This is a genomic window from Rhodoflexus caldus, assembly GCF_021206925.1.
GTDB classification, from domain to species: domain Bacteria; phylum Bacteroidota; class Bacteroidia; order Cytophagales; family Thermoflexibacteraceae; genus Rhodoflexus; species Rhodoflexus caldus.
In genome coordinates this window covers 1-57,671 of the sequence record NZ_JAJPRF010000020.1, presented here as the reverse complement: position 1 = coordinate 57,671, position 57,671 = coordinate 1, and the positions used below count along the sequence as shown (strand labels likewise).

53 protein-coding genes are annotated in these 57,671 nt (G+C 47.0%); 31 read left to right on the top strand and 22 right to left on the bottom strand.

The window, feature by feature from the left end; all coding sequences use genetic code 11:
• Positions 1-215 precede the first annotated feature (215 nt).
• Positions 216-1,286: an anhydro-N-acetylmuramic acid kinase gene (locus NDK19_RS15655; RefSeq protein WP_250632846.1), complete on the bottom strand. Its 1,071-nt coding sequence runs from the start codon at positions 1,284-1,286 to the stop codon at positions 216-218.
• 30 nt (positions 1,287-1,316) lie between these two features.
• Here NDK19_RS15655 and NDK19_RS15650 point away from each other — a divergent pair, with 30 nt between their 5' ends.
• A complete protein-coding gene (locus tag NDK19_RS15650; protein ID WP_250632845.1) occupies positions 1,317-1,727 on the top strand; it encodes a hypothetical protein in 411 nt (136 codons plus the stop codon).
• Positions 1,728-1,800: 73 nt separating this feature from the next.
• Positions 1,801-2,538, top strand: a complete 738-nt coding sequence (locus NDK19_RS15645) for a 3'-5' exonuclease (RefSeq protein WP_250632844.1) — start codon at positions 1,801-1,803, stop codon at positions 2,536-2,538.
• 198 nt (positions 2,539-2,736) lie between these two features.
• Here NDK19_RS15645 and NDK19_RS15640 read toward each other — a convergent pair whose 3' ends face one another.
• Positions 2,737-3,432 (bottom strand): ComF family protein, encoded by a 696-nt coding sequence (locus tag NDK19_RS15640; RefSeq protein WP_250632843.1) that lies wholly within the window; start codon positions 3,430-3,432, stop codon positions 2,737-2,739.
• 39 nt (positions 3,433-3,471) lie between these two features.
• Here NDK19_RS15640 and NDK19_RS15635 point away from each other — a divergent pair, with 39 nt between their 5' ends.
• From NDK19_RS15635 to NDK19_RS15615, 5 genes are all read left to right on the top strand, one after another.
• Positions 3,472-3,819 carry a carboxymuconolactone decarboxylase family protein gene (locus NDK19_RS15635; RefSeq protein WP_250632842.1) on the top strand — a complete coding sequence of 116 codons (348 nt, stop codon included), beginning with the start codon at positions 3,472-3,474 and terminating at the stop codon, positions 3,817-3,819.
• Positions 3,816-4,172, top strand: coding sequence for a hypothetical protein (locus NDK19_RS15630; protein WP_250632841.1), 357 nt, complete (start codon positions 3,816-3,818; stop codon positions 4,170-4,172). The genes NDK19_RS15635 and NDK19_RS15630 overlap by 4 nt, the downstream gene beginning before the upstream one ends.
• A 3-nt stretch (positions 4,173-4,175) precedes the next feature.
• Complete coding sequence (locus NDK19_RS15625; RefSeq protein ID WP_250632840.1) at positions 4,176-4,940, top strand: exodeoxyribonuclease III; 765 nt, start codon at positions 4,176-4,178, stop codon at positions 4,938-4,940.
• A gap of 123 nt (positions 4,941-5,063) precedes the next feature.
• Positions 5,064-6,860 carry an ABC transporter substrate-binding protein gene (locus NDK19_RS15620; RefSeq protein ID WP_250632839.1) on the top strand — a complete coding sequence of 599 codons (1,797 nt, stop codon included), beginning with the start codon at positions 5,064-5,066 and terminating at the stop codon, positions 6,858-6,860.
• Between the two features lie 12 nt (positions 6,861-6,872).
• Complete coding sequence (locus NDK19_RS15615; protein ID WP_250632838.1) at positions 6,873-8,411, top strand: YifB family Mg chelatase-like AAA ATPase; 1,539 nt, start codon at positions 6,873-6,875, stop codon at positions 8,409-8,411.
• A gap of 21 nt (positions 8,412-8,432) precedes the next feature.
• On the opposite strand, the gene NDK19_RS15610 is transcribed toward NDK19_RS15615, so the two are convergent.
• From NDK19_RS15610 to NDK19_RS15600, 3 genes are all read right to left on the bottom strand, one after another.
• Positions 8,433-9,035 (bottom strand): Tll0287-like domain-containing protein, encoded by a 603-nt coding sequence (locus NDK19_RS15610; RefSeq protein WP_250632837.1) that lies wholly within the window; start codon positions 9,033-9,035, stop codon positions 8,433-8,435.
• A gap of 65 nt (positions 9,036-9,100) precedes the next feature.
• A complete protein-coding gene (recR, locus tag NDK19_RS15605; protein ID WP_250632836.1) occupies positions 9,101-9,706 on the bottom strand; it encodes a recombination mediator RecR in 606 nt (201 codons plus the stop codon).
• A 12-nt stretch (positions 9,707-9,718) separates the two neighbouring features.
• Positions 9,719-10,006 carry an ATP-dependent Clp protease adaptor ClpS gene (locus NDK19_RS15600; protein ID WP_250632835.1) on the bottom strand — a complete coding sequence of 96 codons (288 nt, stop codon included), beginning with the start codon at positions 10,004-10,006 and terminating at the stop codon, positions 9,719-9,721.
• A gap of 332 nt (positions 10,007-10,338) precedes the next feature.
• Here NDK19_RS15600 and NDK19_RS15595 point away from each other — a divergent pair, with 332 nt between their 5' ends.
• The gene (locus NDK19_RS15595) at positions 10,339-13,293 is read left to right on the top strand and encodes a SusC/RagA family TonB-linked outer membrane protein (RefSeq protein WP_250632834.1); all 2,955 of its coding nucleotides are present in this window, start codon (positions 10,339-10,341) and stop codon (positions 13,291-13,293) included.
• Positions 13,294-13,428: 135 nt separating this feature from the next.
• Entirely contained in the window at positions 13,429-14,943 is a 1,515-nt protein-coding gene (locus tag NDK19_RS15590; protein ID WP_250632833.1) for a RagB/SusD family nutrient uptake outer membrane protein, read from the top strand.
• Between the two features lie 95 nt (positions 14,944-15,038).
• Here the strand turns inward: NDK19_RS15590 and NDK19_RS15585 are convergent, their stop codons facing one another.
• The 3 genes from NDK19_RS15585 to crtD form a co-directional block, all read right to left on the bottom strand.
• Positions 15,039-15,530, bottom strand: a complete 492-nt coding sequence (locus NDK19_RS15585) for a RidA family protein (RefSeq protein WP_250632832.1) — start codon at positions 15,528-15,530, stop codon at positions 15,039-15,041.
• Between the two features lie 2 nt (positions 15,531-15,532).
• Positions 15,533-16,798: a type IX secretion system plug protein gene (locus NDK19_RS15580; RefSeq protein ID WP_250632831.1), complete on the bottom strand. Its 1,266-nt coding sequence runs from the start codon at positions 16,796-16,798 to the stop codon at positions 15,533-15,535.
• Positions 16,799-16,984: 186 nt separating this feature from the next.
• Positions 16,985-18,487, bottom strand: coding sequence for a 1-hydroxycarotenoid 3,4-desaturase CrtD (gene crtD / locus NDK19_RS15575; protein ID WP_250632830.1), 1,503 nt, complete (start codon positions 18,485-18,487; stop codon positions 16,985-16,987).
• A 123-nt stretch (positions 18,488-18,610) separates the two neighbouring features.
• Between crtD and NDK19_RS15570 the strand changes: the two genes are divergently transcribed.
• The 4 genes from NDK19_RS15570 to NDK19_RS15555 are packed head-to-tail and all read left to right on the top strand — an operon-like array spanning position 18,611 to position 20,992.
• Positions 18,611-19,033 (top strand): hypothetical protein, encoded by a 423-nt coding sequence (locus NDK19_RS15570; protein WP_250632829.1) that lies wholly within the window; start codon positions 18,611-18,613, stop codon positions 19,031-19,033.
• A complete protein-coding gene (locus NDK19_RS15565; protein ID WP_250632828.1) occupies positions 19,030-19,644 on the top strand; it encodes an IMPACT family protein in 615 nt (204 codons plus the stop codon). Before NDK19_RS15570 ends, NDK19_RS15565 begins: the two co-directional genes overlap by 4 nt.
• 47 nt (positions 19,645-19,691) lie before the next feature.
• Positions 19,692-20,252, top strand: a complete 561-nt coding sequence (locus NDK19_RS15560; RefSeq protein ID WP_250632827.1) for a hypothetical protein — start codon at positions 19,692-19,694, stop codon at positions 20,250-20,252.
• 2 nt (positions 20,253-20,254) lie between these two features.
• The gene (locus NDK19_RS15555; protein WP_250632826.1) at positions 20,255-20,992 is read left to right on the top strand and encodes a copper homeostasis protein CutC; all 738 of its coding nucleotides are present in this window, start codon (positions 20,255-20,257) and stop codon (positions 20,990-20,992) included.
• Here the strand turns inward: NDK19_RS15555 and NDK19_RS15550 are convergent.
• The gene (locus tag NDK19_RS15550) at positions 20,982-22,127 is read right to left on the bottom strand and encodes a methionine aminotransferase (RefSeq protein ID WP_250632825.1); all 1,146 of its coding nucleotides are present in this window, start codon (positions 22,125-22,127) and stop codon (positions 20,982-20,984) included. The genes NDK19_RS15555 and NDK19_RS15550 overlap by 11 nt on opposite strands.
• A gap of 155 nt (positions 22,128-22,282) precedes the next feature.
• Between NDK19_RS15550 and NDK19_RS15545 the strand changes: the two genes are divergently transcribed.
• The 5 genes from NDK19_RS15545 (at position 22,283) to tatC (ending at position 29,662) form a co-directional block, all read left to right on the top strand.
• On the top strand, positions 22,283-24,073 hold the full coding sequence (locus tag NDK19_RS15545; protein WP_250632824.1) for a sensor histidine kinase: 1,791 nt from the start codon (positions 22,283-22,285) through the stop codon (positions 24,071-24,073).
• Between the two features lie 8 nt (positions 24,074-24,081).
• Positions 24,082-24,627 (top strand): DNA-3-methyladenine glycosylase I, encoded by a 546-nt coding sequence (locus tag NDK19_RS15540; RefSeq protein WP_250632823.1) that lies wholly within the window; start codon positions 24,082-24,084, stop codon positions 24,625-24,627.
• A gap of 169 nt (positions 24,628-24,796) precedes the next feature.
• Entirely contained in the window at positions 24,797-25,378 is a 582-nt protein-coding gene (locus NDK19_RS15535; RefSeq protein WP_250632822.1) for a GNAT family N-acetyltransferase, read from the top strand.
• Between the two features lie 43 nt (positions 25,379-25,421).
• Positions 25,422-28,805, top strand: coding sequence for an isoleucine--tRNA ligase (gene ileS / locus NDK19_RS15530; protein ID WP_250632821.1), 3,384 nt, complete (start codon positions 25,422-25,424; stop codon positions 28,803-28,805).
• Complete coding sequence (gene tatC / locus NDK19_RS15525) at positions 28,802-29,662, top strand: twin-arginine translocase subunit TatC (RefSeq protein WP_250632820.1); 861 nt, start codon at positions 28,802-28,804, stop codon at positions 29,660-29,662. The genes ileS and tatC overlap by 4 nt, the downstream gene beginning before the upstream one ends.
• Before the next feature lie 115 nt (positions 29,663-29,777).
• Here the strand turns inward: tatC and NDK19_RS15520 are convergent, their stop codons facing one another.
• The 4 genes from NDK19_RS15520 to NDK19_RS15505 form a co-directional block, all read right to left on the bottom strand.
• Positions 29,778-30,737, bottom strand: coding sequence for a transketolase family protein (locus NDK19_RS15520; RefSeq protein WP_250632819.1), 960 nt, complete (start codon positions 30,735-30,737; stop codon positions 29,778-29,780).
• Between the two features lie 8 nt (positions 30,738-30,745).
• Positions 30,746-31,042, bottom strand: a complete 297-nt coding sequence (locus tag NDK19_RS15515; RefSeq protein WP_250632818.1) for an FtsB family cell division protein — start codon at positions 31,040-31,042, stop codon at positions 30,746-30,748.
• Positions 31,043-31,150: 108 nt separating this feature from the next.
• Positions 31,151-31,621, bottom strand: coding sequence for a gliding motility lipoprotein GldH (locus NDK19_RS15510; protein WP_250632817.1), 471 nt, complete (start codon positions 31,619-31,621; stop codon positions 31,151-31,153).
• Positions 31,622-31,628: 7 nt separating this feature from the next.
• On the bottom strand, positions 31,629-33,584 hold the full coding sequence (locus NDK19_RS15505; RefSeq protein ID WP_250632816.1) for a GAF domain-containing protein: 1,956 nt from the start codon (positions 33,582-33,584) through the stop codon (positions 31,629-31,631).
• Between the two features lie 117 nt (positions 33,585-33,701).
• On the opposite strand from NDK19_RS15505, the gene NDK19_RS15500 reads away from it, so the two are divergent.
• The 6 genes from NDK19_RS15500 (at position 33,702) to NDK19_RS15475 (ending at position 39,646) form a co-directional block, all read left to right on the top strand.
• Positions 33,702-34,505 (top strand): alpha/beta fold hydrolase, encoded by an 804-nt coding sequence (locus NDK19_RS15500; RefSeq protein ID WP_317207179.1) that lies wholly within the window; start codon positions 33,702-33,704, stop codon positions 34,503-34,505.
• 124 nt (positions 34,506-34,629) lie between these two features.
• The gene (locus NDK19_RS15495; protein WP_250632815.1) at positions 34,630-35,733 is read left to right on the top strand and encodes a vWA domain-containing protein; all 1,104 of its coding nucleotides are present in this window, start codon (positions 34,630-34,632) and stop codon (positions 35,731-35,733) included.
• Between the two features lie 86 nt (positions 35,734-35,819).
• The gene (rlmB, locus tag NDK19_RS15490) at positions 35,820-36,563 is read left to right on the top strand and encodes a 23S rRNA (guanosine(2251)-2'-O)-methyltransferase RlmB (protein ID WP_250632814.1); all 744 of its coding nucleotides are present in this window, start codon (positions 35,820-35,822) and stop codon (positions 36,561-36,563) included.
• Positions 36,564-36,616: 53 nt separating this feature from the next.
• Complete coding sequence (locus tag NDK19_RS15485) at positions 36,617-37,399, top strand: rhomboid family intramembrane serine protease (RefSeq protein ID WP_250632813.1); 783 nt, start codon at positions 36,617-36,619, stop codon at positions 37,397-37,399.
• A 44-nt stretch (positions 37,400-37,443) separates the two neighbouring features.
• On the top strand, positions 37,444-38,355 hold the full coding sequence (locus NDK19_RS15480; RefSeq protein ID WP_250632812.1) for a rhomboid family protein: 912 nt from the start codon (positions 37,444-37,446) through the stop codon (positions 38,353-38,355).
• Positions 38,342-39,646, top strand: coding sequence for a cryptochrome/photolyase family protein (locus tag NDK19_RS15475; protein WP_250632811.1), 1,305 nt, complete (start codon positions 38,342-38,344; stop codon positions 39,644-39,646). Before NDK19_RS15480 ends, NDK19_RS15475 begins: the two co-directional genes overlap by 14 nt.
• Positions 39,647-39,802: 156 nt before the next feature.
• Here NDK19_RS15475 and NDK19_RS15470 read toward each other — a convergent pair whose 3' ends face one another.
• From NDK19_RS15470 to NDK19_RS15455, 4 genes are read right to left on the bottom strand one after another with little or no spacing between them, the layout of a single operon-like run.
• Positions 39,803-41,053, bottom strand: coding sequence for a TRM11 family methyltransferase (locus tag NDK19_RS15470; RefSeq protein WP_250632810.1), 1,251 nt, complete (start codon positions 41,051-41,053; stop codon positions 39,803-39,805).
• Positions 41,050-41,796 carry a BsaWI family type II restriction enzyme gene (locus NDK19_RS15465; protein ID WP_250632809.1) on the bottom strand — a complete coding sequence of 249 codons (747 nt, stop codon included), beginning with the start codon at positions 41,794-41,796 and terminating at the stop codon, positions 41,050-41,052. Before NDK19_RS15465 ends, NDK19_RS15470 begins: the two co-directional genes overlap by 4 nt.
• Before the next feature lie 47 nt (positions 41,797-41,843).
• Positions 41,844-43,055, bottom strand: a complete 1,212-nt coding sequence (locus tag NDK19_RS15460) for an RsmB/NOP family class I SAM-dependent RNA methyltransferase (RefSeq protein ID WP_250632808.1) — start codon at positions 43,053-43,055, stop codon at positions 41,844-41,846.
• 30 nt (positions 43,056-43,085) lie between these two features.
• Positions 43,086-43,796 carry a hypothetical protein gene (locus NDK19_RS15455; RefSeq protein ID WP_250632807.1) on the bottom strand — a complete coding sequence of 237 codons (711 nt, stop codon included), beginning with the start codon at positions 43,794-43,796 and terminating at the stop codon, positions 43,086-43,088.
• Positions 43,797-43,850: 54 nt separating this feature from the next.
• Here NDK19_RS15455 and NDK19_RS15450 point away from each other — a divergent pair, with 54 nt between their 5' ends.
• The 4 genes from NDK19_RS15450 (at position 43,851) to NDK19_RS15435 (ending at position 47,689) form a co-directional block, all read left to right on the top strand.
• Complete coding sequence (locus tag NDK19_RS15450; protein ID WP_250632806.1) at positions 43,851-45,608, top strand: T9SS type B sorting domain-containing protein; 1,758 nt, start codon at positions 43,851-43,853, stop codon at positions 45,606-45,608.
• 109 nt (positions 45,609-45,717) lie between these two features.
• Positions 45,718-46,023, top strand: a complete 306-nt coding sequence (locus NDK19_RS15445; RefSeq protein ID WP_250632805.1) for a hypothetical protein — start codon at positions 45,718-45,720, stop codon at positions 46,021-46,023.
• 188 nt (positions 46,024-46,211) lie between these two features.
• The gene (locus tag NDK19_RS15440; protein WP_250632804.1) at positions 46,212-46,532 is read left to right on the top strand and encodes a hypothetical protein; all 321 of its coding nucleotides are present in this window, start codon (positions 46,212-46,214) and stop codon (positions 46,530-46,532) included.
• Between the two features lie 77 nt (positions 46,533-46,609).
• Positions 46,610-47,689 (top strand): mannose-1-phosphate guanylyltransferase, encoded by a 1,080-nt coding sequence (locus tag NDK19_RS15435; RefSeq protein WP_250632803.1) that lies wholly within the window; start codon positions 46,610-46,612, stop codon positions 47,687-47,689.
• Between the two features lie 20 nt (positions 47,690-47,709).
• Here the strand turns inward: NDK19_RS15435 and NDK19_RS15430 are convergent, their stop codons facing one another.
• Positions 47,710-49,965 (bottom strand): patatin-like phospholipase family protein, encoded by a 2,256-nt coding sequence (locus NDK19_RS15430; protein ID WP_250632802.1) that lies wholly within the window; start codon positions 49,963-49,965, stop codon positions 47,710-47,712.
• Between the two features lie 133 nt (positions 49,966-50,098).
• On the opposite strand from NDK19_RS15430, the gene NDK19_RS15425 reads away from it, so the two are divergent.
• Both NDK19_RS15425 and NDK19_RS15420 read left to right on the top strand, forming a co-directional pair.
• Positions 50,099-51,451 (top strand): PSP1 domain-containing protein, encoded by a 1,353-nt coding sequence (locus NDK19_RS15425; protein WP_317207178.1) that lies wholly within the window; start codon positions 50,099-50,101, stop codon positions 51,449-51,451.
• On the top strand, positions 51,451-52,746 hold the full coding sequence (locus NDK19_RS15420; RefSeq protein WP_250632800.1) for a spinster family MFS transporter: 1,296 nt from the start codon (positions 51,451-51,453) through the stop codon (positions 52,744-52,746). The genes NDK19_RS15425 and NDK19_RS15420 overlap by 1 nt, the downstream gene beginning before the upstream one ends.
• A gap of 40 nt (positions 52,747-52,786) precedes the next feature.
• Here NDK19_RS15420 and NDK19_RS15415 read toward each other — a convergent pair whose 3' ends face one another.
• From NDK19_RS15415 to ahcY, 4 genes are all read right to left on the bottom strand, one after another.
• Entirely contained in the window at positions 52,787-53,017 is a 231-nt protein-coding gene (locus tag NDK19_RS15415) for a hypothetical protein (RefSeq protein WP_250632799.1), read from the bottom strand.
• 19 nt (positions 53,018-53,036) lie between these two features.
• Positions 53,037-53,861 carry a 3-methyl-2-oxobutanoate hydroxymethyltransferase gene (gene panB / locus NDK19_RS15410; protein WP_250632798.1) on the bottom strand — a complete coding sequence of 275 codons (825 nt, stop codon included), beginning with the start codon at positions 53,859-53,861 and terminating at the stop codon, positions 53,037-53,039.
• A 59-nt stretch (positions 53,862-53,920) separates the two neighbouring features.
• Complete coding sequence (locus NDK19_RS15405) at positions 53,921-54,901, bottom strand: DMT family transporter (protein ID WP_250632797.1); 981 nt, start codon at positions 54,899-54,901, stop codon at positions 53,921-53,923.
• Positions 54,902-55,145: 244 nt separating this feature from the next.
• Positions 55,146-56,474: an adenosylhomocysteinase gene (gene ahcY / locus NDK19_RS15400; protein WP_394801690.1), complete on the bottom strand. Its 1,329-nt coding sequence runs from the start codon at positions 56,472-56,474 to the stop codon at positions 55,146-55,148.
• A 164-nt stretch (positions 56,475-56,638) separates the two neighbouring features.
• Between ahcY and NDK19_RS15395 the strand changes: the two genes are divergently transcribed.
• On the top strand, positions 56,639-57,274 hold the full coding sequence (locus tag NDK19_RS15395) for an NUDIX hydrolase (protein WP_250632796.1): 636 nt from the start codon (positions 56,639-56,641) through the stop codon (positions 57,272-57,274).
• Positions 57,275-57,671 lie beyond the last annotated feature (397 nt).

The window sequence follows — 57,671 nt, the reverse complement described above, 5'->3', positions numbered from 1 at the left end:
TAAATAGCTGTTTTCATGGATTTACACACAAAATATTTTTTTGCAAACCACTTGTGCTTTTTTGTAGTTCTTTTTCAATGCTACTCTGTGTTCTTTGCATTTGAGACTCCGCGTATATTACGGTTTATTGTTTACCGCAAAGGGCACAAATATTTACCACAGAGAACACAAAGAGTGTAACAAACCCGCGTTACCAGCCACATATCCGCCTTCACCTACAACTTTCCCCAGACAGCACCGCCGCAATTGTCTGCTGTTGCGCCCGTAACCGAAGCCAAGCAATTGGGTTGTCCCAAGTAGCGCAGCACACCCAAAAAGGCAAAGACAATGGCCTCTTTGAAAGCAATAATATCTGCATCGGGGATAACGATTTCCGCTTCGGGCAGTTGCTTTTGCAGCAGTTCCACAAAAAAAGTATTGAAAGCTCCACCGCCCGTGAGCAATACTTTCGGCTTGACGCGGTTGAACTGCCGAATATTTTCAGCCAATTGGAAGACTGAATAATGCACTGCCGTACAAAGCAAATCAGGGACGGAAGCGCCGCTTGCTTCTATCAGCGGCACGTAGTACGAAATAAAAGTTTCCTTGCCCAGCGATTTGGGGAAAGGTTGCTGCAAATACGGGTCTGCATTGAATTGCGCCAGTAAGTCGGGCAGACAGTTGCCGCGGCGGGCTGTTTCGCCGCCCTTGTCGTAGTCAAGTCCCAACTTTTTTGTCAGATAATTAAACAACATGTTTGTAAATGCCACATCGTAGGAAATGCGTTTGCCTTGATGTTCTACCGAAAAGTTGGAGATGCCGCCCAGATTGACGCAGAAATCATAATCGGCGAAGAGCAGGCGGTCGCCGATGGGGACGAGCGGCGCACCCTGCCCGCCCAAAGCAACATCCAGCGTGCGGAAGTCGCAAATGACGGGGTAGCCCGAGGCAGCCGACAGTGCCGCCCCATGCCCTATTTGCGTGGTCAGCCGAATGGGTGGCTGGTGGAAAATCGTGTGCCCGTGCGAAGCGATGAACAGCGGTTGAACAGCTTGCGCCGCAATGAATTGTCGCGCCTGTTCGCCGAAATAGTGCCCCAGTTCCATATCGGCACGGGCATAGTCAAAGGCAGAACGGTTTTCCAAATCGCTCAAAACGGCTTTCCATTCATCGCTGTAAGGAACGGTAGTTGCTGCGTGCAGGCGAAAATGCCATCGGGCATCCTGCCAAAATTCAACCAATGCCAAATCAAGACCGTCTAAGGACGTTCCGGACATCATGCCAAGTGCGTAGATGCTGTTTTGCATATCGGGCTAATCATTTATTTTTGTCAAACTATGAAAAAAGATATTGTATTCCCAACCGTAGAAGGAATTCGCGTAGCGGTTGCCTGCAAAGATGCAACAGCAGAAACGCCCGAGTGGGCGGTTTATCTGCTGAATACGAATGCGTTTGACATAGACAATGTAATGGTTGTGTCCAAAGGATACAGCGAAAAAGAGCAAAAACAGGAGCAGCAGCGCACCTCTGTATTGCGGCAGTATTTGGGAACAATTGCGGCAGGGCAGCACATGCAAATTGAACTCATAGACCCTTCGGTTTTTCACCTGTTCAACGAATACTGGGTGAGCTACTACGTAAACGGGCAGATTTACGATAAGAAATTCATTTTCGTACCGGAAAGTATCATCAGTGAAAATTTGGTGTACATTCCGCAGTTGGAACTGAAAGGTATTCTGCATCATTAATGCCTGTCGGCTTTTGCGGAACGCGGATTTTTTTCAGTAGATTAAGCCGCAAATTTCCAACATCGCCTATCATATGAATCCGCTTACTCCGGCGCAGATTTTCCGCGAACTGAAAAACCTGCTGTTCATAGACATTGAAACCGTTTCGGTACAACCCGACTTGGACTTGTTAGACGAAGCGATGCAGGCACTTTGGACAAAGCGGGCGAACCGTTTAGACCCACAGCAAAACCCCGACATTCTTTACAAACAACGGGCTGCACTTTCGGCAGAGTTCGGGAAAATTATTTGCATTGCGGCGGGCTATTTTTACCTCAACGATGAACAACAGTTGAGCCTCCGCGTCAAGTCCTTTTCGGGCACCGATGAGGCGCAACTGTTGCACGATTTCAAATACCTGCTGGAAAACCGCTTCAACAAGCGCACGCGGCTTGTGGCACACAACGGCAAACATTTTGACTATCCTTACCTGTGCCGCCGCATGTTGATTAACCGCATCATGCCGCCTGCCATCCTCAACATTGCCGACCAAAAGCCGTGGGAAATTGTGCATTTGGATACGATGGAAATGTGGCAATACGGCGACAAACGCTATTTGACTTCGCTCAAATTGCTGGCAACTCTTTTTGGCATCCCTACGGGCAAAGACAACATAGACGGCAGCATGGTACACGACGTATTCTACCGCGACGGCGATTATGAGCGCATCGCTGCCTATTGCCGCAGCGACGTAAAAGTTACCGCACAGGTCTATCTGGCGATGCGCTGCTACCCAAGTCTTGCGCCTGAAAATATCATTGAGCTATCGTAAGTGTTTAAAATGCCGTTATCTAAATTTTGGCGGGAATCTTCGCTTGCATAGTTGAAGCCCCTGAATGTGTTTTATACACAGACCCGACAAGTTTTAGAAACCTGTTGGGTTTTAAATAGCTGTTTTTCAATAATTTATATAAAACATTTTTGGCAAACAAGTTGCGATTTTGCATAATTGGCGCAACCGTTTGAGAAATTATACGTTTGCCAATGCCAGCACGCCGATTGTCTCGCAGCCACCTTTGATGAGCGGCGCAGCGCAAGCCTCTATGGTTGCACCTGTGGTAACTACATCGTCCACAATAAGGATTTTGAGGTTTTGGGTTGAAGCATCGGCAAACAACCGAAAGGCATCGGCGGTATTGGCCACGCGCTGCTCGCGTTCCATTCGCACCTGCGACAGGGTCGCTTTGCTGCGAAAAACCAAGTCCTCGCGCAGCGGAATCCCTGTAATTTCGCTAATGCCTCGGGCAAAACATGCCGACTGATTATATCCGCGTCGTTTTTGCCGCTCGCGGTGCAACGGAACAGGTACAAGGCAGTCAAACCGATGGCCTATATCGGTTGCCGACAGGTGGTATCCGTACCATCTGCCCAATTGAACGCCTAATTCGCAAGCTCCTTTGTATTTGACCTCATGCGCGAGTGATTGCACAATGCCGTCATCTGAAAAGTGCATAAAAGCAGACGCATGAACAATCGGCAGCCGCCCTTTGAATTTGTCAAACATCGGGTTATTGGCAGGCATTTGATGAAAATGTGTTAAAGGGAAATTAAGCCGACAACTTGTGCAAACCATGTCTTCATCGGCCAACAGGGCAGATTTACAGCCTCCGCAAGTATTGGGGAAAGCTAATTGTATAAAATCACTCCACAATTGCGCAAGTAACATGTTCCTTTGGCTTACTTTTAAGGTAAATTTATTGTTCACATGGGAAAAATTGAAGAATTCAACGAATATCGCAGCCGCATGAACGAGCGCATTTTGAGTTCGGACAATCTGGTTATCAAGCGGTTTTTCAATTTAGATACAAATGCCTATGCGCCCGGTCGTTTGGACGTGCGCACCAAAGAAATGATTGGACTGGCAAGTTCCATGGTGCTCCGTTGCGACGACTGCATCAAATATCACATCGGCAAGTGCGTAGAGGCCGGGCTCAGCCCCGAAGAGATAGAGGAAGTTTTTTCCATAGCCTTATTGGTGGGCGGCAGCATCGTTATTCCGCACCTGCGCCGCGCGGTAGAATATCTGGATGAGTTTAAGCAGCAAGCCTCATGATTCCCGACGAGATTTCCATTAAGCAAGAATGGGAAGAACTTTTGGAGCGACTGAAAGTTCACTTCGGCAAAAAGCCTGACCTCAACGGTGTGCTTTTTCTGATTGGTATTCAGGAATTGGGGCAGGGTGTGCGCAACTTCAGTAAAGAAGAAAAACAAGACCTGATGCACATTGCCGTTTGCAAAGTATTGAGCTATGCCGGATTTTATGAGCTGGAAGGGACTGACAAAGACGGCTGGCCGCACTGGAAACCCACCGCCAAATTGCCCTTCCTCAACTTAAAATTGCAGGAGGAACTGCTCAAACAACACATTATTGAATATTTCCGCAAGGAAGTATTTCCCGAAGCATAACCCATGAAGATAATTACCTACAACGTCAATGGTATTCGTTCGGCCATCAAAAAAGATTTTCTTGGATGGCTGGCAAAGGAACAGCCCGATATTCTGTGTTTGCAAGAGGTAAAAGCCTCCCCCAATCAGGTTGATTTAGCCCCTTTTGCCGATATGGGATACAGCCCGTATTGGCACGAAGCGGAGAAGAAAGGGTACAGTGGAGTAGCTGTTTTTTCCAAAATAGCGCCTGTTGCCGTTACCTACGGTATGGGGCATCCGAAGTATGATGCAGAAGGAAGAGTAATAAAGTTTGATTTGCCCGACTTTTCCATCCTGAATGTTTACATGCCCTCCGGCACAACGGGAGAGGTGCGGCAGCAGTTCAAATACGAGTGGTTAGACGACTTCAAAGGCTATTTGCAGGATTTGAAGCAGCGCCAAAGCGGCCTGTTGATTGGCGGGGATTTCAACATTGCACACCGCCCCATTGATATCCACAATCCTGTGTCTAACAAGAAAAGCTCGGGTTTTCTTCCCGAAGAGCGCGCATGGATGGACTGCCTGTTCAATGACGGTTTTGTTGATTTGTTTCGCCAATTCCACAACGAGCCGCATCGCTACACATGGTGGAGCACACGAGCCAACTCGCGCGCCAAAAACTTAGGTTGGCGAATTGACTACTGGGTAGCCGATACCGCACTTCGGCCTCGCATTGCCGATTGCGATATTTTGCAAGAAGCGATGCACTCCGACCATTGTCCTGTTTCAGTAAAAATTAATCTCTGAGTCATCTGCTATTGTTGGCACAGTGATTTTTTATGTTTAATATAGCAAGCGTAATAAATTGCCCGTGTTTCCGTTCTCAAATATTAGTGATTCGTGTGTATGCCAAACCAATTACTATTAACTATGCGAAATAAGCTCTCGGATAAAGCATCATACCTGTTGAGGTTTGTTCTTTATGTATCAGCATTCATAGCTTTATACGGCTGCTCCCCTTCACAGCGGCAGGAAGAACCTTCCGGCCCTCGTGAAGCCAAGGGCGGCCGATTCTATGGCGGCGTTTTGCGTATCAATGAAACCGAGTATATCAAAACATTGTATCCGCCGGCTATTGTTGATGTATATTCTTATCGCGTAGCTAATCATATCTATGAAGGGCTTTTCAAGTTTGACCAAACCAACATGGAGGTCGTAAAATCATTGGCAGACACCTTTGAAATAGACCCAACCCAAACCATATATACCTTCCAACTGAAAAAGGGCGTATTTTTTCACGATGACCCTGCTTTTGAAGGCGGCAAAGGGCGCGAGCTTACTGCCGAAGATGTGAAATACTGCTTCACGCAATTGTGCACACAAAGTCCCGACAACCAGTCGTTCCACTTATTTGACGGCATCATCAAAGGGGCAAAAGAGTACTACAATGCCTCTGCCGGAGGGAAAAAGCCCGACTTTGAAGTAGAAGGCATCAAAGTTCTTGGTAAATACACAATTCAGTTGTTTTTAGAGAGGCCATACTCTTTGTTATTGTCCAATCTGGCGCGCAGCGGCGGTTTCATTTTCCCGCGCGAGGCCTACGAAAAATATGGCAACGAGATGAAGTTCAAAGCAGTCGGTACGGGGCCTTTCATACTGAAAAATATTGATGACAATAACTCTATCACCCTCAAACGCAATCCGAACTATCACAGAAAAGACCGTTTCGGCAATCAATTGCCATTATTGGACGGGGTGTACATACAGTTTATACGGGAAAAACGCACGGAATTTTTTGAGTTTAAGAAAGGCAATCTGGACATGATGTATCGCCTTCCTACCGATTACATCATTGAAATTTTGGAAGAAGCCGAATCAGACCCCGATGGCGGCATCAGCAAGTACACGCTGCAAAGAGAACCGGAAACCCAGACCCAATTTTACTCATTACTCAATATCCATCCGGTATTTAAAAACGTGAACGTGCGCAAAGCCTTCTCGTTTGCCATTGACCGCAAAGAAATTTTGGACAGAGTATTGAACGGAGAAGGCTATGAAGCAGGTTTGTACGGCCTTACGCCTCCATCGTTCCGCTGGTATGACATCCACAAAATCAAAGGTTACGACTTCAACAAAGATTCTGCCCTTTACTATATCGCCAAGGCCGGTTATCCGATGGGTAGAAACTTCCCCAAAATTACGCTTGACCTGAACCCCGAGGGCGAGCGCCATACGCTGGTTGCAACCGAAGTGCAGCGCCAACTCAAAGAAGTGCTTAATATAGACATTGACCTGAACGTAGTTACGCACTCCGATATTACCGACAAGTGCTTATCGGGCAATTACGCCATGATTCGCCTTTCATGGGTGGCGGACTTCCCAAGCCCTGAAAACTTCCTGTGGATGTTTTACAGCAAGCAATCCACTTTCAAAGCAGGAGAAAATACTTATCCGAATATCCCGCGCTACTACAATCCGAAGTTTAACGAAAACTACGAAAAAGCACTTGCTGCCCCCAATATAGAAGAGCAAACAAAATATTTTCAGGCGGCAGAGTCCATCATGATGCAAGATGCTCCGATTATCGTACTGTGGTATGACGAATGCTATCGCCTGTTGCAGCAGCATGTGGAAAACCTGCCCAATAACCCGATGCAATATCGCGATTTCAGCGAGGTGTATCTGAAACCCAAAGCGACCAACACTCAAAACAAAGAAGCAAAATAACAGCGGGAGAATATGGTTGCTAAAACTTTCGGCAGCGCTGTTTTCGGCGTTGATGCATCCATCATTACTGTTGAGGTAACTATCATGCAAGGTACAGGCTTTGTCATGGTAGGTTTACCCGACAGTGCCGTTAAAGAAAGTGCGCAACGAGTAGAGTCTGCACTGAAATTTTTCGGCTATAAGATGCCGCGCCAGCGGGTCGTCATCAATATGGCACCTGCCGACCTCCGCAAAGAAGGTTCCGCATACGATTTGACACTTGCCATCGGGATTCTTCGCGCTTCCGAGCAACTAAGGGCAGATGATTTGGATAGTTACCTGATTATGGGCGAACTGTCGCTCGATGGTCTTTTGCGCCCCATTAAAGGGGTTTTGCCCATTGCCATTGAGGCGCGCAAAAAGGGCTATAAAACGCTTATCATCCCCAAAGAAAATGCGCATGAGGCAGCCATCGTCAATAATATTGATGTGATTGGCGTAGAAACCTTGCTGGATGCCATTGAGCACATCAACGGCGACAAAAGAATTGAGCCTTTGCGGAAAGATACAAGAGAGTTGTTCTTTCACGAGCAAAGCCACTATACGGCAGATTTTTCGCACGTGCAGGGGCAGGAAAATATTAAGCGGGCACTGGAAATAGCCGCGGCAGGTGGCCATAATGTTATCATGATTGGCCCTCCGGGTGCAGGCAAAACCATGCTTGCCAAACGGCTACCCTCTATTTTGCCCATGATGAGCCTGCAAGAAGCCTTAGAAACAACAAAAATTCATTCGGTAGCAGGCAAGTTAGGGGCGCAAGCCGGCTTGATAGCTCAGCGGCCGTTTCGCGCACCTCATCACACCATCAGCGATGTGGCGCTGGTAGGCGGTGGCGGTATTCCGCAACCGGGGGAAATTTCACTGGCTCATAATGGCGTACTTTTCTTGGACGAACTACCCGAGTTCAAGCGAACGGTACTGGAAGTAATGCGACAGCCTTTGGAAGAGCGTCGGGTAACTATTTCGCGCGCCAAAGTTACGGTTGATTTTCCCGCAAACTTTATGTTGGTTGCCAGCATGAACCCTTGTCCGTGTGGTTACTACAACCACCCTGAAAAAGATTGCGTATGCGGCCCCGGGGTCGTGCAGCGCTACCTGAACAAGGTCAGCGGCCCACTGTTAGACCGCATAGACTTGCATGTGGAAGTAACGCCTGTATCCTTTGACCAGATGACCAGCACGCGTCCCGCTGAAAGCAGCGAACAAATTCGCAGCAGGGTAGTGAAAGCAAGGGCCATACAAACCGAACGATTTAAAGAATATGCAGGCATTTATTCCAATGCAATGATGCCTTCGCAGATGGTCAAAGAAATATGCAGCATCAGTAATCCCGGTAAAACATTACTCAAAACAGCAATGGAACGACTCGGGCTTTCTGCGCGCGCCTATGACCGCATTTTAAAGGTATCGCGCACCATTGCTGACTTGGCCGGTAGTCAGGAAATTAAAATAGAGCACTTGGCCGAAGCTATTCAGTATCGCAGTTTAGACCGCGAAAACTGGGCAGGCTAACGCCAAGTGCTGTTGCATGGTTTATTTGCGGAAAGCAATTTTCCATACGCCGCGCAGGTCGCCCTGTTTATAGCCTGTGGCCAAATCGGCAGGGTACTTGCCGCGAATGGCGGCCAGTGTGGCAGCGTCAATATCATTTTTAGGGTCGCCGTGGCATTGCAAGCAGGTAGGCATACCAACCATGATAGGCTTGTAGTAAATCACCTGATTTTCCTGCTCCACTAAACGGGCGGCCAGTGCCGTTCCTGCGGTTTTTTGCGCCTGATAATCGGCAATTACGGTGCTGTCTGTCGCATCGGGCTTGTCTGCCGGATTGCGGTAGCGGTCAGAAATGCGCTGGATGGTGCAGTTGTAGTGCTGCGATAAGGAGTCGGCAATAGGCAGTGCGTGAACATTGCAAAATGAAACAGCACCTGCTGTTCCTTGTTCATTAATAGCCTTCATCAAAGCACCTACAAATGCTTTTTGTGCGGCGTTGGCTATAGAGTCGCCCGCAACCTGAAAATCGGTAGCCGTTTTGGCTGTGGTTTCGCTTTCGGAAGCAGTGTCGGTAGTTTGTTGGGTAGGACTGTTGCATGCCCATCCCAAAAGTAACAGTGCCGTGAGCAGATATGTTTTTTGCATAACTTGTTGAAATAAATTACGAGAGCTAAGTTAGAAAAACAGCCGATAATCAGCCAAATTTTCTCTTAGGTTTCGTAGGTAGTGCGAGCCAAAATACTGCGCCCGAGCGTTACCTCATCGGTATATTCCAATTCGCTGCCGACAGGCAACCCGCGGGCAAGTGTCGTAATTTTCACTTCATAATTTTTAAGCCTTTTAGAGAGGTAAAAGGCGGTGGTATCGCCTTCCATGGTGGCACTGATGGCGAGGATAATCTCTTTAACCTCGCCTGCGGCAATTCGGCTTACGAGAGATTCAATATGTAAATCGGCAGGCCCGATGCCTTCAATCGGAGAAATAATCCCCCCCAATACGTGATAAAGGCCGGTATATTGGCCGGTATTTTCAATGGCTAAAATGTCGGGCGATTCTTCCACTACGCAAATAATACTTCTGTCTCGGCGATTGTCCGAACATATATGACAAAAAGCCGACTCCGAAATATGATGGCAGGATTGGCAGTAGGTGGTTTGCGTGCGTAGTTTTACAATGGCTTCTGCCAGTTGCGTGCTGTATTTTTCTTCCTGTTTCAGCAGGTGGAGTGCCAGCCGAAGGGCAGTTTTTTTACCGATACCGGGCAGTTTGGATATTTCGGCAACTGCATCTTCAACCAACTTTGACGGATAGTTCATCAGGCAGATAGTTTACACAATGGCAGCACCTATACCTCTGTCCGTAATGGCATCGCGCATGGGTCGCAACTCGTCAAAACTGCCTTTTTTCACGCTGCATTTCCCCTTGTAATGAATGATGAGTGTGCATTGCTCGGCTTGTTCCGGCGTATGCTTGCAAACATCTATCAGGGTTTGAATCACAAACTCGAACGTGTTTACATCATCATTGAAAACAACAAGGTCATGAGCATCCACCAACTTCTCGTTCGGCACTTCAATTTCAAGGATTTCAACCGAATTATCTTCCCAAGGTTGCATTTGTAATGAATTTAGCTTTCCACTGACAAAGATAAAAAAAACCTGATACTTGTTTGACATATTCTTTTTCTGTTATATTTGCCATCACCTGTAATTTAAACTAACGCTATTATGAAAATGGAAACCAGCCACTGTTACTGCTCATTCTACTGCCACGCCTGCTAACTCCTTTAAAGTCATCGTTTTTTGATTTTAAGAGGAGTTTTTTGTCTCCCAAATTATTTTAATTGTACAAGTTATTGCATCCGTTATGCTTGCAATGTTGCAGTTCTGTAGCTGCCTTGCAGGCAAAAGGTTGATAAATTTCTATCTAATTACAAACAGCAATTCACATGAACATGAAAGTGAACTCTTTACTGAAAATGACATTGGCAATTTTGCTGATGTTTTGTGCGGGGATGCTTTATGCGCAGAACCGTACGGTCAAGGGTAAGGTTACGTCAGAGGAAGACGGTAGCCCGCTACCCGGCGTAAACGTTACCCTGAAAGGCACTAATACGGGTACAATTACCGACGTAGAAGGTAATTTCAGCCTGAATGTTTCCGGAGACAATCCGGTTTTGGTATTTTCTTATGTGGGCTTTATCTCACAGGAAGTAAATGTGGCCGGCAAAGACAATATAGACGTTAAGCTGGCAGTTGATGTGAAAGCCCTGAGCGAGGTTGTCGTAGTTGGTTACGGTGAGCAAAAGAAGCGCGATATCACCGGCTCTATGACCTCTGTAAAGGCTAAGGATTTTAACCCGGGTGCCATTGTATCTCCTGAACAATTACTACAAGGCCGTGCAGCGGGTGTAGTAATTACTTCTGCCAACGGCGACCCCGGTGCTAACCCTAACGTGCGTATCCGTGGGGGTACATCCATTAACGCAAGTAACCTGCCCTTGTACGTAATTGACGGTGTACCTATCGATAACGGAACGGTAACTCCCGGCGGTGCAAACTTGGGCGCAGCTCCTCCGCGTAACCCGCTGAACTCGTTGAACCCGAACGATATTGAATCCATAGATGTATTGAAAGATGCTTCTGCGGCTGCTATCTACGGTTCACGCGGTGCTAACGGTGTTATCATCATTACTACTAAAAAAGGCAAAGAAGGCAGAGGAACACTCAACTACGATACTTACGTAGGTTTCAATACGCCTTCTAAATATTTGCCTTTGCTCAATGCGGCTGAGTATCGTCAGTTTGTGCAATCTAACCGCCTGAACAACGACTTAGGCAATGCCGATACCGATTGGCAGCGCGAAGTATTGCGTACGGCAATGGTACATAACCATGACCTTTCTTTTGGCGGTGGTACAGCCAAAACACAGTATCGCGCTTCCGTGAACTATTTCAACCAAGAGGGTATGGTGATTAACTCCGGTATGACCCGCGTTTCCGGTCGTATCAACGTAAACCATAAGGCGATTAATGACAAACTCAATCTGGAACTGCAACTGATGGGTTCTCAGGTAAATGACCAATTGGTGCCTTATTCTGCCACAGGTGGTTTTGAGGGCGGTCTGTTTACCAACGTAATGAAAATGAACCCTACTTTCCCCGTTAGAAGACCGGACGGCAGTTTCTTCGAGTATCCTTCTCCGTCTATTCGTAACCCGGTTGCATTGGCTACTCAGTTGAGCGATAACGTAGTTACCAACCGTATTTTTGCCAACTTGGGTGCTACCTACGAAATTATTCAAGGACTGAAAGCCCGCATTGCCGTAAGTACAGACCGCAACCTTTCTACCCGTAAGGTCTATGTACCACGCAGCAACCCTGCCGGTTTGCCGTTTGGCGGTGAAGCAGCGATTCGCCAAAACGATTTTGGTTTTGAACGCTTCGAGTCTTACCTGAGCTATCAGAAAAATCTGCTGGACAACCACAACCTGAATGTTATTGCCGGTTATGACTATCAAATTTTCAACCGTGAAGGTTTTGGTGCTGCCGGCCGCGACTTCATCACTGACGCATTTGGAGCCAACAACTTAGGTGCAGGTAATTCAACTGTTTTGGCAGGTATTCCTCCATTCTCATTCAAAGAAAATAACAAACTGATTTCATTCTATGCACGTGCCAACTATGACATCGCCGGCAAGTATCTGTTTACTGCTACTTTCCGTCGCGATGGTTCTTCCCGCTTCGGTGCCAATAACAAGTGGGGTAACTTCCCGTCAGCTTCAGTAGCATGGCGTATTGTGGAAGAGAACTTCATGAAAGGCATTGACGCGATAACCGACCTGAAAGTGCGCGTGAGCTATGGTATCACCGGTAGTCAGGAAATCGGTAATCGTCGTTCGCTGACCATCTTCAACGCCGACCCGGGACTGCGCGCCATCATTGGTGGCATACCTCAAACAGGTGTGGCTTTGACACAGAACCCCAACCCGAACCTGAAATGGGAAGAAACTTCTCAGTTAAACATAGGTGTAGATTACGGCTTCTTGGATAACCGCCTGACCGGTAGCATCGACTACTTCGTTAAGCGCACTACCGACCTGTTGTTGGAGTTCGCCGTGCCTCAACCCGCAGTAGTACCTACTATTTTGGGTAATGCCGGTGAAGTACAAAACAAGGGTATCGAGTTTTCAGCTAACTACACTGCCGTAGATAAAGGTGATTTCCGTTGGGATGTTTCTGCCAACTTTGCATACATACAAAACAAAGTAGTGAGCCTTGCGGGTAGCGCAGACTCTATTTTCCGCGCCAATGCTTCAGGTGCCGGTCAGTCCGGTGTAAACACACAGGTAATTGCGCCGGGGCTGCCTGCCAACTCATGGTACGGCCCTACATTGGTGCGCATTGAAAACGGCGTACAAATCTTAGGCCCTCGTCAGGTTTTAGGCAATCCTAATCCACGCTTCACTTACGGCATCAACAACAGTTTCCGTTATAAGCGTCTGGATTTCAGCTTCTTCTTGCAAGGCGTACAAGGAATGGAAGTGTTTAACAACACTGCATTGGAGTACACTGTGAAAAACAACGTGTTCACTAATATCAACATGTTGCGTGATGCCTTAAATGACGGTACGAACCTGACAGAAACACCTAAGTATTCCAGCCGTTGGATTGAAGACGGTTCATTCCTTCGTTTGCAAAATGCTACTGTCGGCTACAATTTTGACATCAGCAGTGTGAAATGGTTGAGCAATCTGCGCGTATATGCTACCGGACAAAACCTGTTCCTGATTACCAAATACACAGGTTTAGATCCAGAAGTAGCTGCTGCGTTCCCCGGCTATGACTATGCGAACTATCCTCGTGCACGCACCGTGATGTTCGGCCTCAATGTAGGTTTCTAAACAAGATTGCAATAGCCGCCGCCCCCTGTAAGTGCTTGACAAAGTGGCTGCTATAACAAAAAAAATAAGCATGCGTTCAAACAACCTTTTTGAACAAAAAATTGTAAATTGAAACTAAACTCTGTTCATATGACAATGAAGAGCAAAATAACAAAGTATTTCGTGGCCGGAGCGATGGCATGTTCCACGCTGGTTTACTCCGGTTGTACGAATCTGGATGAAGACGTATTCAGCCAAATTGTGCCTGAAACGTTTTTCCAGAACGATGCACAGGCGTTATCAACGCTGATTCCGATATACGCACAATTGCGTTCATATCTGTGGAATTACTACAACATTTCACAGCATACCTCTGATGAAACAATGGTACCTCAGCGTGGTGGCGACTGGGGTGATGGTGGTGTTTGGGCACAATTGCACACGCACACATGGGATAAAACACACCCAATGCTCAACGGAGCATGGATTGATGCTTATACAGGTGTTGCACGTGCCAATGTGTTTATCGACAACCTGAGCCGCTCTTCGGTAAACGACAACCTGAAAAAGGCCTTCAATGCAGAAGCAAGATTCCTGCGTGCCTATTTCTACTTCCAATTGATGGATTTCTTCGGCGGAGTGCCTATTGTAACTACACCTACGGTGGATGCTGCCAATCCTCCTGCCCGCAATAGTCGTCAGGAAGTGTTTAACTTCATCGAGAAAGAACTGCGTGAGGCTGTAGCCGATTTGCCTGCTACTGCAACCGGCCCTAATTTGGGACGTGCCACCAAAGGTGCTGCCAATACCCTGCTTGCCAGAATGTACCTGAATGCACAGGTTTATACAGGAACAGCGCGTTGGCAAGATTGTATTGCTGCTTGCGATGCGGTAATTAACAGCAATGTTTACCGTTTGGCAAACAACTATTTTGACAACTTTGCTGTCAATAACGAAAACTCACCCGAAGCAATTTTCTTGATTGGCAACGTTAATCAAGGCGGTTTAGGTCTGACGTTCACTATGCGGAACTTCCACTACAACCAGTTGCCGCAATCACCATGGAACGGTTTCTGTACCATCGCCGAGTTTATTGACCAATTTAGCGAACCCGGCGATGTGCGTCGCAACATCTTGCAGGAAGGTCGTGCCATTAACTTTTTGACAGGACAGCCTGCTTTTGACCGCAGCGGCAACCCGCTGATATTCACTCGCGATGTACCGCTGGTAAATGCCTCAGAGGGTGCAGGTGTGCGCGTATTGAAATGGCAGATTGACCCTGCTCAAAATGGCGGTGATGCAGGTAACGACTACTTCATCTTCCGCTATGCCGATGTGCTGCTGATGAAGGCTGAAGCCCTGAACGAACTGAACGGCCCGACTGCTGAGGCTGTCAATTTGGTCAATCAGGTGCGCAACCGTTCTATCAGCCCTGCTCGTCCGCTTTCTGTAGCAGGTTTTAACCGCGATACATTCCGTGCACAAATCCTGCGTGAGCGCTCAACAGAATTAGGTTGGGAGGCTACTCGCCGTACAGACTTGATTCGCCACAACCGCTTTACCAATGCGTGGACAAACAAGCCTGCGAGCCAGCCTATCCGCAACCTGTTCCCTATTCCACAGGCTCAGATTGATGCTAATCCAAAACTTACTCAAAACCCCGGCTACTAATCGGTCAGGTTTGAAGTGAATCTATTAAAAAGAGCTGTCCCAAATGCGGGGCAGCTCTTTTTTTGACTCAATGGTGATAAGGGCAGTCCGTATGATTACTTTTCCACTGCAATCGCCTCAATTTCAATCAGATAATCGGGTGTTACTAATGACTGCACCCCTAATGTGCTACGAGCTACTTTTACAGGATTTTGCGGGTTATTGAAAAACAGTTTGTAAGCTTCAAACCAGCCGTTGTAGTCGGGTTGATTGCCTTTCTGGGGGTCAGGGGCAACATATACCCGCAGAAAAACGACATCATTCAGTGTCATGCCGCCTTGTTTGAGAATGCCTTCAATACGCTTCATAATGCTGATGCTCTGCGTGTACGTATCGCCGAAGCGTTGGCGGCTGCCCGGGGCGGCACTGCTGTCGGCGATGGCGGCAACAATCCCGCTGGTGTGAATCCAGCGTTTGCCTGCCGGAACTTCTACTCCCTGCAAGATAGGAGAGGACGGATTGTTGTCGTATCTTTTAACCATGCCGACAGGCGGCTTGCAGGCAAAAGCCAGTAGCAGTAAAACAGGAAAAAGCGAGAGTTTTTTCATCGTTACAACAGTTTATAACCTACCAGAAAATCTGTTCGTGCGCCGAACGGGCGGAAATAAACAAATATTTCGTAATTATTTTGAGTTTGTCCGTGGCTGCCTTCCAGAAAAACATCGTCTCGTTTGCCGTCTTTGCGCAACAGCGAATATTGGTAGTCATAAATACCTTGTTTGAGCAATACAACGCCCTGATAGACTTCCTGCGCGGGATAGTATTTCATCTCAAAGGCTTCATCGAGCCGCCAATCGGAAAAGCCGCCGCTGATAAACACCTTCCCTTCGGGCAATTCATGGCTTTTCAAGGTGAAAACGACTTCGGCGTAGTCGGCTTCCGTTCCCGGGTCGCGGCTGACTTGTACAGTGGCAATCATAAATCGGCCGTTTTGGTCGGGGAACATGCGGTTGTAAGCCCATCCGTTGCGGCTTTGGTCGGGCATGATGAAAACTTCGTTCAAATGCGGCCGCAGGTTAATTTGTCCTACGTTCAGCAATCGCGTGTTCATATTGGTTGTATTGAATACGCGAAACTCATTGCCTCCTTTAAACTGACGGTCTGCCGTAAAATTGTCATACTGCAATATGCGCTCATAGTCGCGAACGAACGTGGGTTGCAGTTGTCGCATCATATTGTCCCAACGGAAATTTTGCCGCACCATGACTTGTATTTGTTGTTGCGGGTTGCCTGCCTGCTGCAATGAACCGTAGCCGATACTGAAATCAACTTGTTGGTTGCGAAAGGCTTCTTCTACCCCTACGGGATTTTTTACCGATGCGCTGATACTGACCGACGACTCGTACACCATAAATCGCCGCGACAAAAACAGGTTGCGCTCGTTGCCTTCTTCGTAAACAACCAGCACGTAGTTGCCCGAAACCTGCACCTGCGGTACTTCAAAGCGATAGTGAACAAAGTTTACTTTGGTGTTGAACGACAATTGGCGGTCGGTGATGAAAAATTCGTTGTAGCCCTGCAAATATTCAACGGGGCTCAATTGCGAGATAGTCCAATCGGCATTGCAGTTGATGATTTTGACCGCTAAGCGTTCTATTTCGTTGGTCAATTTGTCAAAAGTCAGGATGAGTTGCCCGCCTTTGGGCACAACGGGCGGCAGCAGTTGGCTTTGCAGCGGGTTGCCCGTCAGCGGATACAGTTGCACCGTGCGAACGTCGGGCTGATAGTTCAGGTCTTCCATTTTCAGCACGGGCGAAGCGAAAGCAGCCGTGAAAGTTGCTATCAGAAAGCCCGCAAGCAAGAGGAGGTATTTCATGTGTTGGGTTGGTTTTAATTCGGTAAGAGGCTTTTTCTTTTGGGAACGCGGATTTTTTTATGAACGAAGCAGTTGAGCAGTAAACCTTCTACCGCAAAGTTTTATGCCAAGCATTTTTCTTGCGTACTCCGCAATTTAGCCTTTGTAACCTCTTCGGTAAAAATCCGCTCTAATGTGATTAATTCCCTACAATTTCGCGCCAAAGTCTTCGGCTACCAAATCGCCGACAATTTTTGCCGAACAAAGGCTCAACGGAATGCCGCCGCCCGGATGCACACTGCCGCCGCAGAAGTACAAACCGCTGATTTTATTAGAGAAATTGGCGTGGCGCAAAAATGCCGCATAGCGGTTGTTGCTGCTGTTGCCGTAGAGCGCCCCCATTGCCGAAGAGGTGCGCAACTCGATGCTGCGCGGGTCTAAAATGGCTTCGGTGGCAATCAGCGGTGCAATGTCCGTACCCAACATGCGGCTCAATTTGGCGATAATGTCCTTTCGGGCTTGTGCAATGAGTGTGTCCCAATCCTGCCCGCTGTTGTTCGGCACGTTAATCATCACAAACCAATTTTCACAGCCTTCGGGCGCATCATCGGGCTTGTATTTGCTTGTAATGTTGATGTAAACCGTCGGGTCGTTGCCGATGGTTTTTTTCTCGAAAATATGGGCGAACTCCGTGCGATAGTCGGCGCTGAAAAAAATGTTGTGCAAATCCAATTGCGGAAAACTTCGCGCTATGCCCCAGTAAAAAATCAGTGCCGAGCTTGATTTGGGCTGACTCAGAATTTTATCGGGTGCTTTTTCCTGCGGCAGCAGTCGGCGGTAGGCATTGGTAACGTCCATATTGCAAACCACAATATCGGCTTCTACGGTTTGCCCGTTTACGATGATGCCCGTTGCCGTTTTTTTGCCGTTGCTTTGCTTGGTAATAATTTGGCTGACAGGACTTTGCAGATGAAACTTTACCCCTTTGCGCTGTGCCAGCCGCACCAAACTTTGGCTGATTTCGTGCATGCCGCCTTTTGGGAAAAACGCGCCTATGCCGTGTTCCAAATGCGGAATGATATTGAGCGTGGCAGGCGTTTGGTAAGGATTAGAGCCGTTGTAGGTGGCATAGCGGTTGAACAACTGCACCAATTGGGGATGCTGTAACATGGCTTCGTTGGCAGCATTCATGGTGCGGAACAGGTCTAACTTGCCTATTTGCGCAACGGCTTTTGCCACTTTGCCGATAGCTTGCGGGCGCGTGAATGCATTGAGGCGATGCAGAGTACTTTTCAGGAAAATATCGGCGGTGAGCTCGTATTTTTCGCGGCTGCTTTCCAAAAAACGCAATACTTTTTGTCCGTCTGTGTTTAATTTTTCGGTAATTTCTGCAGCATAGCGTTGCGGGTCGGCAAAGGCACGCAAAAACGTACCGTCTTCAAAAAAGTAGTGTGTGATAACGTCTAAGCGAACGTAGGGAAAATGTTCGTCGGGGTGTTCGCCTGCCAATCGGAACAAGTCCGTTACCATTTCGGGCAGCGTAAAGAGCGAAGGCCCCGCATCAAAGCGGTAGCCATCCTGCACAATTTCCGACAGTTTGCCGCCCGTGTAGGTGTTGGCTTCAAATACTTCCGTTTCAAAGCCCATGCATTGCAGGCGAATGGCCGCTCCGATACCTGCAATCCCCGAACCGATAACTACTGCTTTCATGCCCAAAGCCTGATAAAATTGACGGTAAAGCTATGCCAAAAACAACTGATTTTTGGCGGCAAAGTTTGATTTATCTGTTGCATGAGCCCATCGGTTTACGGCTGTTTTGGCGTAAATTTGCTTATGAAATTACCTGTTTTGCAGCGCATTGCCTGCCTGTGGCTGCTGATTGTGATGACTGCGTGCGCAAGTAAACCGCGTGAGGGGCTTTATTACAGCTCGGGAAATATCATGGAAGTGGCACTATTGAAACGCGGGAACATTGCTTTTCAGATTATTTCCAAACGCAACCGCCAGACTCGTTATATCAGCGGCAAAGCAGAGCGCTACAAAGAAAATTTCTACGTCTCTACCGAACTTTCGGGCAGCAGCGATACGAACAAATTGTTTTTTGAGTTAAAACCCGGGCAAATTCACATCACGGAAAACAGCTTGAACCCTTCGCAAAAGACTTTTGAGGGTATCTACGACTTTTTTTCTGCCGACAAGTTGCGTCCCGAAGGGACTTACTTTTGGAATGCATCCTACCTGCAACCGAAACCATGAACGATACGTACTACGTTTTGCAAAGCGCTGCCGAATTTCAGTTTAAAGAAAAAGGCAGCAGATTTCTTGCCTATGCTTTTCCCGTTGAGTCGGAAGATGAAGCCAAACAAAAATTGACCGAACTGCGCAAAAAATATTACGATGCTACGCATCATTGCTACGCTTATACGGTAGGCTATCCGAAGGCAACTACCCGCCAAAGCGATGACGGTGAGCCTTCGGGCACAGCAGGTTTGCCCATTCAGAACCAAATCAGGGCAAAGGGTGTTCAAAATACGTTGGTTGTAGTGGTGCGCTACTACGGTGGCACGAAATTGGGAGCAGCAGGACTTGTGCAGGCATACAAAACCGCAGCCGCGGGCGTATTGAATGAGGCAGTATTGAAAGAGCGTTATTTGACCGCAAAAGTTACCGTTAAAGTGCCTTTTGCACACCTAAACGAAGTAATGACCATTGCTAAAAAGCAAAAACAACAGCCGCTATTTGAGGAAAACACCGCTAATCCTGAAATCCAGCACCTTAGCTTTCGGGTGAAGCTCGGTGAACTACCTGTTTTTGAGGCGGCGCTCCAACCGTTGCACTACATTGATTTTGTCGTAGAAACCGTTTAAGTTGAACCTCTTGGCATAAATTTGTAACATTAAATATTTGAATTAGAATGACTGCGAAAAAAGTTTTCACTGTTTTAGGGTTAGTATGGGTCGGGCTGCTCAATAATGCCTGTAAAGAAAATGTTGTGCAAATGCCTCCGCCTGACTTTGTACAGATTATGGTGGACAACGGCCCTTTTGTAGGCTTCAAAAGCACTACCGACCAAGATTTTTCACGCTACACACAGGTAGTAGTGCGCAAGGCACCCGTAAACAATCAGGTGATTTTTGAAGAAACCTTTTTGGAAGGCGGTCAGCCCCGCACTATCAGTTATACCGTTAAGTTCGGGCGGATTGGCAGCAATGCAGTAGAACTTTCTATTGACCAGCAATCGGTTGCCGGCAATGAGAGCATTATTGGTGTAACCATGCCCGGAGAAACCAATCCGGCATCTACTGTTCATGGACAATTTATCGGTTTTGATGCCAACAAGCAGAAAGTCAACAAGTTGCAATTTGCATTGGCAACTAACCCCGGCACACCCCGCGCGCGCCGCTGGCTGTATGACTTTCCTCAGCCGTGCCCCTCTAACCGTCCACGCTGGAACGGCAGCGACTGTGTGCAGTAATCATGCGGTTGTTAGAAGTCTGTGTGGATAATTTGCAGGGAGTCGTGGCTGCTGCCCGTGGCGGTGCCGACCGATTAGAACTCTGCGCCTCATTGGCCGATGGAGGATTGACCCCTTCATCGGCTTTTATTATGGCTGCAAAAAAGGCAGTCAATATCCCGATATATGTGATGGTTCGCCCCCGCGGTGGTGATTTTACTTATTCCGATGAAGAGTTTGCCATGATGTTGCAGGAAGTGGCAGACGCCAAGGCAGCAGGTGCAGACGGTATCGTAACGGGTGTAATCAACTCGCAAGGCGAACTTTGCCCTGTTAAAAACGCCGCACTGATTGCCGCTGCCCGACCGTTGGGAGTAACCCTTCATCGTGCGTTTGACGTAGCGCCCAATCTGTTTGCTGCGCTTGAAACAGCCGTAGCGCTTGGCTTTGAGCGCATACTAACCTCGGGAGGCAAAGCAAAAGCCATAGAAAGTACGGATACCATTGCCCGATTGGTACAACAGGCAGTTAATCGCATCCGTATCATGCCCGGCAGCGGTGTTAATACAAGCAACATTCAGGCATTGGTTGCTGCGACCAATGCCACCGAATATCACTTTTCCGCCAAAATAACGCAGCAAAGCCCGCTTGCGCATCTGTATCAGGCGCACCCTGCCGCCAATGCGCAAAATATAGTGCATTGGGCAACGGCCGATGAGGCTACGGTTAGCCGGATGAAGCAGTTATTGGCTACAATTTAGCCAGTCTTTCCACCGCCCTTTCCAAGGTTTGGTCTGTTTTGGCAAAACAAAAGCGCAGCAGGTGTTCTTGTTTGGGCTGCCCGTAGAATACGGAAACCGGAACAGTCGCTACGCCGATTTCCTTAGTCAGGCGAACGGCAAAGTCCGTATCCGCTTCGTCTGATATGGCAGAGTAGTCGGCCAATTGAAAATAGGTGCCTTCCGAAGGAGTGAATCGGAAACGGGTTTCCTGCATCAATGCGCAGAACTTATCGCGCTTTTCCTGATAAAACGCAGGCACGTGCAAATATTTTTCCGGCTGTTTCAGGTAGTCGGCAATGGCATATTGCAGCGGAGTTGCCGTGCTGAAAGTGAGGAACTGATGCACTTTTCTGAACTCGCGCATCAGTGGTGCAGGCGCTACGGCATAACCTACTTTCCAACCTGTTACGTGAAAAGTTTTTCCGAAAGAGGAAATAACAAAACTCCGCTCGGCCAAGCGCGGATATTTAAGAGCGCTTTCGTGTGTACCCGAAAAAATGATGTGTTCATAAACCTCATCGCTGATGAGGAAAATGTCAGTATCTGCTAGCAGATTTTCCAACCACTGCATATCTTCTGCACTCATCACTGCGCCTGTGGGGTTGTGCGGCGTATTGATGATGAGGGCGCGTGTACGCGGTGAGATGGCTGCTGCCAGCGCTTCTCTGTTGATGTGAAAATCGGGAGCGGGGAGTGCTACGGGTACAATCGTACCGCCGTTGAGTTCAATGGCAGGTATGTAACTGTCGTAGCAAGGCTCCGGCACGATTACCTCATCTCCCTGCCTGACAATGGCAGCAATAGCGGCATAAAGAGCCTCTGTTGCCCCCGATGTAACCGTTATTTCAGTGTCAGGATTCAGGCGATAGCCATAGAGCGCCTCTGTCTTTTCAGCAATTCGCTCGCGCAGGGGCATGATACCGGGCATGGGTGCGTACTGATTCATGCCCTTTTTCATGTATGTATATACAAGTTCCGAAAGGGCTTCATCGCTGCCAAAATCAGGGAAACCTTGTGAAAGATTGATTGCGCCGTACTCTGTGGCAAGCCCTGACATGACGGTAAAAATGGTTGTGCCTACGTTCGGGAGTTTGCTTTGCAGTATGCTGTTCATGGTTGGATAAAATTTCTGTTAAAAGTACAATAATACATGTTGCAACAATTATGCATATGTGTAATAAATTGACGCGATTTGGTCTTTTGTGCAGGCTTACAATTTATTACCTTCATTTGTCGTTATGATGTAACCCGGACAAGTGCAAAAATAGCATGATGCCCCTGATAAATCGTTTGCAACGCCGCCTTAACTTCTTTTTGGGAACCATTCCCAAACAAGGGCGCAGCCGCTATGAGATTCATCAGGTGCGAATTTTCAACAAACTGCTTTTTTACATATCGCTGCTTGCCTTGGCTTCTGTGCCGGTCGTAGGTTTTCAAAGTAATGTTATAGAACGAATTACAGCAATAGGTCTTTTAGTAGTTGTTTTTTGGGGACTTATTTTACTCAATAAAAAAGGATACGACCATATTGCTCGTCCTGTTTACATTGTTTTTGGTTCTGTCTTTAATGGCTACATATCGTATCGGGAAGGACATCACCTGAATACCTATCTGGTGCTTTTTCTGATTCCCATGATTGGCTTTGCCATTACGCCGCGCAATCGTCCTTTGGGTATTTTATTTAGCATCGTATTCCCACTGGCTGTGCTGTTTTGTTTACTTTTTGTTGATATCCCTTGGATAGAGCCGATTGAGCGTTCAGAGGCAGAATTGAAACGATATGCCAACATCGCTACCATCGTCTATTTCGCACTTTTTATCTATTCGGCTTGGTTACTGATTAATTTGAACAATCGGGTACATCATAACCTGATGGATAAAATAGAAGCCAATCGCAAAATCACTCGCGAACTCATCAGGCAGGGGCAAGAACTGCGCATTGCCCAGCAGTTGGCCAAAGTGGGTTTTTGGGAAGTTACTTCCGACGGGCATACGCGGTGGAGCAAAGAAACCTATGAAATTTTGCACATCCCGTTAGATACCGTTATCAATCGCGAAACGATTGCTGCCAATGTACACCCCGACGATGTGGACTTTGTTATTGAGAATCTTATCAAGGGGGCGCAGGAAGGCGGTAAATATTCTTTTGATTTTCGCCTGCATCCCAAACACGGCGAGCGCTGGATTGCTGTTTCCTGTATTCAGGCAACATATGTACCCGACAAAAATTTCTTCCACAGCAAAGGTATCGTACAAGACATTACCACATCTAAACAAACCGAGCAGCAACTTCTGCAAACCATTGCCTACAAAGACCGCGTAATTGCCACGGTCAGCCATGACCTTCGCAATCCGGTAGCCAACACTTTACAACTGCTTGACATGGTGGCAGCCGAACTGCAGAAATCTAATTACGGGCAGGGTAAGAAGTTGTTGTTGGAATATCAGGAAATGATGCGACTCAGCCAGAAGCGCACAATGGAAATCATAGAGGATTTGTTAGAGCTTTGTACCCGAAAGAATATTGTGCATTTGTCCGGTCAAAAAACCGACCTATTCAGTCTGGCAGAGCAAACAGTTTATCCGCAGATATACCGCGCTACCAAAAAAGGTGTATTGCTGCAACTCAAACCTGCCAAAAACGACATCATCATCAACGCCGTTCCCGATAAAATTGCACGGGCGTTAGAGAATTTGATAGTGAATGCCATCAAGTTTACGCCCATGGGCGGCAAAATCACCGTTTCGGTAGAAAAATCGGAAGGTTTTGCATTAGTTACCGTTGCAGATACAGGCATCGGCATCCCCGACCATCTGAAAGAGCATTTGTTTGAACAATTCGGCGCAGCCCGCCGCTATGGCACGGAAGGTGAAAGTTCAACGGGGCTGGGGCTGTCCATAGTGAAGCAGTGTGTAGAAATGCACAACGGCACGGTTTGGCACGAAGACAACAAGCCCAACGGAGCCATTTTCTACATGTCGTTTCCATTGGCAGCAGAAGACAATCCTTCCCAATCGCGCGACATTGACGGCGATAGTCAAGCAGCAACTACTTTCTAAATTTACCGATGGCTCATTCATATTGCGATTTTGCGGCACAGCCTGATACTGCAATTGTGCACCGCATCTATCACGACACCGCTTACGGTTTCCCGATTCACGACGATAATGAACTATTTGGCAGGTTCATTTTGGAAATCAATCAGGCGGGACTGAGTTGGACGACCATTCTCAACAAGCAGGAAAATTTTCGGGCGGCTTATGCAGGTTTTGCTATTGATGCTATTGCGCATTTTACCGATGCTGACCGCGAACGCCTATTGCAGGATGCGGGTATTATCCGCAATCGCTTGAAGGTGGATGCCGCCATTGCCAACGCCCAAACCGTATTGACACTGCAACAACGTTTCGGTTCTTTTAAAAACTGGTTAGACCATCACCACCCGCTGCCCAAAGCCGAATGGGTGAAGTTGTTTAAAAAGACGTTCCGCTTTACAGGTGGCGAAATCACGGGTGAGTTTCTGATGAGTACGGGCTACCTGCCCGGCGCGCACAGTCCTTCCTGCCCGATTTATGCCGAAGTACTCAAATGCAATCCGCCCTTTGCAGGGTAGAACGAATTTTTAGAACACGGATTTTAGGCGGATAACACAGCTTTGCGCTTATTTTTCTTTAAATCAATTCCGCTATACACAAACCCGACAGGTTTCTAAAAACTGTCGGGTTTTAAATAACTGCTTTTCAGTAGTTTACATAAACATTTTTCGCAAACAACTTACGCTTTTGTATAATATCAAAAAAACGCTCATGACTTTCAGCATCCAACCCACCTTAGCTAACGACCGGGTCATCCTTTGTCCTTTGCAGGAAAAGGACTTTGAAGCTTTGTATGCCGTTGCATCAGACCCCAAAATATGGGAACAGCACCCCAATAAAAACCGCTGGCAAAGGGATGTTTTCCGAACTTTCTTTGACGGCGCGATGCAAAGCAAGGGGGCTTTCAAAATTGTGGACAAAACCACGGGAGAGTCAATTGGCAGTACCCGCTTTTATGACTACGACGCGCAAGAAAACAGCATCCTGATTGGCTATACTTTCTATGCTGTCCAATGCTGGGGCAAGGGCATCAATCATGCCGTAAAGGCAATGATGCTGGACTATATCTTCCAATTTGTGGAAAGCGTTTTTTTCCACATCGGGGCAGAAAATATCCGCTCTCAAATAGCCATCAGCCGCTTGGGCGCAGTCAAAGTCGGTGAGCAGGAAGTAACCTACTTTGGCGAACAGCCCAAATGGAACTTTGTTTATTGCATCACCCGACAGGATTGGCACATTAAAAATTCAAGTTCAAACGAAAAAACCTAACTTTGCCCTTGCGCTTTTTGCAGGCGTGCGGAACAAGGTTTCTATGAAATACAACGAATATAAACAGTCTGTAACCGAGCTTGGCAAGCAAGCCGGTGAGAGCATCCTTGCCTATTGGAAGGCAAATGCCGTTTTTCAAAAATCTGTTGAATCGCGTCCGGCTGACCGCCCGTTTGTTTTCTACGAAGGGCCGCCTTCTGCCAACGGAACGCCCGGTATTCACCATGTGATGGCGCGTACCATCAAAGACATTTTCTGCCGCTACAAAACCCTGAAAGGCTTCCGCGTAGAACGCAAAGGCGGATGGGATACGCACGGGCTACCCGTGGAATTGCAGGTGGAAAAGGAATTGGGCATCACCAAGGAAGACATCGGCAAGAAAATCAGCATTGCGGACTACAACCAAAAGTGCCGCGAGGCAGTGATGAAATACAAAGCCCAATGGGACAATTTGACCGAGCGCATCGGCTTTTGGGTAGACTTGGAAAATCCCTACATCACGTTTGACAACAACTACATTGAGTCTTGCTGGTGGTTGCTCAAACAACTGCACGCCAAAGACCTGCTGTATAAAGGCTATACTATCCAGCCCTTCTCACCTGCGGCGGGAACAGGTTTGAGTTCCCACGAACTCAATCAGCCTGGTACCTACAAGAACGTGAAAGATACGTCGGTTATCGCGCAGTTCAAGGTAAAAGGCACCGACAATGACTACCTGCTGGCATGGACGACTACGCCATGGACGTTGCCTTCCAATACCGCGCTGGCTGTGGGCAAGGACATCACTTACGTAAAAGTGAAGACCCACAACCAGTACACCAAACAGCCCGTTAACGTCATCTTCGCCAAAGAGCGCATGGGCTACGTACTGGGCGGCAACTACATCAACCGCAACGATTTTGTGGAAGGTAAACACAGTGGCAAAATTCCTTATGTGATTACCGAAGAATTTAAGGGTGAAACGCTGGTGGGCATGGAATACGAACAACTGCTGCCCTTTGTACAGCCGCACGAAAACCTGCAAAATGCTTTCAAAGTATATGCGGGCGATTTTGTAACGACCGAAGACGGTTCCGGCATTGTGCATATTTCGCCCACTTTCGGTGCGGACGATGCGCGTTTGGGCAAGCAAAATAACGTACCTGCGCTGCTGGTATCCGACGAACACGGGCACTATCAACCAACGGTGGATAAAAAAGGCAAGTTCGTTCGCGAAATCGGCGCGCATCTGGCCGAGCTGACGCAGCAATACGCTATCAAAACCCACAAGCCGCTTGGTGCGGATGATTTCTATGTGAAAAACTACACCGGTGAGGACGAGTCGCACCCCGACTACAAATCAACCGACGTTATTATTTCCATCATCCTCAAAGAGCAAAATAAGGCTTTCCGAGTAGAAAAATACGAACATACCTACCCGCATTGCTGGCGTACGGATAAGCCCGTATTGTACTACCCGATGGAAAGTTGGTTTATCCGCACAACGGCGTTGAAAGACCGCTTGGTTGCCCTCAACAAAACCATCAACTGGAAGCCCGAAAGCACCGGCACGGGACGATTCGGTAACTGGTTGGAAAATTTAGTGGACTGGAATTTGAGCCGCAGCCGCTATTGGGGAACACCGCTGCCTATCTGGCGCACCGAAGACGGTACAGAGGAAATCTGCATCGGCTCTACCGAAGAGTTAGCCGCCGAAATTGCCAAAGCAAACGAAAAATTGGGCTTGCAACAGCCGACTTCATTGGCCGATTTGCACCGCCCGTATGTAGATGAGGTAACGCTGGTTTCGCCTTCGGGCAAGCCCATGAAGCGCGAACCCGACCTGATTGACGTTTGGTTTGACAGCGGCGCGATGCCTTATGCACAGTGGCATTATCCTTTTGAAAATGCCGATTTGATTGACCAAAATAAGACCTATCCTGCGGACTTTATTTCCGAAGGTGTTGACCAAACACGCGGTTGGTTCTTCACCCTGCACACCATTGCAGGCTTGGTTTTTGACAGCGTAGCCTTTAAAAACGTCGTTTCTACGGGGCTTGTGCTGGATGCCAACGGCAACAAAATGAGCAAGCGTTTGGGCAACGTTATCAATCCGTTTGAGACGGTAGAAAAATACGGTCCCGATGCCGTACGCTGGTACATGATTGCCAACGCCGCGCCTTGGGAAAACCTCAAATTCAGTTTGGACGGGCTGGCAGAGATGCAGCGCAAATTCTTCGGGACGCTGCAAAATACCTACAACTTCTTTGCGCTGTATGCCAACTTGGACGGATTCCGCTATCAGGAAGCCGATGTACCGCCGGCAGAACGCACCGAAAGCGACCGCTGGATTCTCTCGCGCCTGAACGCCATCATCAAAGAAACCGATGAGGCATATGCCGACTACGACCCGACCCGTGCCGCACGCGCCATTCTCAACTTCGTGAATGATGATTTGAGCAATTGGTACGTGCGCCTGAACCGCAAGCGTTTCTGGAAAGGCGAGTACAATACCGATAAATTGGCAGCCTATCAGACGCTGTACACTTGTTTAGTAACAGTTGCCAAGCTGGCTTCGCCGATTGCGCCGTTCTATACCGACCTGCTGTTCCGCGACTTGAATAACATTACGGGCAAAGAAAACGCCGAGTCGGTGCATTTGGCATATTACCCGACTTTCAACGAAGCAGAAAGCAACATCGCACTGGAAGAAAAAATGCACTTGGCACAAACCATTTGCTCATTGGTGCATTCTATTCGCAAGGACAAGAAACTGCGCGTGCGCCTGCCGCTGCAAAAAATGATGATTCCCGCGCTGAGTGAAACCTTCCAAAACTACGTGCGCGAAGTCAGCGACCTGATTATGAGCGAAACCAATGTGAAAAATATTGAGTTCATTGGCGATACAGAAGGTCTGGTAACTAAGAAAATCAAACCGAATTTCCCCGTGCTGGCACAAAAGGGGCTTGGCAAACAGATGAAAGCCATTCAGGCGCATCTGGGGCAAATGCAAACTGCCGATATTATCGCTTTCCAAAAAGCAGGGCAAATGAGCGTAGCAGCCGACGGCGGCAACCTGACGCTGACAGTGGAAGATGTGCTGATTGAAGCCTTTGACATCCCGGGCTGGGCATCGGCTACCGACGAGGGCATCACTGTTGCGCTGGACATTACCGTAACGCCCGAACTGCGCAAAGAAGGCATCGCTCGCGACTTGGTAAACCGCATCCAGAACTTGCGCAAAGACCTGAACTTTGAGGTACAGGACAAAATCAGCATTGCCATTGCGGCAAACGAAGCATTGGTAGCCGATGCTGCCAAAGACTTTGCCGACTACATTCAGACGGAAACACAGGCGGTTGCATTAGAAATCGGCAACGACCTGAACGGTATGGAAGCCTACGAAATTGACGAGTTCATGGTGCCTATCCGCATAGCCAAAGCATGACACAGGAAAAAGAAATGTCGTTTATAGACCACTTGGAGGAGCTGCGCTGGCACTTAATCCGCGCAGTTGCTTCGGTGGCGGTTTTTTCGGTAATTGCCTTTTTGTCCAAAGATTTTGTTTATGGAACGCTCATTTTGGGGCCTTCCAAAGTAGATTTTTGGACGTATCGGATGCTTTGTGCCTTATCAGAGGTTACTTGTATTGATAAAATCAACTTCAAGTTGCAAAGCCGCCTGATGACGGGGCAGTTCACGATGCACATGCTGTCTTCGTTGGTCATTGGTGTTATCTGTGCATTTCCGTATGCTTTTTGGGAAATTTGGCGGTTCATTAAACCCGGGCTGTACCCCAATGAACAAAAAGCAGCCCGCGGAGCTACATTCTTTGTGTCGCTGTTGTTCATTTTGGGTATTCTATTTGGCTATTACGTTATTTCGCCGCTGTCCATTCAGTTTTTGGCAAACTATCAGTTAGACCCGTCTATTTCCAACGAGTTTGATATTGTTTCCTATATTTCCACGCTGACAACGCTGGTGCTGGCAACAGGGCTAATGTTTCAGTTGCCGATGGTGGCATTTTTCCTTGCCAAAGTGGGGTTGCTTTCGCCTGCCTTCATGCGCGAATACCGCCGCCACGCCATTGTGATTGTGCTTATTATTTCTGCCATTATTACCCCGCCCGATGTTATCAGCCAGATTTTAATTGCCTTGCCGCTGATGTTACTTTATGAAATCAGTATTTGGGTGGTGGCTATTACCGAAAAGCGAAACCAAGAGGCGGAGTTGTTGGAAGAAAAAACCTCTTCGCTGCCTGCCAATAACTTGCCGCAAACTCCCTTAGACCAACTGCCCGATTAATACCGAATGTAAGTGAAAGCAGGCTAAAGAGGTGTTGTTGCTATGGCGTAAAATAAAAATCCCTGTCTTGGTTCATTGCCACAGACAGGGATTTTTACATGGGAGAACCGCGAGATTATTTTGCCTTGCGACTCATGGCAGCTTTGGCTGCTTCCACAATATTTTGAGCTTTCAAACCATATTTGGCCATCAGTTGGTCAGGTGTACCGCTTTCGCCAAATCGGTCGCGAACGGCTACCATTTCCACAGGGGCGGGCAAGTTGCGCACCAGTACCTGAGCAACGGCATCACCCAGCCCGCCGTGAATCTGGTGTTCTTCGGCTGTTACGGCACAGCGAGTTTTCAGTACGGAACTGAGGATAGCCGCTTCGTCTAATGGCTTGATGGTGTGAATATTGATAATTTCGGCATCAATTCCTTGTTCAGCCAATATTTCCCCTGCTACGATGCTCTCCCAAACCAAGTGTCCGGTGCAGAAAATGGAAACATCCGCACCTTCATTGAGCACAATGGCTTTACCAATTACAAAAGGCTGGTCGGCAGGCATAAAAACAGGCACTGCGGGTCTGCCAAAGCGCAGATACACGGGGCCTTCGTGCGCTGCAATGGCAATGGTAGCGGCTTTGGTCTGGTTATAATCACATGGATTGATAACCGTCATATGCGGCAACATGCGCATCATGCCGATATCTTCCAGAATTTGATGTGTGGCACCATCTTCGCCAAGTGTTATGCCGGCATGTGAGGCGCATATTTTCACATTTTTGCCCGAGTAAGCAATGGATTGGCGAATTTGGTCGTACACTCTTCCGGTAGAGAAGTTGGCAAAAGTGCCTGTGTAAGGGATTTTACCGCCGATGGTCATGCCTGCGGCAAGTCCCATCATATTGGCTTCGGCAATTCCGACTTGGAAAAAACGTTCGGGGAAGGCTTTTTCAAAATCGTTCATTTTCAGTGAACCTGTCAGGTCGGCGCATAGCGCCACAACGTTTGGATTTTGTTTGCCTACTTCCAGCAAACCGGCACCGAAACCCGAACGGGTATCTTTTTTTTCGGTAAATGTGTACTTTTTCATGAATGTGGTTATTCCTGAACGATGTAGATGTCCTCGTTAGGCTTTTTCATTAAATACTTTTCTCTGGCCAGTTTTTCCAACATCTTAGGATTGCGATTTAGTTCGGCAATTTCCTTTTCCAGTTGTTCAACACTGTTTTTGTAAAAATCGCGCTCTTTGCGAAGTTCGCGAATGCGCCGGTGTTGTTCGTACTGGCTGTACAGATTGTTGCCGTCAAAAAATGCCATCCAAAGGATAAACAGCCCGGCAAAAATAACGTAGAAATTGTTCAGCTTGCCTGCCAGTTGCTTGATTTTGTTTTTCATGGCATAACGATTTTGGGGTGAGCCATTCAGTAAAACTTCAATTGGCAGATTTTAACCAATTGGTTTTCAAAGGTATAATTTTTATTGGAATCGGCAAAAGCAGGGCGATTATTTCAACGGGCGAACTTTTACGCTCACCGATTGAATATCGGTCAGTGTATCGGGGCGCATGTATTGAAAAATAGACAACTTGTATTTCCCGCTTGCCGCAAAGCGATAAGAAGGAATAAGCACAACCTCTCGCTCGTACAGGTTGCCTATACCGCTGCCCAAGGGTTGTCCTGTTTCGGGTTCAAACAGGTTGGTTTGGTTCATTTTGCCTTGGAGGCTGTTGCCTGCCTCATCTTTCAGTTCGTACTGCACATATAAATTGTAGTAGGGGTATGTGTTGGCATAGCGTACGGCATAGCTGATTTCGTAGGCAGGCAAGGGGTCGCTGATTTCAAAGTCAAAACTGACGGGGTTCTTGCGAATCCACTTGTTTTGAGGCAAATCTTGCTTTCCTTCAAAAGCTGCATCGCTGCACGATGCCAATGCAAGCAGAAAAATGATTGCAAAGGCGAGTAAAGAGTACTTCATGATTTGATTACAGTTCCCAGCGGATAGGGTTGAGGTGGGTAATGTTGCGCATAAATACTGACAGCCCTTCCACCTGATTGGCCTGATTGAAAATTGGTTGGAAAGATATTTCGTAATAGTTGTCAGAGTGGTCTTTTCCTTTGTAGTTTTCAATCACCGTGAATGTTTCACCGGACAGGGCGCGTTCGTATTGTCGGCGGCGCATTTCCCGATTAGTTTCCGGTACAATATCATAGAGCATATTCATACCTATTTGGGGTTCAATACCCGAAGTGGCTTTGAGGTATTTCTTGAATGCATCGTTGGCAAGCAACAGGTTGAAACCTTTGTCTAAGGAGAATATGTAGGTGTCGGTATTGTTAATCAGGCTGCTGAGTCCTGCTTCCTTCTTGCGGATTTCGGCCTGTACGCGCTGCATTTCTTCCTGTGTAGCAACCAACTCTTCCATATTTTGGCGCATTTCTTCTTCCTGAGCGCGCATTTGCTCGGCAAAGGTCTGCGTTTCCGCCAAAAGGCGTTGGGTTTGCTCATTGGTTTGAGCAAAGGCAAGCGTTCCGGCAATGTTGGCAGCTATTTTTTCAATAAAATCTATTTGATGCGGCTCGAATGGTTCAAAAGAAGCGATTTCAATAGCACCGTACACAATTTCGTTAATCATCAGCGGTACTATCATCAGGCACGCGGGCGTGGCTTCACCCAAACCTGAGGTAATGCTGACATAATTTTGTGGAATGTCTGTAAAATACAGGGATTGCTTTTCTAAGACGGCCTGCCCCAATAGTCCGCTGCCAAGTTGTACTTGTTTACTGAGGTATTTGCGCTTTTCATAGGCATAGGCTGCCGTCAGGTCTAAATAGGCTTTTTCTTTGTCTTGGTTTTTGAGCACAAAGAAAAAGCCTTGGTTAGCCCCTACATATTTTACCAACTCTGAAATGGTGTGGTAAGAAAAAAGCTCCAAGTTATTGGCATATTGTCGGAAAATATCGCCAAACTTAACCTGACCTTCGTTAGCCCATGTGCGGATGGCATCTTCCTTGTCGGCACGCATCAGGTTGTCGCGCATGGCAATCAGGGCAATGCCTAAGGTGTCATTGTTGCTGCGGGCACTGAAAGGGTGGTTGTAGTTGCCTTTGCCGACCTCAGAGGCAAAATCTGCCATGGCTTGTTGGATTTCACCGAGTTGATTGATGCCGTCATTGAGTTCAAGCATTTCAGGGGCGCTGTTTTTGGGCAACGTAATGGTTTCGCTTTGTCGGCCATCGGCAACTGCGCTGATTTTGGCACTAATTTTTTCAATGGGTGTAATAATGTAGTCGCGAAAATAAATATAGCCTACAATGGCATTCACTAACAACACGGCAAGGCAGACATACAACCAGCCAAATGCTGTCCGTTCTTCTTCATTGACGTGCAGGGTGGCAATAGCAATATCTACTTCCAGATTTCGGCTGAGCTTCATCAGATTTTGCGATAAAAAATCAGCCACCGCATTTACCTGATTTCGGTACTCTATGGGGTTTAAATTATTACTGTTGGCCGCAAGGATATTACTTTCCAAGCGGTCGAGTACTTTCTTCATTTCCTGCCATCCGACGGCCAATTGTTGCATATTGACCAAGTTTTCGCCTTTGGCGGGCTGGAGAGGCATATTATCGGCAACGTTGCTGGAACTATATACGCCGCCTTGTACGAGTATTCGTATGATGTTCTCCATTTTGGATTTGGCAACGCTGAGTTGATTGCGCAGGTTGTCATCTTCCGGATAACGCATGACGGCTTGTGCCAAATAGCCGCACTCAAAAAGTATAGACGATGCTTGCTGCAACATGCGTCTGCGATAGAGGTTTTCACTCTCTACGCGGTTTATCCACGATTGCCGTAAAAAAAAGCCGCCTACTGTAACCAGCAAAATGCTAATTATTACATACAGAGTGAGAGAACGGCGGAGGCTTAACGCTTGCATCAGCTTTGCAGTTAAATAATTTTGGAGACTTGCTCAAAAATAACAATTATTAAACGAAGCCAAACCAAAAAAGTATGTGCAATGTTCTTTTTACGTTAAATTTAAGGTAATAAATACATGGCGCACATGCTTTATCACAAAGTTTATAAACATCCGACCGCAACCGATTGGGTAGTATTGGTTCATGGTGCGGGCGGTAGTTCTTCCATATGGTTTCGCCAACTGCGCGATTACATGGCTAATTTCAACGTGCTTTTGCTCGATTTGCGGGGGCATGGCAAGTCAAAAGATGTTTTTGCGCAACGCAACTATTCTTTTAACGATGTCAGTCGCGATGTATTGGAAGTGATGCAGCACGTGGGCATAGAAAAGGCACATTTTGTAGGCATATCGCTTGGCACATTGATTATACGCACCATTGCCGAGATAGACCGTTCAAAAATTCAAACCATGATTTTGGGTGGAGCCATCACGCGCCTGAACATTCGTTCGCGCTTTCTGGTGTGGTTAGCCGATACGGTAAAGCCCTTTGTGCCTTTCATCTGGATTTATACCATTTGTGCGTATATTCTGATGCCGCGCGCCCGCAATCGTGAGTCTAGAAGTCTTTTTATAGAAGATGCCAAAAAATTACGCCAATCGGAGTTTTTGCGGTGGTTTACCCTTACGGCAAGTATCAATCCGCTATTGCGCTATTTCCGCGAAAAAGAATTACCCATTCCTACGCTTTATCTGATGGGTGATGAGGATTATATGTTTCTTCCGCAGGTAAAAAACATTGTGCGACAACACAAAAATGCAGAACTGAAAGTGCTGAAAAATTGCGGGCATGTGTGCAATGTGGAACAACCTGAGTTGTTTAATCGTTATTCCATAGAGTTTATGCGGCAATACTCTGTTGCAAGCAGTTCGGCAATTTAAAATTGCATGACACATGCCCTGCGGATTGCCGCAGATGAAACGGTTTTTGAAAATCCGAAATGCCGGTTTATCACGTTTATTGACTATCCTTTGAATTGTACCATTCTTTTCTTTACCTGATTTTATGCTTGGCTACCGCTTTACCCGATTCAATCCGGAGGAAAACAAAAAAAAGGCAACTTTTGAAAACTTGCTGAATATTTTCATGCAGCTGCTCAACATGACTTCGGGAGATGTGGGCGAAGCCATGCGCTGGATGACCAATTTAGACCGCCGCTACGGACTTACCAACAGCGAATACGGCATCGGAGACTTTTTTGAAGACCTGAAGCAGAAAGGCTACATTGAAGAAAACCCGATAGACGGCAGCATACAAATCACTGCCAAAAGCGAACAAACCATCCGTCGCCAATCATTGGAGGAAATTTTCGGCAAACTGAAAAAATCGGCGGGGGGCAATCATAAAACCGTTTTCAGCGGAGCAGGCGATGAACTCAGTGCCGATATCCGTCAGTATCGTTTCGGAGATGAGTTAGACCAAATTTCCATGACTGAAACCATCCGAAATGCGCAAATCAATCACGGGCTGGGCGATTTTATGCTGACCGAGCAAGACTTGGAAGTGGTAGAAAAAGAGTATAAAACCCAAACCTCCACCGTGCTTATGATTGATATCAGCCACTCCATGATTCTTTACGGAGAAGACCGCATTACGCCCGCCAAAAAAGTGGCCATGGCACTTGCCGAACTGATTACAACCAAATACAAAAAAGATACGCTGGATATTATCGTTTTCGGGAACGATGCTTGGCAAATAGAGATTAAAGATTTGCCTTATTTACAGGTAGGCCCTTATCATACCAATACTGTTGCCGGTCTGGAACTGGCCATGGATTTGCTCCGCCGCCGCAAGAATAAGAACAAGCAGATTTTTATGATTACCGACGGCAAGCCGACCTGTTTGAAAGAAGGCGTTCGCTACTACAAAAACAGTTTCGGTTTGGACAGCAAGATTATGGGCAAAACGCTCAATCTGGCTGCTCAGTGCCGCCGCCTCAATATCCCGATAACAACCTTTATGATTGCTTCGGATACCTACTTGCAGGAGTTTGTGCGCGAGTTTACCAGAGTGAATGGCGGCAATGCCTATTTCAGCAGTTTAGAAGGCTTGGGGCATCTGATTTTTGAGGATTACAGGCGCAACAAGCATCGCAGCAAGAAGATGTAGGAGCTACCTGCCCTGTGGCAGTTTCAAACCCGACCGGTTGCTGAAACCCGTCGGGTTTATGTATATTTGTAGTTGAATTTTTTAACATGACAACAGATTTTGTTTTTGGGATTCGTCCCGTACAGGAGGTGCTGCAATCGGGCAAGGAAATAGATAAGCTGCTGATTCAGAAAGGCATCCAAAATGACGCAATCGCCGAACTTGTGGAACAGTGTCGTCAAGTCAATATTCCCGTAGTACAGGTGCCGGAGGAAAAATTGCGCCGCATTACGCGCAAAAATCACCAAGGGGTTATCTGCTTTTTATCTGCCGTAACTTTTGCTTCGTTAGACAACATCATCAGTGAAACCTATGCGGCCGGCCAACTGCCGTTGGTTATTGCCTTAGACCGTGTTACTGATGTGCGCAACGTGGGGGCTATTGCCCGTTCGGCAGATTGTGCCGGTGCGCAGGCACTCATCTTGCCGGAACGCGGCGGTGCAAGGTTAGGCGGCGACGCCTTCAAGGCCTCGGCGGGAGCATTAAGCTATTTGCCCGTTTGCCGCGAGCGGAGTCTGCGCGGCGCGCTGCACTTTCTGCAAAGCAATGGCTTGCAAGTGGTGGCCTGTACCGAAAAAGGCGATACCGATATTTATGGAGTGGATTTTACCGCACCTACCGTTATTCTGATGGGTTCGGAAGAAGACGGCATCAGCCCCGAGCTTTTATCGCTTGCCAATGTGAAAGCCTCCATACCGATGGTAGGGCATATTTCATCGCTCAATGTGTCCGTAGCAGCAGGCATTTGTTTGTTTGAAGCCTTGCGTCAGCGGCAAGGAAAACATTCTTAGGCTGCCTGCGTTCTTATGGTAAAAGTTTTCAATTCCTTTTTTTACATCACGCAATGTTCCAACTCACTCCTATCGTCCGCAACCTGTTGCTGCTGAATGTGGCAGTTTTTGCCCTTGGCGCACTTCTGGATGTCAACATGACGGAAATGTTCGGGTTGCGGTTCCCCGGTTCCGGTGAATTTGCTTTTTATCAGATATTTACCCACATGTTTGTCCATGCGAATTTTGGGCATATTTTCAGCAACATGCTGGCGCTGATTGTATTTGGCCCTGCGCTGGAAATGTTCTGGGGCGGCAGACGATTCCTCATGTTTTACCTTATCTGCGGGCTGGGAGCAAGTGCCTGCTATCTGGGCGTGGAAGCTGCCGAGCTTTATCAACTGCGCACGGCAGTAGAGGCATACATCCAAAATCCCGGCTTTACGGCTTTTGACGGTTTGATAGCCGAGTATGGCAATGTGTACAATACGGCACTGATGAACTTTGTAGAAACATTCGGCAATCATCCGCAAAGTGCGGAACTGATAGCCGCTAGCAGGCAGGTTGCGCTCGATTTGTATGAAGCAAAAGCAAATGTGCCCATGGTTGGTGCTTCGGGTGCGGTTTTCGGCATTTTGATGGCTTTTGGTATGATGTTCCCTAACATAGAACTGATGCTGTTGTTCCCGCCCATTCCTATTAAGGCCAAATATCTGGTGCTTTTCTATGGCGTATATGAAATTTATTCTGTCATACAGTCAGCCCCGACCGATAACGTTGCCCACTTTGCTCATTTGGGCGGGATGCTGTTTGCATTTATCCTGATTCGTCGTTGGAGGCAGCGAGGTGAAATTTAGCCGATTCATTATCTTTAAAGCATTAACACATTGATTATTTGGGTATGAACAGTTTTGTGCAGGACTTCAAAGTTGCTTGGAACAAACAAAATAGCGGGCTCAGCAGGCTGATTATTATCAATGTAGTGGTTTTTGTAGTACTGAATGTAGCCATGTGGACAGCGCAAATTTTTGATGTCGCGCCTCTGGCTCACTTTGTTCATGCGCTGTTTTACATCCCTGCGCCTATTGAGTACTTTATTATGCGCCCATGGACGATTGTTACTTATTTCTTTACTCATCAGAGTTTCTTCCACATCTTGTTCAACATGCTTATGCTGTATTGGTTCGGGATGCTTTCCGATGAGTTTTTGGGCAGCAAGCGCACCATTGCCATGTATGTATATGGCGGACTTGTGGGCGGTGTCTTGTATTTGTTAGTGTACAATACTGTTCCCTTTTTCTACAACAACATGCCTGCTGTTGGTATGATTGGCGCATCGGCAAGTGTTTACGCCATTATTACGGGTATTGCTACGCTGCTGCCCGAGTATAGCATACACTTGCTCCTGTTTGGTGCTGTCAGGCTGAAATACGTAGCTGCCATTACTATCTTTTTGTCGTTCATAGGTTCATCGGGTTCTAATGCGGGCGGTAATATTGCGCACTTGGGCGGCGCACTGATGGGTTATATTTTCATCAAACTTTTGCAGCGCGGAACGGATATTTCCGTGCCTCTGAATCGCTTACTTTGGATAGTTCCTAATTTTTGGCATCGCATAACCAAACCAAAATCAAAAATTAGAGTTTCTCATAAAGATGCTTCCCGTAACCAGCGAGGCAGCGGAACAGGTTCGCGAGCCGTGCCTTCGCAAGAAGAAATTGACCGCATACTCGATAAAATTTCCGAAACCGGTTACGAAAGCCTGACAACCGAAGAGAAACAAACGCTTTTTAAATACAGTGACAAAAAATAGTATTGCAATATTTTGGCATCGCCGCGACCTGCGTTTGGAAGACAATGCAGGTCTTTTTTATGCTTTGCAGTCGGGGTTGCCTGTGCTGCCGCTCTTCATATTTGACCGCCACATTCTGGATGCCTTAGACGACAGGCACGACAAGCGCGTGGTATTTATCCATCGGCATGTTTTGCGCCTTTCGGAACAGTTGCGGCAGATGGGCAGCAGCCTGTTGGTAAAATACGGCAAGCCCGAGGAGGTTTGGCCGGAAATTTTGCGGGAGTACGACGTAAAGGCCGTATTCACTAACCGCGACTACGAACCCTATGCCAAAGAACGCGACGGTAAAATAGCACAGATACTTTCTCGCGCAGGCATACCGTTTCACGACTACAAAGACCAGTGCATTTTTGACCGCGACGAAGTGGTAAAAGACGACGGTAGCCCCTATACTGTCTTTACGCCGTACAGCCGCAAGTGGAAAAAACTGCTCACCGATGCGCACACGGCGGCTTACGATACGGTTTCACTGTTCCACAATTTTCTCAAAACTAAGCCGTTGCTTGTCCCGACATTGGAAGATATGGGCTTTGTTTCGGTGGAGGCGGTTTTTCCTCCCATGGGTGTGCCTGATACCTTATTGCAGCAATACGGGGCTAAACGCGATTTCCCTGCCTTGCCGGGTACTTCTCGCCTCAGTGTGCATTTGCGGTTTGGTACGGTAAGTATTCGCGCACTGGCACGCCGCGGCCTTGCTTTGAGCGAGCCTTGGCTGAATGAACTCATCTGGCGCGACTTTTATATGATGATTCTGTATCATTTCCCTCATGTTGCTACCCGCGCTTTCAAGCCTGCTTATGACCATATCCAATGGCGCAATAACGAAAAAGAATTTGAAGCATGGTGCAACGGTAAAACCGGCTACCCAATTGTAGATGCCGGTATGCGCGAATTGAACGAAACAGGTTTTATGCACAACCGCGTGCGCATGATTACGGCAAGTTTCCTAACTAAGCACCTGCTCATAGATTGGCGCTGGGGGGAGGCTTATTTTGCCAAAAAATTGCTCGATTTTGACCTTTCGGCCAACAACGGCGGCTGGCAGTGGGCGGCAGGCAGCGGTTGCGATGCGGCGCCTTACTTCCGTGTATTTAATCCTGCGCTGCAAACCCAAAAATTTGACCCCGAATTGCGCTATGTACGCAAGTGGGTGCCTGAGTTTGGCAGCCTGAGCTACCAACCCATTGTGCAGCACGAGTTTGCCCGCAACCGCGCCTTAGAAACCTACAAAGCAGGACTGCGCGAGTAAATGGATGGGGTTAGGGCTGGGTATATCGTAAAGTTATTTGTACAGAGTCAGCTTAGACACCTATTGCCTATACGTGCGCAGAAGCCAATAGAAAGTAGAAGGGTTTAATTAGCATCTCTGTCCGCCTTGCCACAAATGCAATGTTAGCACTTGTTTTTATTCTTTTCGCATTATCACAATATACTCCTTGTTCATTGTTTCGTCTTTCTTTCCTGTTATGTTTGTCGGGCTATTTTTGCTCGGCATACGTTTGTTGGGAATGTTACGAATAATGGTTTCTATGTGGGAGAAACCTTGATTTTCAAAAAAGTCTTTGGTTATTTCGTCTGTGGGTAAAACTTTGCCTTTTACCTTTCTGTTTCCCACTACATAACAAGCATAACCACCTTTTTTGATTGTTTTGGCTACATTTTCAATAGACTTTTGGTAATCGTAATAAAACGAAGAAACCTCTTTGGCTCTTTTTTCGTCTAATGTTGCAATTTTTTCAAGGCTTTCTTTGAGTGTCAAACTGTCAAAATTACAAACTTCTTTTTGTCGTTTTCCGCCCATTAAGTTGTTATCTATTTGGTTGGCATTTTCTACGTCTAACCATTCGTTTGCAAGTCTTGAAAATTGTCCGTAGGCAACCGTTGTGCGACTATCTCCATAAGGCGGTGAAGTTATAACAATATCAACGCTTTCATTTTCAATATACTGTACTTCATTACTTGTGTTAAAATCATATACTTTTGAATTACCTTTGGGTTTTTGTTCTAAAAATGCTTTCAGTCCCTTATGGTTTCGGGCTAATTTACTTTGCATTAAACCAAACACATCAGGGTTAAACTTTTGCATTTGTTCGGCTGTCATTCGGAACAATTTAAACTCGCTATTGCGTGTAAAACTACTTTCTCTTACGGTTTCGCTAAATGCGACTTTGAAAAAATTACTTACGCTTTCATCTTCTATTTTATCAATAAAAGTTTTGATGATAGCCAATTTTTCTTGTACGCTCTTATCAAACCAAAAGTCAATATTATTGATTTGGGGAATAACTACACTTACCTTATTGTTGTAATTAAACATCAAGGAAAACATATAATCGTTAAAATCTTTGAGGTACAAGTCTAAAACTTGTAGATTTATTTTAGTTGTTTTTGTTTTGGCAATAAGCCTTGCCAAAGGGTTTAAATCTGTGCCAATGGCGTTGATTCCTTTCAAATTGGCTTCTACCAAACTCGTCCCTGTGCCACAATAAGGGTCAAAAAGCAAATGACTATCAGCTCCGTATTTTGTTAAAATACGTTCTGCAATTTGCGGTATCATCATAGCGGGGTAGTTGTGGTAACAATGCGTAAATTGCTTGGTATTTGCCCCAACGAAGTCCCACGAAAAATCTGTATATTTTTTCTCGGTTAGTATCATTTGTAAAGTGTTTTGAGGTCTGATACGATTTTTGAAAATTCGTTGATAGGTGATTTGAATTTTCCTGATTTGGTTAGATACACAAAATCAAAGAAATTCAACATTCCTATTTGTTGCGGTTGCGTAATTTCATCATAAAAATTAGTCGTGATGAAACCTACTCTAAAATCCGCCTTTACTTCAAAACTCAAACCGTATTTTTGTTTGATTTGCATACAGTCTTTTGATGTTGCAATGTCCATTAAAAGTTTCCATTTATAGGTTTGCCCTGCTCTTTCTCTCAAAGATGTTTTCATTGAGAAAATCAAAACGGGTGCTTTTTCTAATTTCTTGTTGTGATAAATCATTAAATCCACGTCTGGCTTTTGCACGTCATCACCTACTTGTATCGTGGCATAGTCTTCTATAAGTTTGTGTTTCTTTGGTTTTAGCGTGATAACTAAGTCCTTGTTTATCAAGTCTTCGTTTTGCAAATAAATCAAGGCATAAGCGACTAAACCTTGAAAACCATTTCCTGCAACTGCTTTTCTCGTTTGTGAGGCGTCATTTATTTCGCCACTTTTGATACGTTTTTGGATAGTTTTTTCAACTTCTACTGTTGAACTTTGCATAATTTCTGTAAGGAATGAAATAGCCTTTTCTGCTCCCACTTCCTTTACCTTTTTCTCAAAGTTCTTTTTGATAGGGGCGAAGTAGTAACGTCCTTCAACATCTTCAAATACTTTTTGGTTGGTTTCAAGCATATTGTTTGTTTGTCTTAAAATAGAAGTGCATACATCCCCGCCCGATGCTAACGCCGTTTCAGGCGCGACATGTAGAAGCCGTCAAAGCCAAATTCGGAAGGCATAACCGCCCGTTCTTCTTCCAGAGTAAAGTCTTTGCCCTCGGGTTCATCTAAGAACCATTCCACCTGTCGCAGGTTTTCCGATGGCAGAATGCTGCAAGTGGCATAAACCAGCGTGCCGCCGGGTTTGGTCATTTGGCTGTAGCGGCGCAAAATATCGCGCTGTATTTCCTGCACGCGTTCAATAAACTCTTCCGACAGTTTCCATTTGCTGTCGGGGTTGCGGCGGATAACGCCCGTTCCCGAACAAGGAGCATCTAAAAGCACCAAGTCGGCACTTTCGCGCAGGCGTTTGATGGTCTTGTTATTTTCAATCAGTCGTGTTTCTGCAATACTGATGCCGGCGCGGTTGGCACGTCGGCGTAGTTCGTCCAGTTTAAAACCCTCTACATCCATGCTGATAATGCTGCCCTTGTTTTGCATCAGGGCTGCCAAGTGCAGTGTTTTGCCTCCTGCACCCGCACAGGCATCTATCACCCGCATACCGGGCGCTACATGGGCGAAAGGTGCAACCAATTGCGACGAACCATCCTGAATTTCAAACAAACCCTGCTTGTAGAGCGGATTGCCGAATATGTTGAGTCGTTTTTTGAGAACCACTGCATCGGGCAGGTGCTCAACCGGAAAGGCTTCTACGTTGTGCTCTGCCAGCAAGCGAATCAGCGTGTCGCGGTCGGTTTTGAGCGTGTTGGTGCGCAGCACTACCTGTGTTTGTGTATTAAGCGCAGCGGCTTCTTTTGCCCAGCGTTCCGAGCCAAGTTCCTCACTTGCCAGTGTATCTAACCAGTCGGGGAAAGAGTACAGCAGTTTGGGTTCTTGTTGTGCCTGTTCAAAGCGTGCCGCAATTTGGGCAGAGCTGATGCGTTCAAATTTCGGCCAGTCGGGCAGCTCGAAACCGCGCCATGTCCAATAAACGCCAAAAAGTTGCCATAAGGCCTGATGTTTGAGTGAAGGCTCTGCATCGGCCAGATACCACAGCAGCCGCCAGTGGCGTACCATATCGTAGGTGGTTTCTGCAATAAAACCTCGGTCGCCGGAACCCCACTTGGGGTTAGAGCGGAGAACGCTTTCAATCACTTTATCGGCATAGCGGCCTTCGCCGAAGATAGCCAGCAGCCCTTCCACGACTGCTCCCACTAAGTTTTGGTGTAATTTCAATGGAGTAGAATTTTCAAAAAGTACTGCAAATCAAGCCCTTATTTCCAAATCTGCCAAATAGTCCAAGGCCTCTATGTATTGCAGGCGATTGAAAACCAGTGCTTTAATTCCGCGCAGCGGACGTTCTACGCCCATGTGTTCCAGTACGAAATCGTGCCAAATAATGTGTTCTACTTGGGGTTCAATTTTTACGCGGATTTGGGCGGTAGCCACGCCTGCGCCGTTGCGATGTACAAAAATGGCTGAACGTTTGTAATAGTTCTGATAAGGGGCAACAGGCTCGCCAAGTAAATGGTTGGATGGCGGCATAATCAGGTCTATCGGCAGCGGTTCAAACCGATAGTTTTTTAGCAGCTTTTCACTTGTCATAAACTGTTCCAGCAGCGAGCGTTCATCAATCCATATTTGGGCTGCTGCGGCTTCTCCCTCGCGAACGATACAGCCTGAAAATCTGATGGTATGTTTTTTGCCGTTGATGAGTTTGCGAAAACGCTTTTCGGCACCGGATTGTGGCCGTGTACCCAGAAGACTGTTTTCTATTCGTATATTTTCCAGTTCTTTTTCTATCGGATTGGATTTGTCGGGCAGGCAAACCAATATCAGGTGTGCAATGCCCGGCAGAAAGAGTCCTAAGCAGAACCATAGCCAAAATGAACGCCCGTGCGTATAAGCAAAGTAGCCGCAAATGAGCGGAATACTCAGCAGAAAAAGCACCCCCATTAAGGCGAAATCCAGCAACATGCAACAATGAAAACCCGAATCTGTCTTAATAAAAGCAAAATACTCTTTTTTTGTTTGATTTTCGGCGCAATAATTCTGCTTAGTCTGTGTTTGTATGCCCAGCGCGCCGGAAACTATGCTTTCAATACAACAACAAGCTCCTCGCTGCTGCCGATGGATATTGCCACAACTACGCTGGTGCACGGCCCCAATACACACCTGCGTTCAAGTGCGGTTTTTCCCATTGGTTTTGAGTTTTGGTTTATGGGGGTGCGCTATACCGATTTTTCCGTGAACAGTAACGGCGTTATCCGTTTAGGCAATCAGCCCATCATCAATACGGGCAATTCTTATGCAATTCCGGGCAATGCGCGAATTGTGCCTTTTGTAGGTACTGATTTCAACCCGCAAAATCAGGAGCAAGTAGGTTCTTTGCGCACATCGGCTACGGGCAGGGTGCATTTCAGGCGTGGTGGTACGGCTCCTAACCGATTCCTTGTTGTGGAAAGCCGCGATATGGCAGTCAATTACACCAGCCGCACGGCAGATGCTACTTTCCAGATTGTGATTTACGAAACAGCACCCGGTAATGCCACAGGTGGTCGCATAGAATTACGCTACGGGCAAGTTCAGTCTGCCGTAGAACTGAACAGCATTAATATCGGCATTGGCAGTGGCAATGAGCCTTCGCAGTTTATGGCAGTGAGCCTCAACCCCATTGCCGCCGCCGAAGGAGCCAATACAAGCAATCCGATTCGCCCCGGTATAGTTGCGCCTTTGCACAGTACTGCCGATGGACAGCGCCGACAGTTTACGTTTGATGCTCCCGTTCCCAACGGACAGGTAACGGCACTCACAGTAAATTGCCTTGGCAGCGATGCGGTTGAGTTGCAGTGGAAAAATCAAGCAACCAATGCGGTAGGCACAGCCCTGTACCGTTCTACCGATGGGACGAATTATGAATTTCTGACACAGGTAAACAATGCCGTTGCTTTTACAGACCGTTCAATTCAGGCGGGACAAACCTACTACTATCGCGCCTATGCCGTTACCGAAGGAAAACTGGCAGCGCTTCACCCAACGGGGCAGGCGGTATTTTCGCCGCAAAGCCCTCCCCCGCTGCGTTTGCCTGCTACCGTTACCGTCTGTCGCGGGCAATCTGTAACCTTAGATGCAGGCGCGGGCTATCCCGTTTATGAGTGGTCGGACGGTCAAACCGGACAGACACGCACGCTGCGCCCGACCGAATCACTCACGCTGCGGCTTACTGCCAAAGGCTGCGGAGAGGCACAAGCACAAGTGCAGGTGAATGTAGTTCCTGTGCCTGTTTTCCAAATCGGTGGCGACTCTACCATTTGCACGGGCGAAGCATCGGCACTGCTGGAAGCTCCCCGCGGTTTGGGGACTTATCGCTGGCAAAATGAGCGCGGGCAAGTGCTTGGTTCTGCCAATACCTTGCTTGTGCGCGAATTGGGTAAATATTTCCTGACAGTTACTACAACAGGGGGGTGTTCCTATCGCGACAGCATTGTGGTTACAAACTGCTGTCAGGCACAAATTGAAATTCCTACTGCGTTTACTCCTCACAGCACGCCTGCCAATAACCTGTTCCGCATTCGCCATGAGAACCTGCAAAGCATAGACATTCAGATTTATAACCGTTGGGGCAATTTGGTGTATCGCAGCAACGACCCCGAACAAGGCTGGGACGGCACTTTTGAGGGGAAACCTGCACAAGCAGGGGTTTATCAGGTGATTATTTTATACACAAGTTGCCGCGAGGGCTTCCCTTTTTCAGGGAAAATGGCAGAAGTGCTGCATTTGTTGGAATGAGTCTTAAAACAATCTGCCGCTTTTATCGTTATGGATTTATCTAAACTAATGCTGCAACTTCGCTATTGATTTCCACAAAGTTTCCACCTTTCAATCGCAGCATTTGAATATGAAAAAGACAGAGGAAAAACAAGAGTTATCGGAGTTCCTCAGCGTAGATGAGTTCGGAAGGCTAACAGGCGCTGACCACATCCTTCGGCAGCCGCCGCGTCGGAGAAAGTCTGTGACGGGCAACTGGTTAGTATTGTCTTTCTTTTTATTGGTTACGGCGGCAGTTTGTGGCGTTAGCTTATTGCTGAGCTTCCACGAATCGGAGTATATCACGTCCGAATGGGTGAGTTTCGGTCTGCTCTGCCTGACATTGATTTTGCCTCTTTTATTCTTTTTTGCCGTGTTGCGTAGTTTATTGCGGTAATTTTGCCTGTAAGCATTTGGGCAGAATAGCATATTCGCTTTTACCGCAAAGTGTGCAGCCAAGTACACAAAAGAAAGAATCGCCGGAAAAACACACGGCGTGCGTGGCGTACAACTCAGCGGTAAAAAATTTAAAGTACGATTGAAACTGCTCACTCGCTTACTGCTCAGTTATAAAATTTTGTTGCCGTGCCGAAGTCTCTCCCCCCCGAATTTATCCGAAAAGCAGAAGCCACGCCCTTGCAGGAAGCCATCAGCCGTATGTTAGAGGTTTACGGGCTTTCTGCGAAATACGAAGAAGTGCAAGTCATCCAAGCCCTTCGCCATATTTTGGAGGCTGCTTTCGGCAATCAACTCGGCGATATTTTCATTCGCAACAACCAAGTGTTTGTGAAATTACATTCTGCGCCTTTACGAAAAGAGCTGTCCATGTGGCGCGATGAACTGTTGCTGCGATTGAAAGAAAAAGAACCGAAAGCCGCCAACATTCGGGCAATTGTGTTAATTTAACATTCAAATCTTATGGGAATGTATGCGCGGTGAAAGCGCATTCATGCAGTTGTGTGTTTCAAAACCACTAATAGACAATGAACAAACATCACTATGTAATCATTATGGCGGGCGGTATCGGTACGCGCTTTTGGCCATTCAGTCGTGTGGAGCGACCCAAACAATTTCAAGACATATTGGGTATTGGCGAAACACTGCTTCAAACAACAGTGAAGCGTTTTAAGAAAATCTGCCCGACAGAAAATATCTACATTGTTACTAACCAAACCTATGGCGATTTGGTGCGGGAACAGTTGCCGCATTTCTCCGAAGAACAGATTTTATTGGAGCCCTTTATGCGCAATACAGCACCTTGTATTGCCTACGGCAGCTATAAAATCTCCATGAAAGACTCCAAAGCTGTCATTCTGGTAGCTCCCTCCGACCATGTGATGTTGTATCAGGATGCTTTTGAAAAGGCAGCACTTACAGCGCTTCATGCAGCACAGAAGAACAATGCCATCATAACGCTGGGTATTACTCCCACGCGCCCCGATACAGGCTACGGCTACATCAACATTGAAGAGAAATTGCTCGTGGAAGATGTGTATAAAGTACGCACCTTTACCGAAAAGCCTAATGAAGAACTTGCTCAGGCATTCTTGGACAGCGGAGATTATGTGTGGAACGCGGGTATTTTTATTTGGAATACCCAAACCATTATTAATGCCTTCCGCCAGCATTTACCTGAAATTCACGAGGTGTTCGAGGCTGTAATGCCAAAATTTTATACCGACGAAGAATCACAGGCTATTTATTGGGCATATGAGCGTTGTCGCAGCGTTTCCATTGATTACGGCATTATGGAGCATGCCGAAAATGTGTATGTGGTGCCTTGCAACTTAGGTTGGTCTGATTTGGGCACATGGAAATCGCTCTACGAATATTTGCCGCACGATGAAAACAAAAACGTGCTCAGTGGCAATATTCTCACCTACGAAACTTTTAACAGCCTGATAAAATCCTCTTCCAATCGGTTGATTGTAGTACAGGGGATGAACAACTACATCATCGTGGAGCATGACAACGTGTTGCTCATTTGCCACAAAGACCGAGAACAGCAGATTAAGTACATTTTGGATGATGTGCGCGACAGCAAAGGTGCAGAGTTTTTGTAAAAACCGATTGCTAAGGGCTGCTACTTCAGATAGCCTTTCAATTTCCGCATGGCGCTCTGGTTCTCGGCAGAGTGAATCATGGCACGGATGCCGTCCAATTCGCGGGCAGTAAGCCGCCAACTGAGGGGGGCTTTGCGAATATGGGCGAGTGTATCTGCAAGGTTGTTGTTTAAATAGTAGGGATTATACTCAAAATCAACGGTTTTTAAATCGTTTTTGAACCAGCCTTCGGCCAACTCAATGGCTACGTCGTTGCGGCCGTCTTGCAGGAAATACATGTTGCTGAGAAAATGCTCTATCGGAGAGAACAGCTTGAACAACAGCGAGCGGCTCTGATAGGGCTTAATTTCGCGCTCCTTGGGTGAATCGCGGATGCGGATGATAATCACACCGGAGGTATTTTTCGCAATCCACTCGCGAAATACATACAAAAACTGCACAGCATCGTTTACGCCGTAGTTATCGGAAAGGCCGGCATCCATTACCTCCATGGCCGGCTCGCTGGGCAACAATACATTGGGCATGATATAAGGAAAAGTTGCATTCATGCGGAGTGCTGTTGTCAGGCGCAGGCTGTCAGCCCGATGGTGTCGGAAGAATCGCAAAAACTCTATGCCTCTTGTGCGTGTGCGAATAGTTCGGCGTGCCAAAGGAGCGGCATTATTCATGTAGGAAATCGGCTGAGAGGCAAAGTACAGCCGCCGCCCGTCATTAATTACCGACGCAGCAATAATCATCATCGGAATTTGTGCGCGCTGTTCCGGTATGCGGTAGGCAGCCAAGGGTTTGTCTAACCAGCCTGCCATATCGGAGTTGAGTTTTTGCTCAAAAGCATAGCCTCTGTCTTTAAAATAGCGCAGAGAGTCTTTGTTGGTTTCCTGAAAAGGCAGGAAAAGGTCGCTTACAATCCATGAAAGCACTAACGGATTCAGTCGGTCTTTGGCTATTCTTTCCAAAAACTCATCGCTTTGCGTATGAGTAATTTCCCCCTCGGCTACTCTGCGGTATATTTCGCGGTAATAGGCCGCGCCAATCATGCCGCCCGAAGCGCCTGTCATAAGCATGGTTTGCTGCATAACCCGCCCCTGAAAGGTGCTGTCTAAGGCCTGTAAGCAGCGCAGTGTCCATGCGGCAGCCCGCTGTCCGCCACCGCTGGTGCAAATAAAAATCATTTTGGGAGGGCTGTTGTTGGGAAACTTCGCACGCCAATTGTTCAGAATATGCAAAGTGCTTGCTACATCTGCCGCATAATAAGCATCGTTGTTGAGCAACTCCAATCTTTTCAGGCTGTACTCTGCCTTTATGGTGTCATAATTCAGGCCGAACGCTCGGTGATAGGGATTTTTCCCGTTGTCCGTTGCCAATGCGCTGAACAGCAGCATACCGATAACGGTTACACCCCATGCCCATTTTTTGAGCCAATACGTTAATGCTCCGGCCAGCATAATCAGCAAAGCCAACAGCAATATTCCGCTTGCCGCAGCCGGAATTTGAAATGCAGGATTGTCCCTGAAAAGTCCTAATACCAAAAAGAGTGCGAAGAGGAACAACTCTATTACCAGCGCATTGAGCTGATTGCGGTCTAAGAACTTTGCCGATTCGTGCAATATGACAGGCGGCAGCCCGTGTAATGACCGCACTTTCAAAGGAAAATCCAGATAAGAATGTACCTCGTATTGCGTATCGCGCCCGCGAATATTGCGCACACGTTGCAAAGTCATGTAGCGTGTGATTTTTGTTTTGCGCAGCCGCTCATCTACTTTCCAGCCAAAACCGCTGAACAGCGGCTGCCCGGTCAGTCGGAAATAGATAAAATACAAAACAACAACCAATAACTGGCCGGCAAAGAAAAACAGCACATGCAGCAACATCTCCGACTGACCTATCAATTCGTATTCGGTTTGATAGCGTATGAAGGCAGGAACAAACAGCAGGTTGAAAATAAAAGGCAAAAGACCATTATTAAGGCAAAACAAAGCCATTGGTCGCGGCAGAAAATTCAGAAAAGTAAACTTGCCGATTGCGAAAATGTAGGCCGTGATGTGGAAGGACATAATAAATGTACCGATAGCCAACCCCATAATGAACATGGCAGCGGCACCTGCTTGCCCCATGTACTCCGGTGCAAGAAATAAGTAAGGGATACCCAAACCTTCCCCCCATTGACCGACCGTAACGCCCAGCAGCAACGCCCAAAGCGACAGCAACAACAGGTTGCGCCGCAACTGAAACAGCAGCAGTTGAACAGGAAATGAATATAAAATCGCTTTTAACATTGGCAACAAATGCGCAATTCTTGTACCTTTAAACCATATTTGAAAAGATACTCATTTAACCGAAATATATATGGGTTGTAGTAATTGTGGAACCGGAGGGTGTGGTTCACATGCAAAAAAAACCGATGGTACGGTGGCAGGTTGCCGAAATAATGGCACTTGCGGTACGTCAGGATGCAATAAACTGAATGTATTTGATTGGCTGAGCAACATGGATTTGCCTGCCTTTCAGCGCTTTGATATTATAGAAGTTCGGTTCAAAGGCGGAAGAAAAGATTTCTTTCGCAATCAGCAAGCCTTAGACCTCACTACCGGCGATGCGGTGGTAGTAGAGGCATCGGGTGGCGGCTACCATATTGGTTATATCAGCCTGCAAGGCGAATTAGTGCGCCTGCAAATGATGAAAAAAAAGGTAAAGGACAATGCGGAAATCAAACCCGTTATACGGATAGCTACTGCCAAAGACCTTGAAAAATTTGCCGATGTGCAAAACCGCGAAATGCCGACATTGTACCGCACTCGCGAAATCATCAAAGACATGAAGTTGGACATGAAACTGTCCGACGTTGAATTTCAGGCAGATAATACCAAAGCCACATTTTATTATTCGTCAGACGACCGGGTGGACTTTCGCGAGCTGATTAAAGTGCTGGCAAGTGAATTTCGCATACGGGTAGAAATGCGTCAAATCAGCCTGCGCCACGAAGCCAGCCGTTTGGGGGGCATAGGCGTATGCGGTCGCGAATTATGCTGCTCTACTTGGCTCACCGACTTCAAAAGCGTTTCTACCACAGCGGCACGATATCAGAACCTTTCACTGAACCCAAGTAAACTTTCCGGACAATGCGGCAGGCTGAAATGTTGCCTGAACTATGAGCTGGAAACCTATCTGGATGCACTCGTTGATATTCCCAAAGTAGATAAGCCGCTGCAAACGGTTCGCGGCGAGGCGCATCTGCAAAAAACCGATATTTTTAAGAAAATCATGTGGTTTAGCTACGATACCGAAAGCACATGGTATCCGTTGCCGGCAGAACGCGTGAAGCAGATTATAGACCTCAACAAACAAGGAGTGGTTGTAGAATCGCTTACACAGGACAAACCCGATGCGGCCTCCGGCGATAAAGTAGCTGACCCGGTAGTAGCCGACCAGTGGGTAGTGGACAGCGTAGATGAAGATGCTTTTGCCGCCAAAACACGCGGAAGCAACAAAAAGAAGCGCAAAAAACGCAAACCCGCGCGTCCTGCTGCCGAATCCGATACAACTGCGGCAACTCCCAAATCAGAAAACAGCACGCCCGTTGTTGCTAAAAATAGACCTCCGCGCCAGTCAAAACCCGACTTGTCGGCCAATAGCGAAAAAAAGCCGCCGATAGCTCAGGAAGAGCAACCGCAGAAGCCGCGCCTGCCACATCATCGCAAACCTAATCATAAGAATCGTCGTCCTCCTTTCAATAAAGACGGTGGCAAAGACAAAAAAGAGTGATGCGAATTTTCAGGCATCCGTGGGTTGCTGTTGGCATGTTAATGCTGGCCTATGTCTGTTCGTTCATGGACAGATACGTGCTCAACCTACTGGTAGAACCGGTCAAGCGCGATTTGGGCCTGAGCGATACCGCCATCGGTTTATTGCTCGGTGCAAGTTTTGCGCTGTTTTATGCTACCTTGGGTGTGCCTGCCGGCTATTTGGCAGACCGCACCAATCGCAAAAATCTCATTGCGGCAGGTATTACGCTGTGGAGTTTGATGACTGCTTTGGGTGGCGTAGCTCAAAACTATTGGCAACTTTTTATGGCGCGCATGGGGGTTGGTGTCGGTGAGGCAACCCTCTCGCCTGCTGCCTATTCGCTTATTGCGGACTGGTTTCCCAAAGAACGTTTGGCTTCGGCACTCAGCGTCTATTCTGTAGGAATTTACATAGGTTCCGGTATGGCATATCTGGCAGGCGGAAAAATCCTTGATTGGGTAAAAGATATGCCCCCTTTAAACTTGCCTTGGGGCGGACAGATTTTTAATTGGCAGTTAGTACTGATTGCAGTAGGCTTGCCCGGCTTGCTGATTGCGGTAGGAGTGGCTCTTTTGGCAGAACCGCCCAGAAAATACGCCATGCCGCCGCAGTCCAAAATACCGCTACTGCATCTGTTTGTTTCTTTATTCCAACTGCTGAAATCACAGGTTGTATTTCGTCGGTTATGTGTGGCATCATCTTTCTTTACCGTCGTCAGCTATGCCTTCTCTTCTTGGGCTCCGGCAACCATGATGCGTGTATGGCACGCTGATTTAAAAACCACCAGCATTTTTATGGGTTTGTTGATGATGTTGGGAGCGCCTGCCGGTGTTCTTTTGGGTGGCTATATGGCCGATAACGGCAAAAATGCAGGGCAAAACAAAACCAAAATACTCATATTTATTATTACCGCCGCTGCACTCATTCCCGTTATGTTGGCATTGCCTTTTCTGAAAACAACTTGGCAAGGCATGGCGGCTTTCATACCTGCGGTTTTGTTGCTGAGCGCGCCTGTGGGTGTTACGGCCGCATTTGTACAACATTTGGTGCCTGCGGAGTCGCGCGGGCTGGCCTCCGCTTCACTCTTGCTTTGTCAAAATTTGTTAGGTTTAGGCTTAGGCCCCACGTTAGTTGCACTCCTAACCGATTATTATTTTGGCAAACCCGATGCAATTGCTCAATCGCTGAGTATAGTGAGCATTGCCATGCTTCTTGTTTCTCTGACAATATTCACCGGCATTGCATTCTCTAATGCAAAGCATGAAAAGCAGTAAAACAAATTTTTTCGAACGATAGGGTCGCCGCAGGTGCTTTTCAGTTCCAGATAACAAAGAATTTCAGCACGCCGAAGCCGATACCCAACAGCGCCAGCAACCCTGTCAGCCATTTGTTAGCGCCTAATGCTATGCCTGTTGCGGCCGCCACTATGCCCGAAAGTATCAGACAAACAGCTGAAAAGTAGTACAGGCTCATGGTTTTCAACAACGTTTGAACCACCTGTGCAATAATCAGAACGGCAACGGCAACAAAAGCAACTTTTGCCATTGGAGTATGGGTGTGGTTGTTATTCATAGCTTTCCGATTCGTTAGGGAAATTACGACTTTTGACATCTTCAATATATTGGCTGAAAGCCTGTGTCATAATACCGTGCAGGTCTGCATAACGGCGCAAAAAACGCGGACGAAATTCGTTGGTAATACCCAGCATATCGTGCACAACCAGCACCTGACCGTCCACATGCCCTCCCGCACCGATACCAATAACCGGAATTTTTACGGTTTCCGCTAATTTTTTGCCCAGCGAAGCCGGAATTTTTTCTACTACTAATCCAAAGCAACCGCACTGTTCCAACATTTGCGCATCTTCCAGCAGTTTTTGAGCTTCGGCTTCCTCCTTGGCGCGCACCGTGTACGTTCCGAATTTGTAGATAGACTGCGGCGTAAGCCCCAAATGCCCCATCACGGGGATACCGGCACTTAACACACGTTCTATGGATTCCTTAATTTCCGCACCACCCTCCATCTTAACGGCGTGTGCGCCCGACTCCTTCATGATGCGAATGGCAGATGCCAACGCCAGCCGCGAATTGCCCTGATACGTTCCAAAAGGCATATCCACCACCACAAAAGCACGTTTGACGGCGCGAATAACCGATGTTGCATGATAAATCATTTCTTCAAGGCTCATGGGCAGCGTGGTTTCATGCCCCGCCATCACGTTGGAAGCCGAATCACCCACCAGAATCACGTCAATTCCCGAACTATCCACAATTTTTGCCATTGAATAATCGTAGGCTGTCAGCATGGCGATTTTTTCACCGCGCTGCTTCATTTCTATCAGCCGATGTGTGGTAACGCGCTTTAGTTCGCTGCTTTTATGTACGGACATGCGTTTACGGATTTTTTTGATGAAAATTAGCTTGTACGGACAAAATTGTTGTTTTTGTCTTAGATATCCATTGTTGTGCTTTCGCTATTTTCTTCATTTGCGGCAGGAGTTTTTGCTTCCTGCTTGCGCAGTGTGATAATCAGTACCCCCGTGAGCACAAACAGCGTCCCAATCATTTGCCAGAAAGAAAAGGGTTCGCCCAGCAGCACATGTGCCAGAAAAATGGTAGCAATAGGGCCGATACTACCCACAATAGCCGCATTGGCAGCCCCAATCAGGCGGATTCCTTCCGAGGTCATCACCGCGGGCGCAACCGTTGCCACAATAGCCATCCAGATGTTCAGTTCATAAACAGCCGCATCAAACCGCCACAAACTGCCCGGATTTTTGATAAAATATTGAATCAAAATCGGGACGGTGGCAAAAAGCATGATGTACGAAATATAAACCACCGAACCGATGCGCGGAATCAGCCTGCCGCTGACAATCAAGTAGATAGAATAAGTAAATGCTGCCAAAAAAATCAGCCCTGCCCCTGCCCAGAAGTAACTGCCCGTTGCCGAGAAGTCGGTAGTCAGTGCAATGGCAATACCCGCGTAGGTGAGTACCAGCGCATAATAATGCTGTTTGAGAATAGGTTTTTTGAACCAAAGTGCCGAAAGCACAACCACAATCGTCGGGTAAACAAACAAAATGAGCCGTTCCAAACCTGCACTCACATATTGCAAGCCCCAGAAATCAAACAGGCTGGACAGGTAGTAGCCGATAAAGGCCATCAGCGGAATCAGGATTTTATCCTTTGTGCTGAAACTGCTGAATGGCACGCGGCGATAGTTGTAAATAATCACACCGACAAAAAACGGCATAGCAAACAACATCCTCAGGCTAAGCAGCGACGAGGTGTCCACCTCATAGCGATACATCAACTTGGCAATAATTGCCTTAGACGCAAAGCCCACGGCGCCGGTCATAATCAACAGTGCCCCCCAAATTTGCCGCCAGTCAAATTTTTGTGCTACGGCTTGTATTTTATATGACATGATATTCCCAAAGTAAACAAGTGAATAAATTGAAACGCATAGATTGCTACACAGATTTTAGCGGATTTCACGGATAAACGCCGATTTTGCGTCGATTTCTGCGCAAATCCGAAATCCGCATTTCCAAATCCGCCTTTTTAGTCCGCTATAGAGCGCACCATTGTGCCGTTTGCCAATAAATAAAAAGCCATCCCGAAAAATTTCAGGATGACTTTTAGCAACTACATAACAATTGATATTCAAATTAGTAACGGTAGTATTCAGGCTTGAATGGGCCTTGAACGTCCACACCAATATATTCGGCTTGTTCCGGAGAAAGTACATCCAACTCCACACCGATTTTCTCTAAGTGCAGGCGTGCCACCATTTCATCCAGATGCTTAGGCAGTGTATAAACCTTCTTCTCGTACTTGTCGTTGTTTGTCCACAGTTCTATTTGTGCCAGCACTTGATTTGTGAACGAGTTGGACATTACAAAAGAAGGGTGTCCGGTTGCGCAGCCCAAGTTCACCAAACGACCTTCGGCAAGTATAATTACATCTTTACCGTCAATATTATACAAATCAACCTGAGGCTTAATTTCAGTGCGCGTATGTCCGTAGTTTTTATTGAGCCAAGCCATGTCAATTTCTGTATCAAAGTGCCCAATGTTACAGATAATAGCTTTGTCTTTGGCCGCACGGAAATGCTCTTCGCGTACAATGCCTACATTGCCCGTAGCAGTAACCACAATATCGGCTTCTTTAATGGCATCAGCCATGCGTTTTACTGCGTAGCCGTCCATAGCAGCCTGCAAGGCACAAATTGGGTCAATTTCCGTTACGATAACACGCGCACCAGCTCCGCGCAGAGAAGCAGCAGAACCTTTGCCCACATCACCGTAGCCGGCCACAACCGCCACCTTGCCTGCAATCATGATATCCGTAGCGCGACGGATAGCATCCACGCAAGATTCCTTGCAACCGTATTTATTATCAAACTTAGACTTAGTAACGGAGTCATTTACGTTAATGGCAGGCAGCGGCAAAGTGCCTTTTTTCATGCGCTCATACAAACGATGAACCCCCGTAGTAGTTTCTTCCGAAATACCTTTAATGCCTGCTACCAACTCCGGATAGCGGTCGAGCACCATATTGGTCAAATCTCCGCCATCATCCAGAATCATGTTCAAAGGCTTGCGCTCAGGGCCAAAGAATAATGTTTGCTCAATGCACCAGTCAAATTCTTCTTCCGTTTGCCCCTTCCAAGCATAAACCGGAATACCTGCCGCTGCAATTGCCGCTGCTGCATGGTCTTGTGTGGAGAAAATATTGCATGAAGACCATGTTACTTCTGCGCCCAGCGCCACCAGTGTTTCAATCAGCACAGCAGTCTGAATAGTCATGTGTAAACAGCCTGCAATACGGGCACCTGCCAATGGCTTACTTTCACCATATAACTTGCGAAGTGCCATCAAACCCGGCATTTCAGCTTCTGCCAAGCGAATCTCTTTGCGGCCCCATTCTGCCAGCTTAATGTCCTTTACCTTATAAGGCAAATAAGTGGTTTCTACCATGTTTTGAAAGAATAACATTATTTGAAACGCAAAGATAATATAACGCTTGCGTAAATAATCCACATAGAGGCACTTTCATCATTGATAATCAGTTATATTAACATCTGACAACTTTACCCTGTTCGCCAAGTACAATCTTCCTTGTAACTTGCGTCGCAAAAGCAATAACTCTTGCCCTTGGAATGAAAATTTTTGTAAATAATGCACTTTTCAATCTGATAAAGCCCGGTGAGGCTATGCCGGAAGGAGTAACATTACCTATCAACAGTGCCGATGAGATTATACGCCTTTATGAGCAGGTAACCAATGCCCATATACATAAAAGCGTTCAGTACAATTTTTTGCCCGATGATTACCAAAAAGTTAAAGACCAGATTAAAGCACATTTTCAAATTATTTATGCTGCCGGTGGTTTGGTAACAAAAGGAAGTCAGATACTTTTCATCAAGCGATTAGGGAAGTGGGATTTACCAAAAGGGAAAATAGACAAAGGAGAAGACAAAAAAACTGCCGCAGTGCGCGAAGTGTGGGAAGAGTGCGGTATTAAAGCAAAGTTGATACGCAAAATAGGAAGCGTATGGCATACCTACACGCAGAATAAAATTAATACATTAAAGAAAACCACATGGTATGAGATGCAGTGTTTAGACGACACTCAGATGAGGCCTCAAACAGAAGAAGACATCACCAAAGTAAAGTGGGCAGGTGTTGAAGAAAGAGCAAAAATGCTTTCCAATACCTATGCTTCTATCATATACGTCGTAGATAAATGGGCAAATTCATCGGTTGTAGAAAATAAGTCGCCTGATAATCAGTGAATAATAAAAAAGTTTGAAAAAATATTGCACTACCTATTGCACAAAACAAAATGTATTACCACTTTTGCACCCCGATTCAGGGACAAGTTCTTTAAAACACGGTTCGCAAAAGAGAGGTAACAAAAAACAAAGAGCGCAAACTCTTGTTACTTTCCCAAATTCATTTTACTTTTGCCCTCCGTTTTGTGGGGGGGAGTGAGTGGCAGGCGAAAAAAAATTTTCCAACCAAATGTTGGATAAATGAAAGAGGTTATCTAACTTTGCAGCCCCAAAATGGTGGAGGTTATTAGGGGTACAAAGCTAATCGGAAGGATTAGCGGAGAGTTCATTGACAGGATGGCATACAGAATGAAGTACTGGAAGAGGTAGTCATTCGGGTAAGTTTGTTTTAGAGCGT

Excerpts from the sequence above, each read along its gene's own strand:
- NDK19_RS15655 (WP_250632846.1), bottom strand. The coding sequence starts at position 1,286 with ATGCAAAACAGCATCTACGCACTTGGCATGATGTCCGGAACGTCCTTA.
- NDK19_RS15650 (WP_250632845.1), top strand. The coding sequence starts at position 1,317 with ATGAAAAAAGATATTGTATTCCCAACCGTAGAAGGAATTCGCGTAGCG.
- NDK19_RS15645 (WP_250632844.1), top strand. The coding sequence starts at position 1,801 with ATGAATCCGCTTACTCCGGCGCAGATTTTCCGCGAACTGAAAAACCTG.
- NDK19_RS15640 (WP_250632843.1), bottom strand. The coding sequence starts at position 3,432 with ATGTTACTTGCGCAATTGTGGAGTGATTTTATACAATTAGCTTTCCCC.
- NDK19_RS15635 (WP_250632842.1), top strand. The coding sequence starts at position 3,472 with ATGGGAAAAATTGAAGAATTCAACGAATATCGCAGCCGCATGAACGAG.
- NDK19_RS15630 (WP_250632841.1), top strand. The coding sequence starts at position 3,816 with ATGATTCCCGACGAGATTTCCATTAAGCAAGAATGGGAAGAACTTTTG.
- NDK19_RS15625 (WP_250632840.1), top strand. The coding sequence starts at position 4,176 with ATGAAGATAATTACCTACAACGTCAATGGTATTCGTTCGGCCATCAAA.
- NDK19_RS15620 (WP_250632839.1), top strand. The coding sequence starts at position 5,064 with ATGCGAAATAAGCTCTCGGATAAAGCATCATACCTGTTGAGGTTTGTT.
- NDK19_RS15615 (WP_250632838.1), top strand. The coding sequence starts at position 6,873 with ATGGTTGCTAAAACTTTCGGCAGCGCTGTTTTCGGCGTTGATGCATCC.
- NDK19_RS15610 (WP_250632837.1), bottom strand. The coding sequence starts at position 9,035 with ATGCAAAAAACATATCTGCTCACGGCACTGTTACTTTTGGGATGGGCA.
- recR (WP_250632836.1), bottom strand. The coding sequence starts at position 9,706 with ATGAACTATCCGTCAAAGTTGGTTGAAGATGCAGTTGCCGAAATATCC.
- NDK19_RS15600 (WP_250632835.1), bottom strand. The coding sequence starts at position 10,006 with ATGCAACCTTGGGAAGATAATTCGGTTGAAATCCTTGAAATTGAAGTG.
- NDK19_RS15595 (WP_250632834.1), top strand. The coding sequence starts at position 10,339 with ATGAACATGAAAGTGAACTCTTTACTGAAAATGACATTGGCAATTTTG.
- NDK19_RS15590 (WP_250632833.1), top strand. The coding sequence starts at position 13,429 with ATGAAGAGCAAAATAACAAAGTATTTCGTGGCCGGAGCGATGGCATGT.
- NDK19_RS15585 (WP_250632832.1), bottom strand. The coding sequence starts at position 15,530 with ATGAAAAAACTCTCGCTTTTTCCTGTTTTACTGCTACTGGCTTTTGCC.
- NDK19_RS15580 (WP_250632831.1), bottom strand. The coding sequence starts at position 16,798 with ATGAAATACCTCCTCTTGCTTGCGGGCTTTCTGATAGCAACTTTCACG.
- crtD (WP_250632830.1), bottom strand. The coding sequence starts at position 18,487 with ATGAAAGCAGTAGTTATCGGTTCGGGGATTGCAGGTATCGGAGCGGCC.
- NDK19_RS15570 (WP_250632829.1), top strand. The coding sequence starts at position 18,611 with ATGAAATTACCTGTTTTGCAGCGCATTGCCTGCCTGTGGCTGCTGATT.
- NDK19_RS15565 (WP_250632828.1), top strand. The coding sequence starts at position 19,030 with ATGAACGATACGTACTACGTTTTGCAAAGCGCTGCCGAATTTCAGTTT.
- NDK19_RS15560 (WP_250632827.1), top strand. The coding sequence starts at position 19,692 with ATGACTGCGAAAAAAGTTTTCACTGTTTTAGGGTTAGTATGGGTCGGG.
- NDK19_RS15555 (WP_250632826.1), top strand. The coding sequence starts at position 20,255 with ATGCGGTTGTTAGAAGTCTGTGTGGATAATTTGCAGGGAGTCGTGGCT.
- NDK19_RS15550 (WP_250632825.1), bottom strand. The coding sequence starts at position 22,127 with ATGAACAGCATACTGCAAAGCAAACTCCCGAACGTAGGCACAACCATT.
- NDK19_RS15545 (WP_250632824.1), top strand. The coding sequence starts at position 22,283 with ATGATGCCCCTGATAAATCGTTTGCAACGCCGCCTTAACTTCTTTTTG.
- NDK19_RS15540 (WP_250632823.1), top strand. The coding sequence starts at position 24,082 with ATGGCTCATTCATATTGCGATTTTGCGGCACAGCCTGATACTGCAATT.
- ileS (WP_250632821.1), top strand. The coding sequence starts at position 25,422 with ATGAAATACAACGAATATAAACAGTCTGTAACCGAGCTTGGCAAGCAA.
- tatC (WP_250632820.1), top strand. The coding sequence starts at position 28,802 with ATGACACAGGAAAAAGAAATGTCGTTTATAGACCACTTGGAGGAGCTG.
- NDK19_RS15520 (WP_250632819.1), bottom strand. The coding sequence starts at position 30,737 with ATGAAAAAGTACACATTTACCGAAAAAAAAGATACCCGTTCGGGTTTC.
- NDK19_RS15515 (WP_250632818.1), bottom strand. The coding sequence starts at position 31,042 with ATGAAAAACAAAATCAAGCAACTGGCAGGCAAGCTGAACAATTTCTAC.
- NDK19_RS15510 (WP_250632817.1), bottom strand. The coding sequence starts at position 31,621 with ATGAAGTACTCTTTACTCGCCTTTGCAATCATTTTTCTGCTTGCATTG.
- NDK19_RS15505 (WP_250632816.1), bottom strand. The coding sequence starts at position 33,584 with ATGCAAGCGTTAAGCCTCCGCCGTTCTCTCACTCTGTATGTAATAATT.
- NDK19_RS15500 (WP_317207179.1), top strand. The coding sequence starts at position 33,702 with ATGGCGCACATGCTTTATCACAAAGTTTATAAACATCCGACCGCAACC.
- NDK19_RS15495 (WP_250632815.1), top strand. The coding sequence starts at position 34,630 with ATGCTTGGCTACCGCTTTACCCGATTCAATCCGGAGGAAAACAAAAAA.
- rlmB (WP_250632814.1), top strand. The coding sequence starts at position 35,820 with ATGACAACAGATTTTGTTTTTGGGATTCGTCCCGTACAGGAGGTGCTG.
- NDK19_RS15485 (WP_250632813.1), top strand. The coding sequence starts at position 36,617 with ATGTTCCAACTCACTCCTATCGTCCGCAACCTGTTGCTGCTGAATGTG.
- NDK19_RS15480 (WP_250632812.1), top strand. The coding sequence starts at position 37,444 with ATGAACAGTTTTGTGCAGGACTTCAAAGTTGCTTGGAACAAACAAAAT.
- NDK19_RS15470 (WP_250632810.1), bottom strand. The coding sequence starts at position 41,053 with ATGATACTAACCGAGAAAAAATATACAGATTTTTCGTGGGACTTCGTT.
- NDK19_RS15465 (WP_250632809.1), bottom strand. The coding sequence starts at position 41,796 with ATGCTTGAAACCAACCAAAAAGTATTTGAAGATGTTGAAGGACGTTAC.
- NDK19_RS15455 (WP_250632807.1), bottom strand. The coding sequence starts at position 43,796 with ATGTTGCTGGATTTCGCCTTAATGGGGGTGCTTTTTCTGCTGAGTATT.
- NDK19_RS15445 (WP_250632805.1), top strand. The coding sequence starts at position 45,718 with ATGAAAAAGACAGAGGAAAAACAAGAGTTATCGGAGTTCCTCAGCGTA.
- NDK19_RS15435 (WP_250632803.1), top strand. The coding sequence starts at position 46,610 with ATGAACAAACATCACTATGTAATCATTATGGCGGGCGGTATCGGTACG.
- NDK19_RS15430 (WP_250632802.1), bottom strand. The coding sequence starts at position 49,965 with ATGTTAAAAGCGATTTTATATTCATTTCCTGTTCAACTGCTGCTGTTT.
- NDK19_RS15420 (WP_250632800.1), top strand. The coding sequence starts at position 51,451 with ATGCGAATTTTCAGGCATCCGTGGGTTGCTGTTGGCATGTTAATGCTG.
- NDK19_RS15415 (WP_250632799.1), bottom strand. The coding sequence starts at position 53,017 with ATGGCAAAAGTTGCTTTTGTTGCCGTTGCCGTTCTGATTATTGCACAG.
- panB (WP_250632798.1), bottom strand. The coding sequence starts at position 53,861 with ATGTCCGTACATAAAAGCAGCGAACTAAAGCGCGTTACCACACATCGG.
- NDK19_RS15405 (WP_250632797.1), bottom strand. The coding sequence starts at position 54,901 with ATGTCATATAAAATACAAGCCGTAGCACAAAAATTTGACTGGCGGCAA.
- ahcY (WP_394801690.1), bottom strand. The coding sequence starts at position 56,474 with ATGTTATTCTTTCAAAACATGGTAGAAACCACTTATTTGCCTTATAAG.
- NDK19_RS15395 (WP_250632796.1), top strand. The coding sequence starts at position 56,639 with ATGAAAATTTTTGTAAATAATGCACTTTTCAATCTGATAAAGCCCGGT.